General features: G+C 69.9%; 42 protein-coding genes and 13 pseudogenes (1 of these 55 only partly in view). 31 read left to right on the top strand and 24 right to left on the bottom strand.

The window, feature by feature from the left end; genetic code table 11:
• From ACSU6Z_RS29485 to ACSU6Z_RS29475, 3 genes are all read right to left on the bottom strand, one after another.
• On the bottom strand, positions 1-471 hold the 5' portion of the coding sequence (locus ACSU6Z_RS29485; protein ID WP_437050674.1) for a glucose 1-dehydrogenase. It extends 321 nt beyond the left edge of the window; 471 of the gene's 792 nt are visible here — the first part of the coding sequence; it begins with the start codon at positions 469-471; the stop codon falls past the left edge of the window.
• Between the two features lie 69 nt (positions 472-540).
• Positions 541-1,254: an HAD family phosphatase gene (locus ACSU6Z_RS29480; RefSeq protein ID WP_437050673.1), complete on the bottom strand. Its 714-nt coding sequence runs from the start codon at positions 1,252-1,254 to the stop codon at positions 541-543.
• 86 nt (positions 1,255-1,340) lie between these two features.
• Positions 1,341-1,958: a ScbR family autoregulator-binding transcription factor gene (locus ACSU6Z_RS29475; RefSeq protein ID WP_437050671.1), complete on the bottom strand. Its 618-nt coding sequence runs from the start codon at positions 1,956-1,958 to the stop codon at positions 1,341-1,343.
• 107 nt (positions 1,959-2,065) lie between these two features.
• Here ACSU6Z_RS29475 and ACSU6Z_RS29470 point away from each other — a divergent pair, with 107 nt between their 5' ends.
• Entirely contained in the window at positions 2,066-3,022 is a 957-nt protein-coding gene (locus ACSU6Z_RS29470; RefSeq protein ID WP_437050670.1) for a ScbA/BarX family gamma-butyrolactone biosynthesis protein, read from the top strand.
• Positions 3,023-4,984: 1,962 nt separating this feature from the next.
• Here the strand turns inward: ACSU6Z_RS29470 and ACSU6Z_RS29465 are convergent.
• Together ACSU6Z_RS29465 and ACSU6Z_RS29460 are read right to left on the bottom strand one after the other, a co-directional pair.
• Complete coding sequence (locus tag ACSU6Z_RS29465; protein ID WP_437050669.1) at positions 4,985-5,788, bottom strand: DUF6008 family protein; 804 nt, start codon at positions 5,786-5,788, stop codon at positions 4,985-4,987.
• A 448-nt stretch (positions 5,789-6,236) separates the two neighbouring features.
• Positions 6,237-6,881: a PhzF family phenazine biosynthesis protein gene (locus tag ACSU6Z_RS29460; protein ID WP_437050667.1), complete on the bottom strand. Its 645-nt coding sequence runs from the start codon at positions 6,879-6,881 to the stop codon at positions 6,237-6,239.
• 94 nt (positions 6,882-6,975) lie between these two features.
• On the opposite strand from ACSU6Z_RS29460, the gene ACSU6Z_RS29455 reads away from it, so the two are divergent.
• Positions 6,976-7,296 carry a toxin Doc gene (locus tag ACSU6Z_RS29455; RefSeq protein WP_437050665.1) on the top strand — a complete coding sequence of 107 codons (321 nt, stop codon included), beginning with the start codon at positions 6,976-6,978 and terminating at the stop codon, positions 7,294-7,296.
• Positions 7,297-7,391: 95 nt separating this feature from the next.
• On the opposite strand, the gene ACSU6Z_RS29450 is transcribed toward ACSU6Z_RS29455, so the two are convergent.
• The 4 genes from ACSU6Z_RS29450 to ACSU6Z_RS29435 all read right to left on the bottom strand — a co-directional run bounded on the left by ACSU6Z_RS29450 (position 7,392) and on the right by ACSU6Z_RS29435 (position 12,921).
• A complete protein-coding gene (locus ACSU6Z_RS29450; protein WP_437050663.1) occupies positions 7,392-8,495 on the bottom strand; it encodes a ParB/RepB/Spo0J family partition protein in 1,104 nt (367 codons plus the stop codon).
• Positions 8,492-9,655, bottom strand: a complete 1,164-nt coding sequence (locus ACSU6Z_RS29445; protein WP_437050662.1) for a ParA family protein — start codon at positions 9,653-9,655, stop codon at positions 8,492-8,494. The genes ACSU6Z_RS29450 and ACSU6Z_RS29445 overlap by 4 nt, the downstream gene beginning before the upstream one ends.
• 1,349 nt (positions 9,656-11,004) lie before the next feature.
• Positions 11,005-11,661, bottom strand: coding sequence for a hypothetical protein (locus tag ACSU6Z_RS29440; protein WP_437050660.1), 657 nt, complete (start codon positions 11,659-11,661; stop codon positions 11,005-11,007).
• Positions 11,662-12,537: 876 nt separating this feature from the next.
• Positions 12,538-12,921, bottom strand: a complete 384-nt coding sequence (locus tag ACSU6Z_RS29435) for a Tn3 family transposase (protein WP_437050659.1) — start codon at positions 12,919-12,921, stop codon at positions 12,538-12,540.
• Positions 12,922-13,791: 870 nt separating this feature from the next.
• On the opposite strand from ACSU6Z_RS29435, the gene ACSU6Z_RS29430 reads away from it, so the two are divergent.
• The 4 genes and pseudogenes from ACSU6Z_RS29430 to ACSU6Z_RS29415 form a co-directional block, all read left to right on the top strand.
• Positions 13,792-14,475: a hypothetical protein gene (locus ACSU6Z_RS29430; RefSeq protein ID WP_437050657.1), complete on the top strand. Its 684-nt coding sequence runs from the start codon at positions 13,792-13,794 to the stop codon at positions 14,473-14,475.
• A gap of 48 nt (positions 14,476-14,523) precedes the next feature.
• Complete coding sequence (locus tag ACSU6Z_RS29425) at positions 14,524-14,949, top strand: hypothetical protein (protein WP_437050656.1); 426 nt, start codon at positions 14,524-14,526, stop codon at positions 14,947-14,949.
• Between the two features lie 614 nt (positions 14,950-15,563).
• The gene (locus ACSU6Z_RS29420; protein ID WP_437050654.1) at positions 15,564-16,916 is read left to right on the top strand and encodes an MFS transporter; all 1,353 of its coding nucleotides are present in this window, start codon (positions 15,564-15,566) and stop codon (positions 16,914-16,916) included.
• 94 nt (positions 16,917-17,010) lie between these two features.
• Positions 17,011-17,511 (top strand): annotated as a pseudogene (locus ACSU6Z_RS29415) (transposase); the annotation flags it as partial.
• 71 nt (positions 17,512-17,582) lie between these two features.
• On the opposite strand, the gene ACSU6Z_RS29410 reads toward ACSU6Z_RS29415, so the two are convergent.
• Positions 17,583-18,137, bottom strand: coding sequence for a putative immunity protein (locus ACSU6Z_RS29410; protein ID WP_437050653.1), 555 nt, complete (start codon positions 18,135-18,137; stop codon positions 17,583-17,585).
• Positions 18,138-19,331: 1,194 nt separating this feature from the next.
• Here ACSU6Z_RS29410 and ACSU6Z_RS29405 point away from each other — a divergent pair.
• Genes ACSU6Z_RS29405 through ACSU6Z_RS29395 form a run of 3 tightly spaced genes read left to right on the top strand, consistent with a single transcriptional unit; the run spans position 19,332 to position 22,248 of the window.
• Positions 19,332-20,330 carry a bifunctional DNA primase/polymerase gene (locus ACSU6Z_RS29405; RefSeq protein WP_437050796.1) on the top strand — a complete coding sequence of 333 codons (999 nt, stop codon included), beginning with the start codon at positions 19,332-19,334 and terminating at the stop codon, positions 20,328-20,330.
• Positions 20,327-21,850 (top strand): DNA primase family protein, encoded by a 1,524-nt coding sequence (locus ACSU6Z_RS29400; protein WP_437050652.1) that lies wholly within the window; start codon positions 20,327-20,329, stop codon positions 21,848-21,850. The genes ACSU6Z_RS29405 and ACSU6Z_RS29400 overlap by 4 nt, the downstream gene beginning before the upstream one ends.
• Positions 21,847-22,248 (top strand): DUF6009 family protein, encoded by a 402-nt coding sequence (locus tag ACSU6Z_RS29395; protein WP_437050651.1) that lies wholly within the window; start codon positions 21,847-21,849, stop codon positions 22,246-22,248. The genes ACSU6Z_RS29400 and ACSU6Z_RS29395 overlap by 4 nt, the downstream gene beginning before the upstream one ends.
• Positions 22,249-22,311: 63 nt before the next feature.
• On the opposite strand, the pseudogene ACSU6Z_RS29390 reads toward ACSU6Z_RS29395, so the two are convergent.
• A pseudogene (locus ACSU6Z_RS29390) lies at positions 22,312-22,619 on the bottom strand (IS5/IS1182 family transposase); the annotation flags it as partial.
• 157 nt (positions 22,620-22,776) lie between these two features.
• Positions 22,777-23,165: pseudogene (locus ACSU6Z_RS29385) on the bottom strand (GNAT family N-acetyltransferase); the annotation flags it as partial.
• Positions 23,166-23,744: 579 nt separating this feature from the next.
• Here ACSU6Z_RS29385 and ACSU6Z_RS29380 point away from each other — a divergent pair.
• The 5 genes and pseudogenes from ACSU6Z_RS29380 to ACSU6Z_RS29360 form a co-directional block, all read left to right on the top strand.
• On the top strand, positions 23,745-25,277 hold the full coding sequence (locus ACSU6Z_RS29380) for a DNA primase family protein (protein WP_437050649.1): 1,533 nt from the start codon (positions 23,745-23,747) through the stop codon (positions 25,275-25,277).
• The gene (locus ACSU6Z_RS29375) at positions 25,274-25,675 is read left to right on the top strand and encodes a DUF6009 family protein (protein ID WP_437050648.1); all 402 of its coding nucleotides are present in this window, start codon (positions 25,274-25,276) and stop codon (positions 25,673-25,675) included. Before ACSU6Z_RS29380 ends, ACSU6Z_RS29375 begins: the two co-directional genes overlap by 4 nt.
• A 118-nt stretch (positions 25,676-25,793) precedes the next feature.
• Positions 25,794-25,928: pseudogene (locus tag ACSU6Z_RS29370) on the top strand (SDR family NAD(P)-dependent oxidoreductase); the annotation flags it as partial.
• Positions 25,929-26,050: 122 nt separating this feature from the next.
• Positions 26,051-26,125 (top strand): annotated as a pseudogene (locus ACSU6Z_RS29365) (hypothetical protein); the annotation flags it as partial.
• Between the two features lie 55 nt (positions 26,126-26,180).
• Positions 26,181-28,397: pseudogene (locus ACSU6Z_RS29360) on the top strand (RHS repeat-associated core domain-containing protein); the annotation flags it as partial.
• Here the strand turns inward: ACSU6Z_RS29360 and ACSU6Z_RS29355 are convergent.
• Positions 28,387-29,595: an IS256 family transposase gene (locus ACSU6Z_RS29355; protein WP_437050278.1), complete on the bottom strand. Its 1,209-nt coding sequence runs from the start codon at positions 29,593-29,595 to the stop codon at positions 28,387-28,389. The pseudogene ACSU6Z_RS29360 and the gene ACSU6Z_RS29355 overlap by 11 nt on opposite strands.
• A gap of 301 nt (positions 29,596-29,896) precedes the next feature.
• Between ACSU6Z_RS29355 and ACSU6Z_RS29350 the strand changes: the two genes are divergently transcribed.
• The 3 genes and pseudogenes from ACSU6Z_RS29350 to ACSU6Z_RS29340 all read left to right on the top strand — a co-directional run.
• Positions 29,897-30,076, top strand: a complete 180-nt coding sequence (locus ACSU6Z_RS29350; RefSeq protein WP_437050646.1) for a sodium:neurotransmitter symporter — start codon at positions 29,897-29,899, stop codon at positions 30,074-30,076.
• A gap of 238 nt (positions 30,077-30,314) precedes the next feature.
• Positions 30,315-30,446, top strand: a pseudogene (locus tag ACSU6Z_RS29345) (transposase); the annotation flags it as partial.
• A gap of 180 nt (positions 30,447-30,626) precedes the next feature.
• Positions 30,627-30,935, top strand: a pseudogene (locus ACSU6Z_RS29340) (adenosylhomocysteinase); the annotation flags it as partial.
• A gap of 155 nt (positions 30,936-31,090) precedes the next feature.
• Here ACSU6Z_RS29340 and ACSU6Z_RS29335 read toward each other — a convergent pair.
• The 6 genes from ACSU6Z_RS29335 to ACSU6Z_RS29310 form a co-directional block, all read right to left on the bottom strand.
• Positions 31,091-31,876 carry an ABC transporter permease gene (locus ACSU6Z_RS29335; protein WP_437050645.1) on the bottom strand — a complete coding sequence of 262 codons (786 nt, stop codon included), beginning with the start codon at positions 31,874-31,876 and terminating at the stop codon, positions 31,091-31,093.
• Positions 31,873-32,829: an ATP-binding cassette domain-containing protein gene (locus ACSU6Z_RS29330; protein ID WP_437050643.1), complete on the bottom strand. Its 957-nt coding sequence runs from the start codon at positions 32,827-32,829 to the stop codon at positions 31,873-31,875. Before ACSU6Z_RS29330 ends, ACSU6Z_RS29335 begins: the two co-directional genes overlap by 4 nt.
• A gap of 14 nt (positions 32,830-32,843) precedes the next feature.
• On the bottom strand, positions 32,844-33,515 hold the full coding sequence (locus ACSU6Z_RS29325; protein WP_437050642.1) for a DUF4097 family beta strand repeat-containing protein: 672 nt from the start codon (positions 33,513-33,515) through the stop codon (positions 32,844-32,846).
• Between the two features lie 762 nt (positions 33,516-34,277).
• Positions 34,278-36,548 (bottom strand): MMPL family transporter, encoded by a 2,271-nt coding sequence (locus ACSU6Z_RS29320; protein ID WP_437050641.1) that lies wholly within the window; start codon positions 36,546-36,548, stop codon positions 34,278-34,280.
• Between the two features lie 268 nt (positions 36,549-36,816).
• Entirely contained in the window at positions 36,817-37,320 is a 504-nt protein-coding gene (locus tag ACSU6Z_RS29315) for a GtrA family protein (protein ID WP_437050639.1), read from the bottom strand.
• A gap of 29 nt (positions 37,321-37,349) precedes the next feature.
• Entirely contained in the window at positions 37,350-38,042 is a 693-nt protein-coding gene (locus ACSU6Z_RS29310; protein WP_437050637.1) for a DUF4097 family beta strand repeat-containing protein, read from the bottom strand.
• A 239-nt stretch (positions 38,043-38,281) separates the two neighbouring features.
• Between ACSU6Z_RS29310 and ACSU6Z_RS29305 the strand changes: the two genes are divergently transcribed.
• Positions 38,282-39,046, top strand: a complete 765-nt coding sequence (locus tag ACSU6Z_RS29305; protein ID WP_437050636.1) for a helix-turn-helix domain-containing protein — start codon at positions 38,282-38,284, stop codon at positions 39,044-39,046.
• Between the two features lie 115 nt (positions 39,047-39,161).
• Here the strand turns inward: ACSU6Z_RS29305 and ACSU6Z_RS29300 are convergent.
• A pseudogene (locus tag ACSU6Z_RS29300) lies at positions 39,162-39,640 on the bottom strand (IS701 family transposase); the annotation flags it as partial.
• A 167-nt stretch (positions 39,641-39,807) separates the two neighbouring features.
• Here ACSU6Z_RS29300 and ACSU6Z_RS29295 point away from each other — a divergent pair.
• The 3 genes from ACSU6Z_RS29295 (at position 39,808) to ACSU6Z_RS29285 (ending at position 43,232) form a co-directional block, all read left to right on the top strand.
• On the top strand, positions 39,808-41,265 hold the full coding sequence (locus ACSU6Z_RS29295) for an aldehyde dehydrogenase family protein (RefSeq protein ID WP_437050635.1): 1,458 nt from the start codon (positions 39,808-39,810) through the stop codon (positions 41,263-41,265).
• Positions 41,266-41,634: 369 nt separating this feature from the next.
• A complete protein-coding gene (locus ACSU6Z_RS29290) occupies positions 41,635-41,994 on the top strand; it encodes a hypothetical protein (RefSeq protein WP_437050633.1) in 360 nt (119 codons plus the stop codon).
• A complete protein-coding gene (locus ACSU6Z_RS29285; RefSeq protein WP_437050632.1) occupies positions 41,991-43,232 on the top strand; it encodes a low temperature requirement protein A in 1,242 nt (413 codons plus the stop codon). The genes ACSU6Z_RS29290 and ACSU6Z_RS29285 overlap by 4 nt, the downstream gene beginning before the upstream one ends.
• A 399-nt stretch (positions 43,233-43,631) precedes the next feature.
• On the opposite strand, the gene ACSU6Z_RS29280 is transcribed toward ACSU6Z_RS29285, so the two are convergent.
• Positions 43,632-44,348 carry an SDR family oxidoreductase gene (locus ACSU6Z_RS29280; RefSeq protein ID WP_437050630.1) on the bottom strand — a complete coding sequence of 239 codons (717 nt, stop codon included), beginning with the start codon at positions 44,346-44,348 and terminating at the stop codon, positions 43,632-43,634.
• 78 nt (positions 44,349-44,426) lie between these two features.
• On the opposite strand from ACSU6Z_RS29280, the gene ACSU6Z_RS29275 reads away from it, so the two are divergent.
• The gene (locus tag ACSU6Z_RS29275) at positions 44,427-45,296 is read left to right on the top strand and encodes a helix-turn-helix transcriptional regulator (protein WP_437050629.1); all 870 of its coding nucleotides are present in this window, start codon (positions 44,427-44,429) and stop codon (positions 45,294-45,296) included.
• Positions 45,297-45,667: 371 nt separating this feature from the next.
• Here the strand turns inward: ACSU6Z_RS29275 and ACSU6Z_RS29270 are convergent.
• Positions 45,668-46,132 (bottom strand): annotated as a pseudogene (locus ACSU6Z_RS29270) (DEAD/DEAH box helicase); the annotation flags it as partial.
• A 92-nt stretch (positions 46,133-46,224) separates the two neighbouring features.
• Between ACSU6Z_RS29270 and ACSU6Z_RS29265 the strand changes: the two are divergent.
• From ACSU6Z_RS29265 to ACSU6Z_RS29250, 4 genes and pseudogenes are all read left to right on the top strand, one after another.
• Positions 46,225-49,008 carry an ATP-binding protein gene (locus ACSU6Z_RS29265; protein WP_437050628.1) on the top strand — a complete coding sequence of 928 codons (2,784 nt, stop codon included), beginning with the start codon at positions 46,225-46,227 and terminating at the stop codon, positions 49,006-49,008.
• 160 nt (positions 49,009-49,168) lie between these two features.
• Positions 49,169-49,993: an alpha/beta fold hydrolase gene (locus ACSU6Z_RS29260; RefSeq protein WP_437050626.1), complete on the top strand. Its 825-nt coding sequence runs from the start codon at positions 49,169-49,171 to the stop codon at positions 49,991-49,993.
• A 66-nt stretch (positions 49,994-50,059) separates the two neighbouring features.
• Positions 50,060-50,383, top strand: coding sequence for a putative quinol monooxygenase (locus ACSU6Z_RS29255; RefSeq protein WP_159528653.1), 324 nt, complete (start codon positions 50,060-50,062; stop codon positions 50,381-50,383).
• Between the two features lie 76 nt (positions 50,384-50,459).
• Positions 50,460-51,192: pseudogene (locus ACSU6Z_RS29250) on the top strand (SDR family NAD(P)-dependent oxidoreductase).
• Between the two features lie 372 nt (positions 51,193-51,564).
• Here ACSU6Z_RS29250 and ACSU6Z_RS29245 read toward each other — a convergent pair.
• Complete coding sequence (locus ACSU6Z_RS29245) at positions 51,565-52,008, bottom strand: Rrf2 family transcriptional regulator (RefSeq protein WP_184827358.1); 444 nt, start codon at positions 52,006-52,008, stop codon at positions 51,565-51,567.
• A gap of 160 nt (positions 52,009-52,168) precedes the next feature.
• Between ACSU6Z_RS29245 and ACSU6Z_RS29240 the strand changes: the two genes are divergently transcribed.
• The 3 genes and pseudogenes from ACSU6Z_RS29240 to ACSU6Z_RS29230 all read left to right on the top strand — a co-directional run bounded on the left by ACSU6Z_RS29240 (position 52,169) and on the right by ACSU6Z_RS29230 (position 54,496).
• Entirely contained in the window at positions 52,169-52,639 is a 471-nt protein-coding gene (locus ACSU6Z_RS29240) for a nuclear transport factor 2 family protein (RefSeq protein ID WP_437050624.1), read from the top strand.
• Positions 52,640-52,911: 272 nt separating this feature from the next.
• Positions 52,912-53,613, top strand: a complete 702-nt coding sequence (locus ACSU6Z_RS29235) for a DUF4232 domain-containing protein (RefSeq protein ID WP_437050623.1) — start codon at positions 52,912-52,914, stop codon at positions 53,611-53,613.
• 134 nt (positions 53,614-53,747) lie between these two features.
• Positions 53,748-54,496: pseudogene (locus tag ACSU6Z_RS29230) on the top strand (transposase family protein).
• A 501-nt stretch (positions 54,497-54,997) separates the two neighbouring features.
• Here the strand turns inward: ACSU6Z_RS29230 and ACSU6Z_RS29225 are convergent.
• Entirely contained in the window at positions 54,998-55,270 is a 273-nt protein-coding gene (locus ACSU6Z_RS29225; RefSeq protein ID WP_437050806.1) for a hypothetical protein, read from the bottom strand.
• Here ACSU6Z_RS29225 and ACSU6Z_RS29220 point away from each other — a divergent pair.
• Positions 55,184-55,509 (top strand): annotated as a pseudogene (locus tag ACSU6Z_RS29220) (hypothetical protein). The gene ACSU6Z_RS29225 and the pseudogene ACSU6Z_RS29220 overlap by 87 nt on opposite strands.
• A 283-nt stretch (positions 55,510-55,792) precedes the next feature.
• A complete protein-coding gene (locus ACSU6Z_RS29215) occupies positions 55,793-56,089 on the top strand; it encodes a hypothetical protein (protein WP_437050621.1) in 297 nt (98 codons plus the stop codon).
• Positions 56,090-57,036: the final 947 nt, after the last annotated feature.

The following is a 57,036-nucleotide window of genomic DNA, read 5'->3' as shown; positions in this document are numbered from 1 at the left end:
GCCCGCCGTACTGGCGGTGTTGACCACGGACCCTGCCCCGGCGCGGAGCATCGCCGGCACCTGGTGGCGCAGGCAGTTCCACAGGCCGCCCACGTTGACCGCCATCACCTTGTCGAACTCGGCGTCCGCGGTCTCGTGCAGTTTCGTGCCCGCGGTGCCCCAGCCGGCGTTGTTGAAGGCCACGTCCAGGTGGCCGAACGCCTCCTCCGCCATGGCCACCACCCGGCGTACGTCCTCGGTGTTCGTGACGTCGCCCGGTGCGGCCAGCGCCCGGCCCCCGCCCGCGGCGATGGTGTCGGCGAGCCGCCTCAGGCGCTCCTCGCGCCGGGCCATGAGGACGACGGCCGCCCCCTCCGCGGCGAACAGCCGCGCCGCCGCCGCGCCGATACCGCTGGAAGCCCCGGTGATCATGGCCACCCGTCCCCCGAGCAGCCCGCCGGATCTCTGCGTGCTCCCGTTGTCCCGGTTCATGGTCCCTACCCCCCTGAACAGCGATGGAAAGACGCCGGCCGGAGCCCGTGCGGGTCTCGCCCCGTCCGGTCAGCAGCGTGTCCGCGCGCCGGCCCAGACCGTGCCGTCGGCGGCCTGCGTGTCGACGGCGCGCAGCATCGTCTCATCGATGGCGTGCAGCGACTCCACGAGGTGGCGCACGCCCGCCCGTCTCATCAGCCGGCGCTGGAAGCTGTGCTCGAAGGTGCTGGGCCGGCCGATGAACGGCACGCCGAGTTCCCTGGCGCTCTCCGCCACGCGGGCCACGTCGTCGACGAAGAGCACCTGGTCGTGGGCGAGGCCGAAGACGTCCTGGGTGATCTCCCGGATCCCGGGCCGGACGTCGTTGGTGCACACGTAGCCGGGCCCGTCGAACAGATGGGCCCACCGGCCCAGGAAGCGGTCGAAGTGCTCCCTGCCCAGCCCGCCGTAGCAGACCGTCCGCAGTCCCAGGCCCCGTGCGCGGCGCACCAGGTCGACGGCGCCGTCGGACACCCGGACCGGGTTCTCGCGCAGGTAGGCGTCGCGTTCGGCGAAGTACTCCCGCAGCGCCTGCGGGCCCGTCATGGGCACGGGCACCGCGCGCGCCAGGTAGGCGCTCGCCGTCTGCTGGGGCTGGGAGAAGACGTTCCGCTCCACCTCGGCCGTGTACCGGCCGCCCCGGCTGACGACGAAGTGGTGGATGACCGGGCTGAACGTGTCGTTCAGCAGGACGCCGTCGATGTTGAGTGCGGCCAGGCGCAGCTGCCGAAGTCCACTGGGCACGAAAGGGTCCCTCCTGTGATCGTCGGGGGCGGGGACGGCCGGGCGGGGGACGTCGGCGGCGCGGCGGCCGGGCGACGGCGCGGCGGTCAGGCGAAGCGGTGCGCGTCCAGGTCGACCGATCCGGCGATCCGCTCGGTGGCGATGCCCGGCAGGAGGATCTGCCACATCGCCGCGACCCGCTCGGGCAGGTCCCGGCGCCCGCTGGCGGCGTTCGCGTACATCTGCATGCCCGTGCACGCGCTGACGAGGAACTCGGAGAGCCGGCGGACGTCGACCGACTCGACGACCTCGCCCTCCTGCTGCGCCTGACGCAGGGTGACCTCGAGGATCTGCGCCCACTCCTGGTACGGCGAGGCGTCGCGGACGCTGGTGCCTTCCTGTTCGTTGGTCAGGCGCACCCCCGCACGCAGCAGGACGTCCCGCTGGATCTGCCACGCCCACACGAACGTCATGTCCACGATCCGCTGCAACCCGTGCGAGTCCAGCCGCGGGACGACCGTGTCGGGCTGCGCGTTCATCACGGCGCGGGCGAGGTCCTCCTTGGACTTGAAGTGGAAGTACATCGCCCCCTGGGAGACGCCGGCCCGTTTCATGATTCTGCTGATGCTGGCACCGTTGAACCCGTATTCGTCGAAGACCTCGGCGGCCCCCCTGATGATGCTTTGCCGCGTCCTGATCGCTCGGTCCTGCTGCAGCTTCACCATGAGCGGTGGGCTTCCTCTCGACAAAAAAAACGAACAACCACTATTTTATAGCCCCGCCCGGCCGGTTGGGCGGGGCTTGGGGGACGACGCACGCCATGGGGAGAGGCATGCTCACAACTGCAGAACCGCACAGCGCCGCCGCACCCGCGCTGACCACGACTGTCGCCAGAGAGTACGTGCACCGAGCGGCCCTGTCGGAAGTCCTGCCGACCGGTTGGGACAGGCGGGGACGCGACACCTTCACCGTCACCGTCCAGTGGCCCCGCTGCCACAGCTTCTACGTCCCCGAACACGGACTGCACGACCCGCTGCTGCTGTGCGAGACCATCCGGCAGACCAGCACCCTGCTCGCCCACGTCGGCTACCACATCCCGCTCGGCTATCACCTCACCTGGTCCCGTCTGCAGTTCACCGTCGACCCGGACGCCCTGCGCGTCGAGGCCACCCCCGCGGACATCCAGCTCCACGTGGTCTGTTCGGACATCCGCTACCGCCGCGCGGTGCCGGCCACGATGTCCATGCACCTGGAAGCGGTCCGCCACGGGGCCCCGTTCGCCACGGCCAGCGTCCGCTTCGCCAGCCACTCCCCCGCCGTCTACCGGCGCCTGCGCGCGGGCCGGGGCGAGGTCGGCGAGGTGTTCGCGAAGGCGCCGCAGCCGCCGGAGCCCGTCTCGCGCAACGCGGTCGGCCGGCTCCGCAAGCAGGACATCGTCCTCGCGCCGACGTCTGAGCGGCAGCGCTGGCGGCTCCGCGTCGACACCAGCCACCCCGTCCTCTTCGACCACGCCCTCGACCACGTCCCGGGCATGCTGCTGCTGGAGTCCGTGCGCCAGGCGGCGCACGCCGTGGAGCCCGGACGGGCGGGAGCGGTGCTGCCGACGTCGATGGACGTCTCGTTCAACCGCTATGTCGAGTTCGACGACCCGTGCTGGATCGAGGCGGAGCCGGAGCCCATGACCGCCCCGTCCTCCGGCACCCGCCGCACGATCCGGGTGAACGCTGTACAGAAAGGTTTCTTCGCCTTCCACGCGAGTGCGGAGTTCATGGACGCCGCCTGGAGCTGAGCCACCACGGCCCTGGTCCGGTGGGGCGGACGCCGCGTCACCGCAGCCGGGAATCCGGAAGCCACCGGACCCAGAGACGAGGAAGAGGATGTAAACCATCAGGGGCGACCCCCGCCTTGAAGCGGGGGATGTCACCGACGACACCCAGTGTGCCACCACTGGGTTCGCGGTCTTCTCACACCGCCCGTCGAGATGCCAACTCGGCGGGCGAAGGCTCGTTTCGGGTGCCACCCCGAAAACGCGCACTGCCAGGTTCCGCCAGAACCCTCGAGTCGCCGCACAGCGGCTTCTCCGTGCCTCACGCAGAGACCTTTTTATGATGAACCAAGGTTCCGTGAAATTCCAGCCCCTCAAGCCCTTCCGTGGGACGGCTTCCCGCCTTGATGCCGTTTCGTCATCGCCGCGTTCCGGCCACGGCCGTACCGGCGGTGACGGCCTCGCACCCGCTCCCCTGCCCCGCGGCCGGGTCAAGGTGCCGATGCGGCTCGTCGAGTCGCCCCACTACTCGGACGCCGCGCTCAGCGTCTACGTCAAGGTCAAGGCCCTCGGCTTGCGGATGGAGGGGTGCACCGCGGGGATCGTCACCCTCGCCTCCTACCTCGGCCTGTCCGCGTCGACCGTCCAGCGCGGCCTGGCACAGCTGCGCGCACCGGCTCCCGACGGCGTCGTGGAGTTGCCCGACAGCCGGCGCCGGTCCCTGCCGGGCGGCCGGGGAACCACCGCGGTCCGCCGGGTACGCCCCCTGCGCAGCACCGAACGGTTCATCTGGCTGCCCGTCGCGGCCAGTGAGTGCCTGCGGCCGCGCCTGCTGCGCGCGTACGCGGTCATCGCCTATGCCGTGGCGCAGAAGATCCCCTTGACCGAGCGCGTTCTCGCCGGTTTCCTGCGCCACCACTCCGGCCGCCGGGCCGGAGAGGCGATCAGTACCGACGCGGCGGGGCGCATCGTCGACGAACTGGCCGCCTCCGGGTGGATCGACGTGCGGCGTCGGGCCGGGGTCCAGGGACGTCATGTGTTCGTCGTGTACGACCAACCGGTGCCCGCCTCTTCCTGTCCTGATGACCGATCAGGTTCCGATGCTGGTGCGCGTTGGCTCGCGAACAAGGAAGACCTGATGACTGACCGACTCGAGAACGACGCCGCGCCCGTCTCACCCGCCGCAGGCGAGATACCGGTGGACAAGCGCGTCGAGCGCCGCCTCACCGCACCGCGCCCCACCCGGGGCGGTGGTCGCGCGCCGCGCGCGGACGGGGAACGGCCCCCCTCCCCCGGCAGGAAGCCCTACGGCGGGCCCCGGCTGACCTTCAGCGACAGACTCCACGCCGTGCTGGAACCCGTCCGCTTCCTGCTCGCCGAGGTGAACACTTACGTGCAGCGCAGGATCGGCCGGGAGATCGCCCGGCAGCTCGACGACGGCACCACCGTTCCCCGTCTGCGCGCCCGGCTCACCCAGCGTCTGGCGCAGACCTCGCCCGCCGACATACGGGACCCGGGCCGGTGGCTGCTGGGCGTCGCCCTGCCCCGTTGGGGCTGTGCCGATCCGGACTGCGAAACGGGCGTGCTCTGGTCGACCGGCGCGCGCTGCCCCGCCTGCCGCGAGGTGGCGGCACAGCGCGCGCGGGCCCGCGGGGAGGGAACACCGCCTCACCGCGGGGAAACGGCCACGGGTGCCGGCGGGCGGCACGGCCTCGGCGCTGCGGCCTGCGCGCCGGTCGCCGCCGTCCGCGGCCTCGCCTGCTGCCCGCGCTGCGAGCGCCCGCACCGGCCGGGCAACACCGGGCTCTGCCGCGCATGCCGCCCGCGTCCCGTGCCCGCCGCCGCGGCCGTCACCGGCTGCCGGGGCGACGGCGGCGCGTGCGGCCGTTCGGCCCCGCACGGTTTGTGCTGGCGGTGCCGCACGGCGGCGGAAGCGGGACGCCCGGGCACGCCGCCGGGGACGGCTCCGGCGTGGGGGGAGGCCGCTCAGGAGCGCCCGGCCGGGGTGGGTGCGCGCACCGCCTCCTCGGCGCGGGAGGCGGGAGCCGAAGCGGCCCAGGGCTCGGACTCGCCGGCTCCGGGCCGCGCGGGCACGGGGTCCTCGTACCCCGCCTTGACCACGCGCCGCTCCTTCCAGAGGTGGTAGAGCGCGATGGCGAGGATGGTCGTGCCGATCAGGTTGGCGACGAAGTGCCACCACACCCGGTACGTCACCAGCGCGGGCCCCGGGTCGATCGCGCCGAACCAGGTGGACAGTCCGATGGCGCGGTCGGCGCCCAGCGCGACGGACACGGTCAGCACCACATGCTCCAGGCCGTGGATCGTCTGCATCCACACGCCCATCTTGGCCCACTTGCGGGAGGTGAGGGCCGCGGTGACCCGCCGGGTGATCTGCACGATGCCGACGAGTCCGGCGAGGAAGATGAAGTTGCCGGTCAGGTGGAGGATCTCCATGCCGAGCGCGGGCTTGTCCGGGTCCACCTGACCCATGCCGCGTGCCAGGCCGTTCGCCCAGGGAGTCATCCAGGCCGGGGAGTAGGGGTGCGCCACCCAGTAGCCGGCCTGGGCGACGTGCTCCTGGAAGTGGCCGATCTGCCCGATCACGCCGAGCCCGATGACGGCGGCCGCGGTCCTGTACAGCCAGGGCCGGACCGGCCCGCGGTTGGCGTAGGCGAGCACGACGACGGCCAGCCACATCGCGGCCGTCCAGCCGATGAAGAAGACGGCGCCCATGGTGTCCAAGGACGAGACGGAGCTTTCCATGCCGTGCGCTTCGTGCACGTGATCCATGAGTTCTCCTGCGGTGTCCGACTGCGGCCAGCGATCCGTGCGGTGCTCAGCGTCACGCTAGGGATGCCGGTGTCCGGGCGACCACTTCACATGTGCGGACTTACGGAACCGGTCCGCGGCGCACCGGCGCCCTGTGCGGACGCCGGAACGGCACCACGCGGCCGGCGCGCCGCCCGCCGGTCCCCGGTCCCCCGGGCCGCCACACCCCTGCCGGCCGGAACGCCGCCGGCGTCCTCCACGCGCGACCAGGCTGCCGTGCCGCCCTCCGGCCGCTCGCCGAGACCGGGTGATCACGCCGTTGCCGCCCCCTCCTGGTCACCGGGCCCCGTCGGCTGCCCTGCCCGCCGTCCACCTCGACGAAGTGGTGCGGAGGCAGGCACGCGACGACGCAGGGCGGACCCTGCTGTTCGCGCCGGTCCGGAGGCGGCCGTCCCCGGGAGGGCGGCGGTCAGCGTTCCAGGTGGACCCTGCCGCCGACTTCCGTCCAGCCGCCCGGCTGCGGGGCCGTCAGGATCTGGGATCCGGTGCCCTGGGTGATGTTCAGGGCGCGGCCGAGGCGGCCGGTGAGGAGGAGGGCCGCGGCGCCCGTCGCCTCGTCCTCGTCGATGCCGTCGTCCCGGCCGGGGAAGGCGCGGGCGCGGACGCGGCCCGCCGCCTCGTCCAGCCAGGCCCAGGCGTAGACCCACTCGCCCTTCGGCGGGATCGGCAGGTCGTCGACCTCGGCGGCGGTGGCGTACTGGCGCAGGGTGCGCGGCGGCACCCACTCGGCGCGGGCCTCGATCCAGCAGAACTCCCCGTCCTGCCGGGCGCCCACCGCCCCGGCCGGGGTGACGAGTTCGGGGACGTCGAGCAGCCAGGCGGTGCCGACGCAGGGGTGGCCGGCGAAGGGCAGGCGCAGGGTGGGCGTGTAGATGTCGATGATCCCGCGCTCGGGGTCGTCGACGAACACGGTCTCGCTGAAACCGAGTTTCGCGGCGAACGCCTGCCGGTCCTCCCGCTCGGGCAGCACGGAGCCGTCGCGGACGACGCCGAGTCCGTTGCCGTATCCGCCCCGGGGGCCGCAGAAGACGCGCAGCACGTCGTAGTCAGGCACGGGGGCATTCAAGCACCGCGCGCGGCGGGGTGTCGGCGTGTGGACTTCGCGGCCGCCACCGGGGACGGGGGCGAGGGCCCGGCCGTGGGGGCCGATGGCGTCCGCGCGCACTGTGCCGGTGTGCCCGTCGAAGGCGGAGCGGGCGCGCGGCCGGTGGTCACGCCCCGCGGCCCCCGGCGCCACCGACGCACGGAGCAGGACCGCTGGACGCACCCTTCTCCGGTGGGATCGAGGAGCGCTCCCGGCCCGCAACGAGCTGTTCGGCTACGGCCCGGCCGTCGCCTACCTGGAGATGCGCGGGGAGCGGGTGGACACCGAGTTCGAGGTCTGGCGCGAGCTGATCACCGAGATCCGCGCCCTGGAGCTCGATTCGTGCGCCATCGCCGGACGGCTCCGGTCCCTGCGGCTTCCCTGACCGTGCCGACTCCGGCTGCCCCCTTCGCAGGAGCCGGCACGGCCCCCGCTCTCCCGTCCCGGAGGAGGGGGAGCGGGGGCCGCGGGACGGCTCTGCTATCGGGCTCCCAGCTCGGCCAGCAGGGTCTCGTACTCGTCCGGGTGCTGCTCCCGCAGGATGTCCATCCACACCCGGGCCCCCTGGACGAACGCCTCGGGCTTCATCTTCCGGTGAAGATGGTGCACGCAGTAGAAGGCGTCGTCGTAGGGGAGCCGCTTCGGCTGCTCGGACTGCGCCGCTTCTGCGTTCGCTGTCCTGGGTTCCGCCGCGTCGGTGCGCGGTTCCGGGATGGACTCGGAAGCTTGCTTCCGCGGGACGGCCGCACCGGGCCGGGGCGCAGGGGGCGGCGAAGCGACCGGGGCGGCAGGCGCCTCCGCGATTATCACGCCGTGATAATCGGCGGGGTCCGCCGGACGCCCGGCGGTCTCCTGCGGCCGGGCCTGCGCCTTCCTGCGAGCTGCCTCCGCCCGTTCGTCCGCCTTGGCCTTCTGCTCCTCGGGGGAGAGCCTGCCGAGGTTGCGGACGTGCTCCACCTTCCGCACCCCGGTCACGAGGTCCTTCTGGAGTTCGGGAGTGAGCTTCAGCAGGGACAGCTTGCTGGAGATGGTGTTCTGCGGGATGCCCAGCCGTTTGGCCGCCTTGGTCTGGGAGCCGTAGTAGTCGACCAGGGTCTTGAGGGCATGGGCCTCCTCCAGGTCCGTCATGTCGTCGCGGTGGTAGTTCGCGACGAACGCGGCCTCGAGGAGGGCCTCGTCGGTGGCGACCCGTCCGTTGTCGACGCGGACCGGGATGGTGGCCATCCCGACGCGGCGGGCGGCCTCGAGACGGCGGTGGCCGTCGACGACGATGTACTGCGCCCCGTCGTCGAGGTCGTCGGCGCGGTCCGGCCGGTTGCGCAGGTAGGCGTCGACCGTGGCGACGGCGATGGGGATGATGATGCCGACCTCGCGGACGGTCTGCACCGTCTCGTCGAGGTTGCGCAGGTGGTTGCGCGGGTTGTCGGGGTTGTCGCTGATGAGGGTGACCGGCAGCTCGGTGATGGCCGCTGTGGTCGACTCCTCGCCGGCGATGGTCTGGTCGATGAGGCTGCGCCGGGAGGAGCGGGCGCCGCGGACGGCGCCGAACGCGGGCGCCGATCCCAGGATGTCGGCCTTGCTCAACGGGTGGCTCCCCTCGCTACCTGTCGCATGGCCTCCGCCTGGTCGCTGTGGGGGGCGTAGGACAGCAGCGGCATCCGCTTGCGGACGGCTTCGCGCTGTTCCTTCAGGTCGCCGATGACGGCGAGGACCTTCGGATCTCCGAGCGACTTCCAGTTGTTCAGGGACGAGGTGGCGACGTAACCGCGGCGGGAGTCGTACAGGTTGACGACCAGGCCGAGGTAGTCGATCTCGAGGGAGAGGTCCTCGCAGAGGTCCTCGATCTGCTGGGCGAGCATGCCGTAGGCGGTGGCGGAGGAGTCCTCGGCGAGTACGGGGACGATGACCCCGGAGACACCGGTGGGCTCACCACGGCGTCGGCGCCCGTAGTAGAGAGCGGCGTCCATGGCGATGCCGAGGCTGGGCGGGCAGTCCACGATGATGACGTCGTAGTCGGCTTCCAGGGGGCGCAGGGCCAGTTCGAGCGCGGCTTCCTTCTGGAAGCCGCGCTTCTGCGTCGCCACGACGGCGATCTTCGCGTCGAGGAGGAAGCCGTCGAAGCAGGCGGGCAGCACGTGCAGGCGCTTGCCGAACCGCGGATCCTCTATCTCCACGACGAGGTCGCGCAGATCCCCCTTGCCCTCACCGCACATGTGGGAGACCAGGCTGTCGTGGTCGGGTTCGATCTGGGGGACGCCGAGCTGCTCGCTGAGGTGTCCCTGCGGGTCGAAGTCGACGACGAGGACGCGTTTGCCCGCCTCGGCGTAAGCCTGGCCGATGCCGGCGGAGACGGCGGTCTTGCCGACTCCGCCCTTCTGGTTGCCGACGATCTTCCGTTCGGGATCGGTGCCGCGGGCACCGTGCCGGGGGGAGGGGTTCGCGTCGAGCCAGTCGCGGATCGACTGGGCGAGGCCCTGGGTGTAGGAGACGCCGCGGTCGCTGCAGGTCTCCTTGAACTGCTCGTACAGGCCGGGCGGAAGCCAGGTGGAGAACGACCTGGCCCCGGCGGTGTCCACTTCCGTGCCGCTGCTGGTACTGCCGCGCCAGTCGTTGATGGCCGCCTCGACGGCGTCCTGGATGTCCAGACTGAGCTCAGCGGCGCGGATCTTGAGTGCTTGCTGGAGCGCCGAGGGCAGCTTGGACGCTACCTTTTCCCGGTCTCCATCAGGGTAAGGAGATGGCATGACGTCAGCATACTGACTTCGGAGAATGCAGTGGCGCCCATTTTGCGAGACCTGATGCTTTTTCACCCGACCGACACCCTGCCCTGGTTATCACGCCGTGATAGTCGCCGTCGGGACGACGTCGCAGGGCGGGGATTATCACGCCGTGATAGCTCCAGCCCTGCGCGGCTCGGCCATGAGAACCGGCTCCGGCGTGCCCATGGCGACGAGGGCGGCGGTCCCGCATCGCGACGGGCACCGGCGTTACGGTCCTCACCGCTGGTGCCGATGCTTCACGTTGTGATGGTGCCCCGTCTGCGTGGTGGACGGGAAAGCACGTCGGCCGACCGGGGCCGAGCCGCGATGACGACTCGTTTGCACCCCCAGCGGGCGCAGTGCCTCCCGGACGGACCTGACCGCGGACAGCCGGCGGTCGTGCAGCACGTGGGCATCGACCTCCCGGCAGGTCCGTTCCTCCAAGTAGGTCACCAGCCGTTCACCGAGCCGCCGGCTGGGGCTTCAAGGCGCGCGTCACAGGTTCGAACCTATGTCAGGGGCCCGGCGCCCGTCTCTGCCAATCCATTGGTGGTCCTGCCGACTCCCGTGAACATTCCGCCCCGATCCCGTGGGCTCCCCACGTCCCCGATCGGCGTCGAAGTGCTGTCCCGCTCTCGTGGACGAAGCCAACGTGGGGGGGCTGCGGTTTGTGGTGGGGCCGGTGCGTGTTCCTGCCACCGACGTGGGTGTCCCCAGTGGTGCTCGCTCATGGGGCGCCCGGCGTTCGGACGGTGACCTTTGCGACGTGCCCGCACCCGTTGCGCTCCTGCCCGACTTCTCCGGTGACTGCGTTTGCCCTCAATCGGACGGTGCCGGGCCATGGGGTTCCGGAGTGGTGAACGTCTGCTGCCGTTCCCCGGCACAGGACCACAAGGATCACAGGGTGACGCCGAGGTCCTGATTATCACGCCGTGATAAGTACTGACGCTGCTCCGTTCCCCAGCAAGCCGTGAGCAAGGCGGAGTCGCCTCCATGTCCGTCGAGGGCCGGATCGGAGAGGTCGTCCGGCATGGCCCGACTCCTCCTGCAGCAGGCATGCGGGACCGCCCATCCGGCTCGGAGGCCCCGGCATGTATGCCGACGTCGGAGCCCCTGGTGGTACCGGCACGACTTGGGCGGTACGCTGTCTCCCGAAACCTAGACACATTGCGGCCCCCGCCTCGGCGGGGGCCGCAATGGTTTGAGCGGTCACGTCACGGACGGGATGGCCTCCGCCGCGACCGGCCGCGGGACGTCGAAAGACTCAGTACCGTTGAAAGTGCCGTACGTCAGCTCCGGTGGCTCCGGGGTCGCAGACGCCGCTGTCCTCATCCTCACGCCTCCGGCTTCCTGATCGTGCGCTTGCGCTTGCGCGTCCTTGACGACGGTTCGGGCAGTTTCGCACCGGGAAGAGCCATGCCCCTGAACTCCTCCGGGACACCTGGGTCGTGCACGAGCTCGTTGAGAAGGCTCAGTTGCTCCACCTGGACCTTGACGCTCTTGACCGCCGACCCGCGAACGGGCTTCTGGACCAACCGGTAACCCCCGCGGAGGGTCACCGCGGGCTGGAGCTGGATCGACCCTTTCTTCGGCGAGTAGGCCAGCCCCAGTCTCTTCAACTTGGTCTGAGCCCGTGACACCTGGGCGGGATCCATGTCCAGTTCAGCAGCGATCTCGGCCTGCTTGAGCTCGACCGCCCCTCCGACTTCCTGGCTTCCCATCATGTGGAGCAGTACGCACAGGGTGACGCTGTCGTCCCTGAAGTACTTGGCAGCCCAGCGCAGAAACTCCAAGCTGTCCTGGGCGAAGTACTTGCCGATGAAGTCACCGGCGGTGACCGGAGGCTTGACCTCTGCCGTGTGACCGACCGGCAGCTCGACGAGGTTCTTCCTCGGACGGAGAGCTCCGGTGTACGGGCTGCTGGGGCTCGGCGCGCGGGGCGGTGACGAACCAGGGTCCCGGAGGGGATCCCTGTGAGGCTGTGCAGGCATGACGCTACGTGCTCCTCAAGATCGAAACCCAGACGCGGAGCACAGCAGTGATTGCGCACATAGATAGCAACAACGCGACCTATCTGCACGTTGGACGTGTCGAACATGACGTCGGAGTCATGTTGGCAAGGACTTCGGTACCGGTCGCGGGGTTGCGCACATAGGTCGCAATGAACACGGGCTACCTTGACCTGACACTCAACTTCCGCGCACTCAAAATGACTTGAGAGTCATCTTCCGCGACCTCATCAAGGCGTCTGACCTGCGAAGACGTGATCCTCCCTATTCTCTATAAGTGCGGGTCCGTCATCGGAGCCGACCTGGGGCCGATGTCGGAGGGCCACTGTCCCCGGCCCTCGGCAGGATTGGTCGAGGCCGGTGGCCCCAGGGGCCTTCGCCGGCCCCTGGACCCCGCTGCCCCCGGCACTCCTCGACACGCATCCGTATCGTCGTGGCGCACACCGTTCGCGTCGAGGAGCACCGGGGTTGTGGTTCCTGTGGACGGGCGGCCCTCCGCAACTGCTGTGCGAGCTTGCCAGGGTTCTCGAGTGCCGGTCGGAGAGGTTGGCGGACCATCGTGCCTTCCGTGGTGAAGGCGGGTGAAGGAATGGCTGGAGCGGCCTCTGGAGTCTGCTCGGAACCCGGCTACGGAGTCAGGCGAGTACCAGAAGGCGACGAGATGCCACCTCATCTGCACCCGGTGATGCGGGCACGTGGAGCTCGCCCATGGCGCGTACCGCCTCGAGCCGTCCTGCCGGTGGCACAAGGCGACCCGGACGAGGGACGTCACGGTCGCCTCAACTGCGGTGCTGGTGAGGGAGTTCGTCGGGCAGGCGCCTGCCGCCCAGCAGGTCGGCTCCGTCGTACCGGTCCCCCTCAGCCCGGCGTCGGACACGACGTTCCAGGCAGGACGGCGTCCGTTGCGCACGAGCGGTCACCACACCACAGCCGTCCGGGGCTCGCTCGCGTATCCACGGGGGGCGGATGTCCATGCACGCCCTCGATCATCGAGGCGACCTCGCAGACCGAGCAGGATTCGAGCTGGGGGTAGGTGCACACCGACTCTCGCTCGACGTGCCAGTAGGTCATCACGCAGGGGCCCCGGTAGCGCAGGTGCCGCACCCGGCGCAGCGCCACCTCGCTCTCGCCGTGCTTGCCGGTCACCGCGACCCGTTTGATGCCCATGTTGGTGCCGAGCCCGAACAGCACCAACAGCAGCCGGCGCCGCAGCACATCTTGTGGAGACGCGGGCGTTGCCATGGTGGGGGAGGCCCGACAGGGATCAGTGGGCGGATCCGGCGGTGCGGCGCCGGCAGCCGGGCGCAGGTCATGGTGTCGGCCACTCAGCTGGGACTTCTTGTCCGTGGTGAGGAGGAGGTTGTCGGGGGAGAAGCTCGCTTCGCGTGCGGCACCGTCATGTTGTGCGGGCAGTGGGTAGCACCAGCGGTGCCGAGTCTCGGGTGGTGGCTGCCGTGACGGTTCAAAAGAGAAGCGTGGCTGGGCTGAGTGGGTGGTACAGGTACCTCCGATCGCCGGTGGGCAAGTGCCTCGCCGCATGGGTTGCTGTTCGGTGGTACAGGTCAGTGAGGGGTCGGCAGTCGGCTGAGGCAGGACTGCGATGCACTGCTGATCGTCCGGAGACTCCCCTACCCATCCCTCAGCTGCTCCGAGGAGACCCGGGCGCGCCTCTTTGATAAGAGCAGCAGCGCGTTTCAGGGCTGTGACCTGCGGTTTTGTGATGATTATGGTGCCCTGTGGAGCACATTTACGTCTCCTGAATGTCGCTCTGGCCGACACATCCGGCAGAGAAAATCAAGCTCTGTTTGTCTTTCTCTCAAGCCCGCCAGGGCGGGCAACGCCGCAGGTCACACGGGTGGCATCCAATGCCGGAAGGTCATGACGGGGCGAGTCGAGTCTGCGGAAATGTGTCGCGATGACGACACGCGAAGTCAAGCTGTGCTTGATTTACGCCGCCGGAAGGCCTGAAAAATCAAACTCTGCTTGATTTTTCGAGTGCTGCGAAGCAGAGGGCCCCCTCCAAGGGCGACTCGGCGCACTACCGCAGCAAAACGCAAGCCTTGCTTGACTTTGAGCTAGTCTCTGGAGCGCCTGAGTATCGAAGGAGGTCCCGTGACAACCGACCCACCAGCACGCCGGCGGCCCCGAGCCGTCCCTGACGTCGCATCGGACAATGCGGGCTTCGACGACCTCCTGCAGGTCCTCGGAGAACAACTCGGCGAAGCCACCCAAAGCGCCGACCCCCGCACCCGCCGCAAGCTCAAAAACGTCACATTCGAGTACGAACCCGACCACACAGCCGTCCACGACATGGCAGGAGACGCCGGCTACAGCCTGGCTTCCAACTGGTTCACCCAGCTCCTGGCACAACTCGCCGTCGCCAACTCCATCACCAAATCCCAGCTGTGTGTCTTCCTCTACGTCGCCGGTGGACAACAGCGCGGATCAGGCATCGCCCGCTACACCCAGCAGGAGATCACCGACGGCCTCAACGAGCTCGCCGCGAAGAAAGGCGGCAAGCGCATCACCCGCTCCACGGTCAACCGGGCCATCAAAGCCCTGGTCGGCTACAAGTGGGTCGAACAGCTCGGCAACGGTGTGATCCAGCTGAACGTCCGTCTATGGTTCCACGGCAACAGCAACGCCCAGCACGCCGTCCTCGAGCAGCTCGCCGCCAAGCACAACCGCGACCCCGAGGCCTTCCCCCACGCCATCGGCCCCGACGTTCACCAAGAGGAACCAGACCTCGACTTCACCCACAACCCACACTATGGAACGGGAAGGCGTACAGGGTGATACACATCCGCCAACCGCTCCACCACCCGGCACGAGGAAGGGATACCGATGGCTGAGGTCATGTCACCGGTCGTGTCCGAACGCATCTGGGCCCTGCCGATCTCCGGGGCCTCGGTCAAGTTCCTGCAGTACCTGGTCTACCGCAGCGACTTCGGCGGCCACCTTCCCGTGCGCCAGAAGGACATGGCCAGCGAGTACCGCGTCACCCCGCAAGCCATCAGCAACCTCATCGCTCCCTTGTGCGAGCTCAACATCGTCCTACGGCCGCAAAACGAAGAGGGCAACCGCGGCAAGGGCAACTCCTACCGCCTGCACCCCCTGGCAGCGAAATACGCCAGCTCCCAGGAGATGGAAGCCGCCTTCAGGACCGCCATCGCCAGCATCAAAGCCGGCGAGCTGCCCAACCTGAGACTGCCCGCCTACGCGGCCGTCCCGCCCACAGCAGACGGCCGACCGAAACTGCAGGTCGCCTGACCCACGAACAAAACAGGGCCTCCACCGGAAACCGGTGGAGGCCCTGCGCCTGAGTAAGAGGTACGCCTGCACTATACCCAGCCACCGCGAACTTCAGCGCGCCGAAGCAGCCGGCAGCATCGAGCCGAGGGGACACCCGAACGCCACCGCGGTGCGAGCGGGCCGATGCCAGCTTCATGCCCGCCCAATTTTCACAGCGCAAGGTCGTGCGCGCTGATCAACATGATGGTCCGCGCTCAGGGGTCGCGCGGATAGGTGCTCCGCGACGGCGAGCTCCCCGCGCCCAGGAAGCGCTGGCGAACGGGCTTTCGAGTGTGGGCATGAGGCATCGGGCGAATGCCTGACTCGGGTGCCCCTCCCTGGTAGCGTTCACGGCATGTCTGCTGCTTCGTGCGCGGCCGCTTGCGCCGCAGTGACCAGGACGTCCCGCTAGCGGCGGGACGTTCGACTCACACCCTTCCTGGACGTCCAACCGCTTCGTGATCAGACCGGAGCGGCACGTTCGTGCTGCTCAGAGCTTCCTCTGAGCGACGGAGCACCTGATGTTCTCGGGCATCCTTTCTTCACACGGGCACAGCCCGTCCCCGGCACGCGCATGGCTGGTGCTGTGCGCGATGTCCATGCTGCAGTTCTTCATCGCGGTCGACGTGACCGTGGTCAACATCGCCCTGCCCTCGATCGGCGCCGGTTTCGACGTCGACGGGCACACCCTGACCTGGGTCGTGGTCGGGTACACGGTCACCGGTGGCGGGGTGCTGATGCTCGGTGGCCGGCTGAGCGACCTGCTCGGGCGGCGGCGCGTACTGCTGATCGGCACCGCCCTGTTCGGCACCGCGTCCCTGCTGGCAGGCCTGGCCCCCACGTTTGCCCTGCTGGTGGTCGCGCGCCTGCTGCAGGGCGCCGGTGAGGCCATCGCGCTGCCCGCCGCGATGGCCACCATCGTCCTGATGTTCCCCGAAGACCCGCGTCGATCGCGGGCCCTGAGCGTGTGGGCGGCGGTGGCGAGCTGCGGTCTCGTGCTCGGATTCGTCCTGTCCGGAATCATCACCGCCCACCTGGGGTGGCGCTGGATCTTCCTGGTCTCGGTGCCGTTCATCCTGGTCGTGCTGCTGGCAGCCGTCTTCCTGGTCGAGGGTGACCGGCCCGTGGCCCAGGACGCCCCGCCGCTGGACCTTCCCGGCGCGCTGCTGCTGACCGCCTGCCCGCTGCTGTTCACCTTCGGCGTGGTCGAGGCCGGTGAACCCGCAACGCCCGCATGGGTGGTCCCGGGGGCACTGGCCGGGGCGGTGGCCGCCGGGGCCGGGTTCGTGCGTGTCGAGGCACGCTCGCGCAACCCGCTGCTGCCGCTGCACTTCTTCGCCAACCGCACGCGTGTGGCGGCCAACCTGGCCACGATGCTGCTGAGCGGGGGGTTGTCGACCTCGTTCCTGCTGTTCACCTTCTATCTGCAGGACCGGTTGGGCATCGGCCCGCTGGGCGCGGGCCTGACGATGCTGCCTCTGGCGCTCTCGCTGATCGTGTTCTCCATGCTCGTGCCTCGTCTGCTGGGCCGCTGGGGAGCACGCGCCTGCGTGCTTGCCGGCATCGGGTTCACCGCGGCCGCGATGGCCGCGATCGCGCTCGTTTCGGTCCTGCAGGCAGGCGGGGCGGCGATGATCCCGGCCATGCTCCTGATCGCGGCCGGGATGGGGTTCGGCATCGTGGGGCTGCAGTACGTCGCAGTCAGCGGCGTCACCGAGGACGACGCTGGGGTCGCCTCGGGCGTCCAGCGCGCGGCTGACCAACTGGGCGGTGCGACCGGGGTAGCAGTCTGCGTCGGGATCGGGTTCGCTCCGACCCTGCACTCCTTCGACCCGTTCCTGGTCGCCACCCTGCTGGCCGCCGGGGGGCTCGTGACCGGTGCGGTCGTGGCCTGGCGCATGCCCGCGCCTGTTCCCGCAGCGGACCTGCAGGAACAGGCCGGGTGACCTTCACCCCGCCGGGGTGTGCCGCCGATTGCCAAGGCGGCGCACCCCGGCGGAACTTGCCGGTCAACGTCCTCTACGGCCGAGCGAAGGTCACGTGCCCGTCCTGCCCTCCTCCCTCACCGCCCCGTTGTGGGACCAGTTCCAAGCCCTCCTGCCCAAGCGGGAGACAGCCGCTCATCCGCTGGGCTGCCACCGTCCCCGCATCCCCGACCAGGTCGTGTCCGACAAGCTCCTGGCCCGCCTCGTACTCGCAGGCACCTACCAGCGGCACGCCGACCACACCTGCTCGGCAACCACGATGAGGGCCCGGCGGGATGAGTGGATCGCCGTCGGCGCCTTCGAGCGACCGCACCAGCTGGCCCTGGAGGCATACGACGAGGCCATCGGCCTCGGCCTGGAGAACCTCGTGGTCGACGGTTGCGTCGTGAAAGCCCCTGGCGGTGGCCAGAACACCGGGCGCAGCCCGGTGGGCCGAGGCAAGAGCGGCCTCAAGCGCTCGGTACTGGTCGACGGTGGAGGCCTGCCGCTGGGGTGGGTCCTGGTGGGCGCGAACCGCAACGACTCGCCGCTGTTGCGCCCCGCCCTGGAGACCCTGCGCCTCCGCTTTTGTCCCGACGAACTTCGAAGTCAACCGCTGACGGAGGTAGAGCCGCACCGTCCGAACGTTCAAAGCGACTCGGCGAGGGTGAGTGAACGGAGATCGGTGTCCAGCATGCGGATCAGCTCGCCGACCCGTCCACCACCGCTCGGCGCCGTCGGGAACCGTTTGAGCACGTCAACGACGACCGGTGTCGCACGACGCAGCGTCTGCTCAAGGTGGCCGGCACCCACACCCCGATCGTCGTCGGCGACGAGTTCGGCCGCTCTGGCCGCGTGAGCGCCGGCTCCGAGAATGTGCTTGACCTGGGTGGCCCTGGCCAGCGGATGCAGGTAGGCGGCGCCCGCCGCGGACATCGCTGCCCGAGCCGCCTCGCGCGCGGCCGCGGTGTCCGCGCTCTTGGCCGCCTCGAGTGCCGCCCACGCTCTGTCGCGCAGAACCTTCCTCCGCTCACCACCTCGAGCGAATTCCCACGCGGCGTCGACAGCGTCTCGAGGCCGCGAGTCGTCCGGCTGATCGCCCTCGAACACCTCGAGCACCACTTCCGCGCACGCTGCGGCGAACGCGGTGACCTCACGAAGATCTTGCTTGCTCAGAGCGATCTCGCGCACTTCCCCTGCCATGACCCCATCCTCGGCCGTTGTGCTGGACAGCCAGGCGGCTGGGACGGCTCCGGGCCGGCCCCATGCCCACTGGCTCCCCAGCAGACCGGATCGTGGAGGGCCACCCGGCCACAGCAGACAGGAACCGGTGAACCGACCGCTCTGCCGGATGACCCACTCCGCAACCCGTCGCCCCCAACTAGCGTAAGCACCCCGGAGGAGTGTCATTCCAGCCCTTCGAGCTGTGATCTCAAGGCGGCGGAGGATCACTGGAAGAAAGCGGCCGACGCGGAATGGACCACACAGCCGACCGGACCCGGCCGCCGACGACCGCTCGGAGCCGGACCGGCCGATCCCGGCACCCCGGGCAACCCGTCGCAGCACTGACCCGGCCAGAGGGACAGCGGCACCCGTGGAAGGCAACTCACGAGGTGACTGCAGGCCCCCCGTGACCAGCCTGCAGGGCAAGGTGGGAGCGGGGCTGACCCAAGCCGTCTCGTGAGTGACGATTCGGACGGTCACCTGCTGCCCGTCCGGGTCGGGCCACCCTCGCTGATGAGCTGTTCTCTCCCGCGCGAGGTCGTTGCTCCGCTCCCTCAGCGACCGAAGCGACTCGTACCCCGGGAAGACCTTCCGCCGGCGAAGAGCTGCATGCGGGCTGACGAAAGAGTCGCTTTGGTCGCTGCGTGCCCCCGCAGCGGGGACAGCGACTCAAGGGCAGCGACTGGGAATGTCATCAGTCGCTGCTCAGTCACAGGAGAAAAGCGCAGGTCATGGGCGGTTCCTGACAGGCACAGCGACCGAAGCGACTCAACATAGGGATATATGAAGCCATTCCTGTGCGCGCGTGTGCGTCATATATAGGAGGCTTCAGTCGCTTCAGTCGCTGCCGAGTTGCTACCTGGCTGCTGACCTGTGGTTTTCACCATGCTGCCGGAGCAGCGACTGAAGCAGCCCAGTCGCTGCCTCCCTCGCTGAGTCGCTAAACAGGGGCAGTTCCGGACTGCTTATCGACACGGACCCGTGCTTCACTCCTGCACCTTCGGTGTTCGCTAAGGTGTGTCCGTCGTTGAGTCGCTTCAGTCGCTACGAGGGGGCTGCATGTCCGCTGAGCTGCAGTTCTCTGCCAGTGACTCAGCACCGGCAGCCTCTTTCCCATCAGTCGCTGGCCAGTCACTGAGCACAGCACGGTGGTGCGCCCGCCGCGGCTGGCCGGTGCACCCGCTGGCAGCGGGACGAAAGACACCGGCCTCCAACTGCCGTACTTGCCGTGCGCCCGAACACACCGCCGCGGGCTGCGCTTGCCTGTCCGCCGGCCGCTGGTGCCACGGATTTCACGCCGCTACGCTCGACCAGCGCCTTATCGGCCAGTGGTGGGGGCGCCACCCCGAGTTCGGAGTCGGCGTCGCCTGCGGCCCCGCCGGCCTGGTCGTCATCGACATCGACGCTCACGGGACCCAGCCTCCCACCCGGGACCGTATCCTGCCCGGTATCCCGATCGGAGACCACGTCGACCTAACAGGCCTGGCCACCGGCTTCCACGTCCTCGCCGTACTGGCTGCTTTGCGCGGTGTCCCCAGCCCGGCCGAGGACACTGCAACGCTGCGCGTCCGCACACCCTCTGGAGGGATGCACGTGTGGTATCGGGCCGGGGGCTCCCGCCGGTGGCAGTGCTCCTCAGGCTCGAGCCAGGGCCGTGCCCTGGCCTGGCAGGTCGACGTCCGTGCTCACGGCGGCTACATCATCGCTCCTGGCACGACCACCAGAGCCGGCACCTACAAGCCACTCGGCGAAGCGCGGCAGCCCGCCGTCCTGCCGGGCTGGCTGACGCAAGAGCTTGAACGCACCGGTCACCTGCCGGCTCGAAACATCTCCGCACCCAGGCCGGTGCCGTCCCGGGCCAGGCAGGCCGTCCTCGCAGCAGGCGGCGGCCGTACGGGCACCGACCGGCTGCTCGCGGCGGTCCTGGCGCCCGTCGCCGCCTGCGGAGAGGTCAGCGAAGGCGCTGGATTCTCCGACGCTCTCAACCGTGCCGCCTACACCCTTGGAGGCCTTGTCGCCGCCGGCCGGCTCAGCCAGGCCACCGCCGAACGCGCGCTGGCGGAGACCGCAACCACAGCCCGCCCGGGACAGGAACGCCGTGCCGGACAAATCATCCGCAGCGGTCTCGCCGCAGGACTCAAAAATCCCTTGAATCCCGGGAGCCGGCATTGACCACTCCGGGCAACGACAACACTCTGTTCAACTTCGACGCCAAAGCCGTCGCCGAACAGATTCGCAACCATTCCCCGATCCCGCTGCCCACCCAGCCCCCGGCCCCTGCGCCGGCCGGTCCGCAGGCAACCGCTGGCGGACTGCTGCCCGACACACTCAGTGATCGCGGCAACGCCAAGCTGTTCGTCAAGCTCTACGCCCAGGACTTCCGCCACGTCCCCGGCATCGGCTGGTACCGCTGGGACACCACCCGCTGGCAGGTCGACGAAGACGACACCGTCCTGTGGGCCGCCGGCGACCTCGCCGAGAGCATCGCCTCCCACGACCCCCACGGCCGGTTCACCACCGCCGCACTCACCCGGCACCGGCGCCGCGCCTTGTCCACCGCAGGCATCAACGCCATGCTCACCCAGGCCCGCTCAGCACCTGGCATGGTCCTCAACGCAACCCGCCTGGACGCCGACCCTTACTCCCTGTGCACTCCCGAGGGCATCGTCGACCTGCGCAGCGGCCTGATCAGAAGCCCCGACCCCGACAAGGACTTCCACTCCCGCTCCACCACCGTCGGCCCCCATCCCACCCCGACCCCCCGCTGGACCCGCTTCCTGACCGACACCTTCGGCACCGACGCAGAAGGCACCGAAATGATCGGCTACCTTCAGCTGCTGCTCGGATACGCCGTGACCGGCGACGTCGGCGGTCAGGTCCTGCCCTTCCTCTTCGGTGCCGGAAAGAACGGCAAGTCCGTTCTCCTGGACGTCCTGATGAAACTCCTGGGCGACTACGCGGACGCCGCCCCGCCCGGCTTCCTCATGGCCCGCCCCTATGAAGGCCACCCCACCGACCTCGCTGAACTCCACGGCCGGCGCGTCATCGTCTGCAGCGAGGTCAACCCCGGTGACAAGTTCGACGAGGCACGCGTCAAACTCCTCACCGGCGGCGACCGCATCAAGGCACGCCGCATGCGCCAAGACTTCTTCAGCTTCACCCCCACCCACAAACTCCTCCTGGTCGGCAACCACCGCCCCGAGGTCGGGACCGGTGGCTTCGCGTTCTGGCGACGCATGCGCCTGATCCCGTTCGAAAACACCGTCCCCGACCACCGCAAGATCGATAACCTGGCCGACATCCTCGTCACCGAGGAAGGCCCCGGCATCCTGGCCTGGCTCATCGACGGCGCCCGCCGCTACCTCGCCGGCACCCGCGACCTCACCGGACCCGAACGCGTCCGCATCGCCACCACCGCCTACGCCGAAACCGAGGACCACACCGGCCGCTACTACGAGGAATGCTGCACCCTCGCCCCTGACCTGCGCGCTGAACAGACCGGCCTCTACAGCCACTACAAGGCGTGGTGCCAGAATGAAGGGGCGCCCGCCCTGTCCTCCCGCGCGTTCGCCGCCCGCACGCGGGAACTGGTGGGACTGGCCTCACCGAAGCAGATGATGACGTCCAACCAGCGCAAGTACTACCCGGGCATCGGCCTGCTCGCCGACCAGGAGAGGGAAGCAACCGCATGAGCTCCCTGATCACCGAGGACGAGATCAGCCACGAGACCGACCTGGTCTGGCTCGAAGACATCACCGCTCTCGACTACGTCCGGCAGAGCCTGGATCGACTCCCGACCCGCAGGAGCAGGCCCGCCTACCACCGTGACGGCCGGATGGTCGGCTATGCCGTCCTCGGCGCCACCGCAAAGCCCTCCCGCGCTTCGGGCACCTTCCGCCGACGAGTGTTCTGGCTGCTGCCCCACGACCGCGACAGTGAACCCGAAGGCCTGTACACCAAGGGCGCCCCGGCCGAAGCCGTCGACCCGCGCACCCTTGAACCCCGGATCAAGGGCTACAAGACCGAACGCTCCGAAGGCGGTCCGCCCTCCGATGCCATGCAGGAACTCGGCATAACCCTGCCCCTCTGAGACCGTGTCCCACGTGGTGAGGCGGACGAGTCGTTTGTAGCAGCACAGGGCGGCGGCGGGTCCGGAACCCGGCTCGCCCCGGTCCACGGGGCTCGGACCTGTGTGTTCGCCCGCTTCTCAACCCGGACGTGGGCGGTGTCCAGGACGACACGGGTGACGTCGACCAGGCCGGCGTCGTCGAGCCCGTGCAGCATGGCCCCGTGCGGACGGCTCCGGACACCGGCTCTCGACCGGATCAGGAACCTGCGGTGGGCGGTCGACTTCGAGATGCCGAAGCACGGTGGCAGGGCCCGTCAGGCGCAACCGGACAGCACGTAGACGATCGCGGCGAACAGCGTCTCATCGGGCGTGTCCTGCGTTCCGCCGCCCTGCCGGGGTGAGTCCCTCGAATTCGATCACCACAAACGTTGTCGCGTCGAAACGAGGACCGTCCGTCAGCGCGGCCGCGGTGTCGCCTCCCCTGGAACCGCCGCCGGTTTCCGGTCGACGGCTCGGTCGTCGTTCCTGGGGACTGGCCCGGCGCACCCGGCGGTATCCGAGGCGTTGGCAGAGGGCGTTGCTGGTGGGGTTCGCGGCGTTCGCGTACAGCACCACCTCCGTGGCGCCCGCCGCGAGCGCGGCCCCGCTGACCGCGGCGGTGACAGCGGCCCCGTAGCCGCGGCCGCGGAGGTGGGGCGGGGTGTGGACGGGGTCAAACCGGCGACCATCGGGCTGAGGCCCGCCACGGAGACGGGGGCGCCGTCCGGGGTCTCCCAGAAGGTGTAGCGCTTTTCGGCGAAGCGGGTGCTGGGCCAGGAGGCGGCGTCGATGGTGACGGACTCCCCGAGGCCGACGGCGAGTTCGCGGCACCAGCGCATGAGGTGCTCGTGGGCCGGGTCGTCCGCGGACCGGCCGCGGCCGGGCGGGTGGGGGCCGGGGGAAGGGATCGCCGAAGACGGCGGTGAGGGCCCGGGTGTGCCCGCACGGGGTCTGCACGGGCCGCTCGGTGTCCGCTTGAAGGTTCCTTGAGTCGCTTCGGTCGCTCAGCCACCGCGATGGCCGGGGCGGCGAGCGCCGTGGAAAAGTGGCGGGAACGCGACGGCCACCGGGGTGACAGCGGCGGGAGCTGAGGGCGGTCGCTCCGGTCGATCCGTCAAAGCCCCAGGTAACAGCCTCATGGGGAGGCGTCAGCGACTGAAGCGACGCACGGTGCGGGTCCAGGGGTGAGCAGAGGGCTCATGACATGCGCCCGCGTGAGTCATATATGGGCATAGTGGGTCGCTTCAGTCGCTGTCCTGCCTGGCGGCCGGATCGGCGTGTGTCGTTTCAGTTCTTTCGCGGGTCTCCTTCCGTCACGTTCGTTTCGCTAGTCTGTTTGAATCGTTCAGTCGCTTGGGTCGCTGTTGGGGGATGCGCATGGCTTCTGAGCTGCGATTTTTACGCAGCGACTCAAGACGTCCAGAGGCTCGTCCACCGTGTGCTTCTCGGCCGCTGACGCCCCGCCGAGGAGGCCGCGCATGACGCGCGACCATCAGAAGAGCCTCTTCGACGCGCAGGACGTGGCCCGGCAGATCCTCACCCGGACCGTGGCGGAGCCCGGTGCGCGGACGGACGTCCACGCACCGGCGCCCGCGCCCGTGGACGGGACGGGAGCCGGGGGAGAGGCGACCGCTGTCGGGCTGCTGCCGGACACGCTCAGCGACCGCGGCAACGCCAAGCTGTTCGTCAGGCTCTACGCCAACGACTACCGGCACGTACCGGGCCTCGGCTGGTTCCGGTGGGACCACACCCGCTGGCAGGCCGACGAGGACGACACCGTGCTGTGGGCCGCGGGCGACCTGGCGGAATCCCTCGCGACGACCGATCCGCGCGGGCTCTTCACCACCACGGCACTCCAGCAGCACCGCCGGCGGGCCCTGAGCACCACCGGCCTGAACGCGATGCTCACCCAGGCCCGTACGGCACCCGGCATGGTCCTCAACGCGGCCCTGCTGGACGCCGATCCGTACGCGCTCTGCACTCCTGACGGGGTCGTGGACCTGCGTACGGGACTGATCAGGACACCGGACCCCAACAAGGACTTCCACTCGCGCTGCACCACGGTCGCCCCCGAGCCGATGCCCACGCCCCGCTGGTACCGGTTCCTCGCCGATACCTTCGGTGAGGACCAGGAGGGCGCGGAGATGATCGACTTCCTGCACCTGCTGCTGGGGTACTCGGTGACCGGGGACGTGGGCGGTCAGGTCATGCCGTTCCTCTTCGGCTCCGGCCGCAACGGCAAGTCCGTCCTGCTGGACGTGCTGATGAAGCTGCTCGGTGACTACGCGGACGCCGCGCCGCCCGGTTTCCTGATGGCCCGCCCCTACGAGGGACACCCCACCGACCTCGCGGAACTCCACGGCCGCCGGGTCGTCGTGTGCAGTGAGGTCAAGCCGGGGGACCGCTTCGACGAGGCCCGGGTGAAGCTGCTGACGGGCGGGGACCGCATCAAGGCGCGGCGGATGCGGCAGGACTTCTTCAGCTTCGAGCCCACGCACAAGCTGTGGCTGCTGGGCAACCACCGGCCCGAGGTGGGCACCGGCGGCTTCGCGTTCTGGCGGCGCATGCGCATGGTGCCGTTCGAGCGTGTCGTTCCCTACGACCGCAAGATCGACAACCTGGCGGACATCCTCGTCACCGAGGAGGGCCCCGGCATCCTCGACTGGCTGATCCTGGGCGCCCGTCGGTATCTGAGCGGCGAGAGGGACCTGACCGGGCCCGAACGCGTCAGGATCGCCACCGACGCCTACGCGGAGACCGAGGACCACACCGGGCGCTTCCTCGGCGAGTCCTGCCGGATGGAAGGCGGCCTCAAGGCGGAACAGGCCAGGCTCTACGCGGCCTACAGGGAGTGGTGCCGGAATGAGGGGTCCCCGGCCGTCTCGTCGCGTGCCTTCGCCGCACGGGTCCGAGAAGTGGTGGGACTGGCCTCTCCCAAGGAGATGATCCTGTCCAACCAGCGCAAGTACTACCCGGGTATCGGACTGGTCGCCGACGAGGAGACAGCATGAGCGCCCTCATTGACGAGGACGAGATCGACAACGAGGTCGACCTCGTCTGGCTCGAGGACATCGGCTCTCTCGACTACGTGCGCCAGAGCCTGGACCGGCTGCCGAACCGCCGGAGCAAACCCCGGTACCACCGGGACGGCCGCATGGTCGGGTACGCCCTGCTGGGACCCGGGGCCAAGCCCTCCCGCTCGTCGGGAACCTTCCGCCGCCGCGTCTTCTGGCTGCTGCCGCACGACCGGGACTCCGATCCCCAGGGCCTGTACGCCACCGGTGCGCCCGCCGAGGCCGTGGACCCGCGCACGCTGGCGCCCGGCGGCAAGGGACGCAAGACCGAGCGCTCCGAGGGCGGCCCGCCGTCGGCGACGGCACGGGAACCGGAAGATTCACCGCCGCTGTAGTCATTGTCTTCGTAGGTGCACTCCGCGGATGTTGCCCGGCGGACGCGCATTACAAAAGAACCGTCCAGCCGGTACATTCTCCGACGGCCGCAGTCCGGGTCCCAGCGGGGGGTAGGGCATGGGCGCGCTCAAGGGCAGGACGGCGCTGGTCACGGGTGCCAGTCGTGGCATCGGCAGAAGCATCGCGCTCCGACTGGCGAGCGAAGGAGCCCTGGTCGCCGCTCACTACCGCAACGACGAGGCGGCGGTCGCCGAGACACTCGCGGCGATCAGGGACATGGGCGGTCGCGCCTTCGGCCTGCGCTCCGAGCTGGGTGCTCCGGGGGACGCCAGGGGCTCTATGAGCGATTCGACGCGGGATTGGCCGAGCACGGAGTGGCCGAGGGCCTCGACGTCCTGGTCAACAACGCCGGGATCAGTGGGTCCGCGCGCATCGACGACGTGACGCCCGAACTCTTCGACCGCCTCTTCGGCGTGAACACCCGGTCGTTGCTGTTCGTTGCCCAGCAGCGGCCACACGGGCCCGACCTGGCGCTACGACTACACCGCGGCCACCCCGTCGGACGCGGGCACCACCACCGTGACGGACCCCGACGGCGACGCCACCCAGTACGTCCACAATGCCGACGGTGAGGTCATCAAGGTCACCGACCCGCTCGGCCACTCCCGGCACGCCACGTACAAGAACCATCTGACCCAGACCGCGATCGACGCGATGGGCACCGGCGCCGACGGCACGGGCGGCAACACCACCACCTACGGCTGGGACGGCCGCAACAACGCCCTCTCCCAGAAGCTGCCGATGGGCGCGACGGCGTCCGTGTCGGCGTACCAGACGATCGCCGGCACCGACCTGCCCAACGACTTCACCACCGCCGACGGCCGCAAGGACACCTTCACGTACGACACCAACGGCAACACGATGTCGGTGACCACGTCGGGCACCGCCGGAGCCACCCGCGAGTACACCTACAACAAGGACACCCCGACCTGCGGCGGCTTCGAGGGCCAGCGCTGCACCGCGAAGGACGGCAACGGCAAGGTCACCTCCTTCGAGTACGACGACCAGGGCAATCTGATCAAGGTCAAGCCCCCGGCGCCGCTGGGCGAGACCACCTACACCCACGACGCGCTGGGCCGGGTGGAGACGGTCAAGGACGGCCGCGGCATCACCACCGTCTACACCTACGACAACCGCGACCGCATCCGCGAGGTCTCCTCCACCAACCTCACGGTCGCCTACTCCCACGACGGCGACGGCAACCTCAAGTCCCGCACCGACGCCTCCGGCACCACCAGGTGGGACTACGACAAGCTCAACCGTGAAAGCGTGCGCACCCTGCAAAACGGCGCCCAGACGGCTCTCGCCTACACCCCGGGCGGTGACGTCGACTACTACACCGACCCGACCGGCAAGACGGACTACACCTGGGACAAGGCCGGCCGCCTGGACTACCTGATCGCCCCGGACGGCAAGAAGACCGACTACGACTACGACAACAACGACAAGCGCACCAAGACCGTCTACCCCGGCGGCACCACCCAGACCGTCACCATCGACGACAACGGCCGCCCGGAGAAGATCAAAACCACCTCCGGCACCCAGACCCTCGTCGACCTGACCTACAGCTACAAGAACACCGCGGGCAAGGACACCACCAAGATCCACACCCGCACCGACAACACCACCACCTACACCACCACCTACACCTACGACTCCCAGGACCGCCTCACCTACGCCCTCGAGACCGACGCGGCGGGCTCGCGGAAGGCGTCGTGGCTGTACTGCTTCGACAAGGCCGGCAACCTCACCAGCCGGGACGGCACCAGGAGCACCTGCCCCGGCGGCACGACCTACACCTACAACGACGCGTCCGAACTGACCGCCAAGAACGGGACCACCACCGGCTGGTCCTACGACAAGCTCGGCAACGAGACCGCCGCAGCCGACAACACCCCGCGCAGCGGCGAGTCCTGGACCGACTACAGCCAGCTGTCCTCCATCACCACCGGCGGCATCACCTACGACCTGGTCCACGCCGGCACGGACAACGCCGAACGCACCAAGCTCGGCTCGACCTGGTTCCACCACACCGCCCTCGGCCTGGCCTCCACGACCACCAACGGCGTCGACACCGGATTCATCCGCGAACCGGCGGGCACCTTGAACTCCATGACGACTGGGGGGAAGTCCTACTACTACCTCACCGACGCCACCGGCAACGTCCTCGGCCTGGTCGACGATGCGGGCAAGCGCACGCACACCTACGCCTACGGCCCCACCGGCCTTCCCCGCACCACCCTCACCGAGGCCGTCCCCCAGCCGTACCGCTACACCGGCGCCTACCTCGACCCCACCGGCCTGTACAAAATGGGCCACCGCTACTACGACCCCACCCTCGGCCGCTTCACCCAACCCGACCCCTCCGGCCAGGAAGCCAACCCCTACCTCTACGCCGCCGGCGACCCCGTAAACAACACCGACCCCTCGGGGCTGCTGAGTTTTGGGGACGTCACCGGTATCGGAGACTGGGTGAGTCTCACCTATGACACCTTGACAGGTGATACGGAGAACGCGAACGCCACCAAGATGGGCATGCTGGCCGGTATTGGCTTCGAGTCGCTCTGCATGGCCGGGGCCGCAGCCGGGTCCTTCGCCACCCTTGGTGTCTGGGAGTGTCTGCGGAACGGTGTAACTCCGTTGGTTGATTTCAGTTGTTAGCGGTGCCGAGGGTGAGTCGGCCGTCGAACGCGATGTCGAAGGCGTTCAGGGCCGGCTTCCAGCGGCGGGTCCACGCCTTCGTGCCGGTGCCTTTCGGGTCCAGGCTCATGATCGCCAGGTAGACGCACTTGAGGGCGGCCTGGTCGGTCGGGAAGTGGCCGCGGGCCCGGACGGCCTTGCGGATCCTGGCGTTGACCGATTCGATCGCGTTGGTCGTGCAGATGATCTTTCGGATCTCCGCATCGAAGGAGAGGAAGGGCACGAACTCCGCCCAGGCGTTCTCCCAGAGCCGGACGACGGCCCGGTACTTCGTCCCCCACTTCTCCTGGAACTCGCCGAACCGCTCGGCTGCCGCGGCCTCAGTCGGAGCCGTGTAGACAGGCCGCAGGTCCTTCGCGAGCTTCTCCCAGTCCTGCCGGCCCGCGTAACGGAAGCTGTTCCGCAGCAGATGAACCACGCAGGTCTGGACCACGGTCAGGGGCCAAACGCGGGTCACGGACTCGGGAAGTTCCTTCAGTCCGTCGCAGACGACCATGAGGACATCCGCGACGCCTCGGTTCTTGATCTCGGTGAGGACGTGCTGCCAGTACTTGGCTCCCTCACTGCCGTCTCCGACCCACAGGCCGAGGATGTCGCGGGTTCCTTCCGCGGTCACGGCGAGCGCCATGTAGACGGGCCGGTTGGCGACCTGGCCGTCGCGGATCTTGACGTTCACGCAGTCGATGAACACGACCGGGTAGACGCGGTCGAGCGGACGGTTCTGCCACTCGGTCATCCGCTCGAGCACGCTGTCCGTGATCGTGGAGATCGTCTGCTTGGACACCTCGGCGCCGTAGACCTCGGCGAGGTGCGCGGAGATTTCTCCGTGAGTGAGGCCCTTCGCCGACAGCGACAGCACCATCTCGTCGACGCCGGTCAGTCGCCGTTGCCGCTTCTTCACCAACTTTGGCTCGAACGATCCGCTCCGGTCGCGCGGGACGTCGATCTCCACCGGCCCGACCTCCGTCGTCACCGTCTTCGACCGGTGCCCGTTGCGGTAGTTCCCGCTGCGGCCGTCCTCGGTCCGCTGGCCGTTCTCCCGGCCGAGATGGTCGGTGAGCTCGCCCTCCAGGGCTCCTTCCAGCACCAGTTTCGTCAGCTGGGCGAGGAGTCCTCCCTCTCCGGTCAGGGTCACACCGTCAGCCTTTGCCTGAGCCATCAGCTGGGCCACCAGAGACCTGTCCAGAGACGGCGCAGCCGTCTCCTCGTCCACTTCGGTGGTCGAACGCGTATTCTGCTTCACGGTCCTGCTCCCATCGGTCACAGCAGCCTTAACTGCTGCCACTTATTGGGGAGTTACACCGTTCACGCTACAGACCCGGTGTCTCGGTCGGTGCTGGGCTGACCGGGTGTTCCGTCGTAGCCGCAGGCGTTGCCGGGGCCACGACCGCTGCATACAGCTGAAGCACAACGCGGGGGGCGGTAGATGTGCCCGCTGCCAGAGGGGACAGGAGTTACCAATGCGCACAGCCGCGATGATCGGCTCAGCTCTCGTAGCGCTATTCTGCGGCGCCGCATTGCTCTACGCCGGTGTGATGGATGCCAGTGACGGAAAGGCTCGGGCGATACTGCCGATCGTCATCGGTGTCGTTCTGGCCGTCGGTGGGCTTCTGTTCCTGCGCAAGGGGTTCAAGCGATGACGATGTAAGCGATCATGCCGCCCTCTGCTGCCGGGCTGCCGACCTGGGGAATCGCCCTGGTCTTCGCGGTGTTCATCGCGGCGGTTCTATTCGTCCTGTCCCGCCACCAGTAACCGGGTACAGACACAGCCCGCACGCCAGAGCGGTGCTTGGACCGTATCAGTCTCCGCCCGGGCACTTGCCCGGGTGGAGTCGGCACTGCGCTTGACTGGCCGTTCTCTATCCGGGACTGCTGCCGGTGCCGGGATGGCTGGCGGGCCGGGGAGGACGTCCGGAGGGCTACTGCCACCGGCAGATGATCGACGCAGTGCGCTACCTCGTCGACAACGGCATCAAGTGGCGGGCGATGCTTGCCGACTTTCCGCCCTGGCCACGGGTTTACGCCTTCTTCGCCCGATGGCGGGACACGGGTCTGGTGACCGAACTGCACGACCGGCTGCGCGAGACCGTCCGCACGGTTGAGGGCCGAAGGCCGAAGCCGAGCGCGGGGGTCGTGGACTCGCAGTCGGTGAAGGCGGACGCCACCGTCACCCACGTATCGCGAGGCTTCCCCGCCGGCAAGAAGATCATCGTGCTGTCCGAGGGCCGTCTGCTGAACCTGGGCAACGCCACCGGTCACCCCTCGTTCGTGATGTCCAACTCCTTCGCGGACCAGACCCTGGCCCAGATCGAGCTGTTCACCAAGCCCGACGCGTACCCGACCGGTGTCTACGTGCTGCCCAAGCACCTCGACGAGAAGGTCGCCCGCCTCCACCTCGACGCGCTCGGCGTGAAGCTGACCACGCTCCGCCCCGAGCAGGCCGAGTACATCGGCGTCGAGGTCGAGGGCCCGTACAAGCCGGACCACTACCGCTACTGACGAACACCGAGCGAAGGCCCACCGCGGCTGTCCGGAGACAGCGGCGGCGGGCCTTCGCGGATCGCGGATCGTGGAGCGGGGCGCGTCGTATGCGGTTGTCGTGTGCGGTTGTCGACCGGGGGCGCGGGCGGTGGCCCGCGCTGTCGCGGGGCGGATTACTTCCCGTCGCGGTTGAAGGTCGAGGTCGACCAGAAGTAGCCGAGGACAGACAGGGCCAGGCACCAGACGACGGCGAGCCAGCCGTTGTGGCCGATCTCGGTGCCGAGGAGGAGGCCGCGCAGGGTCTCGATGGCCGGTGTGAAGGGCTGGTACTCGGCGATCGGCTGGAACCAGCCCGGCATCGAGTCGACCGGCACGAAGGCGCTGGACAGCAGCGGCAGCAGGATCAGCGGCATGGCGTTGTTGCTGGCGGCCTCGGCGTTGGGGCTGACCAGCCCCATGCCCACCGCGATCCAGGTGAGCGCCAGCGTGAAGAGGGCGAGCAGCCCGAAGGCGGCCAGCCACTCCAGGGCGGTGGCGCCGGTGGACCGGAAGCCGATGGCCACGCCGACGGCGCCGACGAGGACCACGCTCAGGATCGACTGCAGGACGCTGCCGGCGACGTGACCGACGAGGATGGAGGGCCGGTGGATGGCCATGGTGCGGAAGCGGGCGATGATGCCCTCGGTCATGTCGTTGGAAACGGAGACCGCGGTGCCGATGACGGTGGAGCCGATGGTCATCAGCAGCAGACCGGGGACGATGTAGGCGATGTAGGCGGAGCGGCCGCCGCCGCCGATGCCCGCGCTCATGGTGTCGCCGAAGATGTAGACGAACAGCAGGAGCAGCATGATCGGGGTGAGCAGCAGGTTCAGGGTGAGCGACGGGTAGCGGCGCGCGTGGAGCAGGTTGCGGCGCAGCATCGTGTTCGAGTCGCGCACGGCGAGGGACACGGAGCTCATCGGACAGCCTCCTTCGGCTGGGTGGGGACGCCGGCGCCGCTGGTCAAGGCGAAGAACACGTCGTCGAGGTCGGGGGTGTGCACGGTCAGTTCGTCGGCCTCGATGCCGGCGGAGTCCAGCCAGTCGAGGATGGAGCGCAGCTCGCGCTGGCTGCCGTCGCTCGGGATCTGCAGGGCAAGCGCGTCGTCGTCCCGGGTCGCCTGGTTCAGCGCGAGGGCGGCGGCCTGGTAGGAGACGGGGTCGGTGAAGCGGAGCCGGACGTGACCGCCGGGGACGAGGCGCTTGAGTTCGGCGGCGGTGCCCTCGGCGGCGATCTTTCCGTCGTTCAGCACCGCGATGCGGTCGGCGAGTTCGTCGGCCTCCTCCAGGTACTGCGTGGTGAGGAAGACGGTGACGCCGTCGGAGACCAGCTCGCGGATGATGCCCCACATGTTGTGCCGGGAACGCGGGTCCAGGCCGGTGGTGGGCTCGTCCAGGAAGATGATCCGCGGGCCGCCGACCAGCGTCATCGCGATGTCCAGACGGCGCTTCATACCGCCCGAGTAGGTCGAGGCGGGCTTCTTCGCCGCCTCCACCAGGTCGAAGCGCTCCAGCAGTTCGGCGGTCACCCGCCGCCCCTCCTGCTTGGACAGGTGGTGCAGGTCGGCCATGAGGAGCATGTTCTCCTCACCGGTGATCAGACCGTCCACGGCGGAGAACTGCCCGGTGACACCGATCGCGGCACGCACCGCCTGCGGGTCGGCGGCGAGGTCGTGGCCCGCGACCTGGGCCTGTCCGCCGCCGGCGGAGATGAGGGTGGAGAGGATCTGCACGGTGGTGGTCTTGCCGGCCCCGTTCGGACCGAGCAGGGAGAAGATCGTTCCCTCGGGGACGATCAGGTCGACGCCGTCGAGCACGGTCTTGTCGCCGTACGACTTGCGCAGCCCGTTCGCTGTGATGGCCGGCTTGGTCATGAGGAGAGCTCCTTCTACAGGCTGTGGGCGGTGATGTCGCCGTAGGCGGTGGTGGCGTGGATGGTGAGGTCGGCGTCGGGTCCGTCGGTGTTGCTGAGGGTGTTTCGGATACGGCCGTAGGTGGTGCCGGCGTCGAGGGTGGCGGAGGTGCCGCGGGCGGCGCCGACGCTGATGTCGCCGTGCTCGGTGCGCAGGGTGACGTTGCCGCGTACGGCTTCGGTGACGCGGAGGTCGCCCTTCTGGGTGCTGATCTCGGCGGGGCCGTTCAGGCGGTGGACGATGACGTCACCGGCGGCGAGGGCGAGCCGGGCGCCCTCGGCTTCGGCGAGGTCGACGGAGGCCCGGGCGCTGTCGAGCGCGACGTGGCCGAGCCGACCGGTGCCGTGCAGCTGGATGTCGGCGGCCTTCGCCTCGACGCGGGAGCCGGCGGGCAGGTGGACGGTCACCTCGACGGTTCCGGAGGAGCCGAGGACCTGGTTCTTCGCGGTGGGGGCGTCGACGCGCAGGGTGCCGTCGGTGCAGGTGACCGTGGTCTGTTCGGCGGCCGTCACGTCGCGGCTCCTGGAGGCGTCGGCGGGCAGGACCTCGACGGTGGTGTCGGTGCGGTCGGCGGCGATGAACCGGACGCGTCCCGCGGGGATGTCGAGGACGGCCGCGACGGGGGCGGGGGTGTCGAACTTCTGCATCGTGCACTCCTTCTTCTGCAGCGTGCGCTCTTGCGACCCGGTGTTTCTTCTGATGGAAACGCTACGTTGCATTCATGGAATGAGCAACACGATTATTGCTTGAAGTTGCCATAACTGCAGGTAGATTCCGGTAAATCATTGCAATGAGAGTAGACTTAATGCAACAGCACCCCTTGGCTCCGTTGCAATGAATTGGGGGTGAACGCTATACCGGGGCCACCGGGAGCACACAGGGGCCCGCGATGCGGGCAGAAGGGCCCACCCGGAGGGAGCCGGACCGGGCGGGTGAGGGTGTGGCGGCGGCCCGGGGCGTCGGCGTGCGTGGCGTACGGGAGGGCACGGATGACGCACGGCAGGGCACGGACGGCGTACGGCAGGGACCGGCACGGGGCGAGGGCGCCGGGCGGTGGGGGGATCGGCGTACCGGTGGGGAACGGTGCCGCGCGGCGCGGGCTCTTCGCGCCGCGACGGCTGCGGGACGCGACCGGTGCCGGAAGTCGGGGTCGCCATGGGATCAGTGAACCGGAGGCCGGCGGCCGGGACCATCGGCCTCGGCCGGACCTCGACCAGATCTCAAGCGGCCTTGCGGGACCCGGCGTTCGCGGCCCCCGGTGTCCGCGGCGCCGAGGTGTCCCCCGGAACCGGACCCGGAACCGGAACCGGACCCGGACCCGCGCCCGGACCCGCACACGGACGGCGGCGGCCCGGTGCGACCTCCACGAGGACGCACCGGGCCGCCGCCGTCCGGCCCCGCCCACCGTCTCAGTGCACGAGGTCCCTCTCGTGCTCCGGCGTGCTCCGCGGCGCGGGCGACGACGGCGGACCGGACGGCAGCCGCCGCTGCAACCGCTCGCCCTCGACGTCCACGTTGGGCAGCACCCGGCCGAGCCGCTTCGGCAGCCACCAGGCGGCGTCGCCGAGCAGTGAGTGCACGGCGGGCACGATCGCCATCCGGACCACGAAGGCGTCGAACAGGACGGCCGAGGCGAGGCCGAAGCCCATCATCGCGACCAGATCCTCGTCCTCCACGACGAAGCCCGAGAAGACGCTGATCATGATGACCGCGGCGGCGGCGACCACCCGCCCGCTGTGGTGGAAGCCGGAGACGACGGCCTCCTTGGCCCGGACGCCGTGGACGTACGCCTCACGCATCCGCGTGACCAGGAAGACCTCGTAGTCCATGGCGAGGCCGAAGACCACACCGATCATGAAGATCGGCATCGTCGTCATGATCGGGCCGGTCTGCTCGATGCCGAAGAAGTCGGCGGCCCACCCCCACTGGAACACCGCGACCAGCGCACCCAGGGCCGCGCTCACCGAGAGCAGGAAGCCGAGCGCGGCCTTCAGCGGGACCAGGAGCGAGCGGAACACCAGGAGCAGCAGCAGGAAGGCCAGGCCGACCACCAGGGCCAGGTAGGGCAGCAGCGCGTCGGACAGGGTCTGCGAGAAGTCGATGAACAGCGCGGTCTGGCCGGTCACCAGGATCTCGGTGGCGCCCGCGGACGCCCCGAGCGAAGCGGCACGCGCGCGGATGTCCTTGACGAGCTGTTCGGTCCTGGCGTCGGTCGGGCCGGTCTCGGGGACGACGCTGAGGATGGCGGTGTCGCCCGCCTTGTTGGCGCTGGCCTCGGAGACCGAGGCGACGCCCGGGGTCCTCTTCAGCTCCTCGCCGACCTTGTCGCCGGCGACGGCCGCGTCCGCGCCCTCGACGGTCACCGTCAGCGGGCCGTTGAAGCCGGGGCCGAAGGAGTCGGACAGCAGGTCGTACGCCTTGCGCTGGGTGGTGTCGGCCGCCATCGTGCCCTCGCCGGGCAGACCGAGCTCCAGCTTGGTGGCGGGCAGGGCGAGTGCGCCGAGGCCGGCCACCGCGACGACGAGCACGACGACCGGGCGGCGCACCACGAACGAGGCCCAGCGGGTGGACAGGTTCGGCTTGGTCCGCGCGGCCAGCTTCGCGGCCTTCTCCTCACTCCTGCGCAGCTTGCGCGCCGACAGCGGCTTCCTGGCCCGCACGAGCCGCCGGTCCGCGACCCGCAGCACCCGGCGCGGCGCGAAACCGAGCAGGGCGGGCACGAAGGTGACCGCGATCAGTACGGCGACGGCGACCGTACCCGCCGCGGCGAGGCCCATCTTGGTGAGGATCGGGATGTCGACGACCGCGAGGCCGGCCAGCGCGATGATGACCGTGAGCCCGGCGAAGACGACGGCCGAACCGGCCGTGCCGGTCGCGACGCCCGCCGCCTCCTGGGGGGCGCGGCCCTCGGCGATCTCGGCCCGGTAGCGGGAGACGACGAACAGGGCGTAGTCGATGCCGACCGCGAGGCCGATCATCATCGCCAGTGTCCCGGTCGTGGCGGACAGCCCGAGGGCGCTGCCGAGCGCGGCGATGGCGGAGGTGCCGACGGCGACCCCGATCAGTGCCGTGAGCAGCGGCATGCCGGCGGCGATCAGCGAGCCGAAGGTGAGGAACAGGACGACGGCGGAGATCAGCACGCCGATCTGCTCGCCGGTGCCGGACATGGTCTGCTCGACCATGACCGCGTCCCCGCCCGCCTCGACGGTCAGACCGCCCTCGCGGGCCCGGTCGGTGGCCGCGGTGAGCGCGTCACGGGCCTCGTCGGTGAGGTCGGGCGCGGCGACCTCGTAGGTCACCACGGTGTAGGCGGTACGACCGTCCCGGCTGACCGAGCCGGCCGTGAACGGATCGGCGACGCCCGCCACCTGGGGGGCCTTGCCGAGTTCGCCGACGAGCGCGCCGATCGCCGCCTTCTCGGCGTCGATGCTCCCGCCCTCGGGCACGCGGACCACCACACGTGCGGTGGCGCCGTCGGTGCCGGAGTCCGGGAACTTCTCCTCGAGCAGGTCGAACGCCTTCTGCGACTCGGTGCCCGGCATCGAGAACCGGTCGGTGGGCGGTGCGGGCGCGGACGCGGCCGCGGCACCGACGCCGCAGACGATCAGTACCCACAGCAGGGTGACGAGGCCGCGACGCCGGAAGGCGAAGCGGCCGAGTGCGTACAGGAAGGTAGCCACGGGAAACCGCACTTCCATCGGATGAGGGGAGTGATGAGCAGGGTGATGAGAGGCGTGACGGGGAACGCGTGCGGCCGGCCGTTGCCGTACGGGCATGACGGCCGGGCGGATGGCTCCGTCACACGGACACGTTGACCCAGCCGGGAGCCGCGAGGCCGGATCCTCCGTGGGAGAAGGACCGATCCTCGAGCGGACGTCGAGCGGACGGACCGTTTTCCGCCGTCCGCCGTCCGGGACTTCGCCGTACGGGAGGGCTTCGCGTACGCGCCTACGCCGCCGCGAGGACGGGGGAGGCCGCCGCCCCCTGCCGCGCCGGGGGCCGTACCGCACGGGCGGGGCGGCCGGCGAAGACGTACAGACGCAGGACGAGGAAGCGGCCCGCGCCGGCGAGGCCCGAGGCGCCGAGATAGACGAGCTGCTCGGTCGGCAGGCCGGCGGAGGGCCGCACCAGGTGCAGGACGTGAACGGCGATGCCGGTCGCGAGGAAGGCGGCGGTCGCCGAGCCCGCGGACTGCCAGTGCTCCCGCCATCCGGCGCCGCGCCCCTTGGCGAAGGTGAAGCGGGCGTGGAGCTCCGTGCACAGCAGAGTGGAGACGATGGTGACGATGGCGTTCGAGACTGCCCAGGGCATCGTCACGGCCAGCAGCGGTACCGCGAGGCTGGACAGGACTCCGACACCGCCGCCGGAGACCACGAACCGTACGAACGAGGCGACCGGCCCGGGACCGGCCGAAGCCGCCACCTCGCACCTCTTTCCGGGCAGCGGCTTCATGGTGGTGTCCTTCCTGGTGTCGGGGGCTTCTACAGGCTGTGGGCGGTGATGTCGCCGTAGGCGGTGGTGGCGTGGATGGTGAGGTCGGCGTCGGGTCCGTCGGTGTTGCTGAGGGTGTTTCGGATACGGCCGTAGGTGGTGCCGGCGTCGAGGGTGGCGGAGGTGCCGCGGGCGGCGCCGACGCTGATGTCGCCGTGCTCGGTGCGCAGGGTGACGTTGCCGCGTACGGCTTCGGTGACGCGGAGGTCGCCCTTCTGGGTGCTGATCTCGGCGGGGCCGTTCAGGCGGTGGACGATGACGTCACCGGCGGCGAGGGCGAGCCGGGCGTTCGCGGTCTCGTCGAGCTTGACCGTGCCCTGCGCGGCCTCGAGGACGACGTCGCCGAGGCGTCCGACGCCCCGCAGTTCGGCGCTGGCGGCCTTCGCCTCGACGCGGGATCCGGCGGGCAGCTGGACGGTCACCTCGATGACTCCGGAAGGACCCATGAGCCGGTTCTTGGCCGCCGGGGCCTCGATGCGCAGGACACCGGCGGTGTAGGCGACAGTGGTCTGCTCCGCCGCCTTCACGTCGCGGCTCCTGGAGGCGTTGGCGGGCAGGATCTCGACGGTGGTGTCGGTGCGGTCGGCGGCGATGAACCGGATGTGCCCGGCGGGGATGTCGACGACGGCCGAGACGGGGGCGGGGGTGTCGAACCTCTGCGTCGCGCTCTTGTCCAGCTGCATCGTGCACTCCTTCGGCCCGTTGTTTCTTGTGATGGAAACGCTACGTTGCATTCATTGGTCTGGCAACATATTCGTCGCATAGGTTCGGCGTTTCCGCAGCTCAGATCCAATAAAACGTTGCAATGGCGCTAAAGCTAATGCAACTTCCCTGATCTTCTTCGTTGCAATAGATTGTGATTGAACGCTATGGTGGAAGACGCGATGGTGGCAGACACCACGGACCACGTGAGGAGACCGCGATGCCGGGAGGCAGGCTCACCCAGCAGGAACGCCAGCAGATCGCGCTGGGACTGGCCGACGGCCTCGCCTACGCCGAGATCGCCAGGCGCCTGGACCGCCCCACCTCGACGGTCACGCGCGAGGTGATGCGCAACGGCGGCCCCACCTCCTACCGCGCCGACCTGGCCCACCGCGCCACCGAACACCGCGCCCACCGCCGCCGGCAGACCGCCCCCCGCGACCCCAGGACGCCGGCGCAGCCCCACGGGCGCGACGCCGAGGCGGTGCGCGAGTACGAGGAGGTGTTCACCACCGTCGTCATGGCCTCGGGCATGCCCAAGATGATGGCCCGGGTGCTGGCCTGCCTCTGCCTCACCGACTCGGGCAGCCTCACCGCCTCCGACCTCTCCCAGCGCCTCCAGGTCAGCCCGGCGTCCGTGTCCAAGGCGATCGCGTTCCTGGAGAGCCAGGGCTTCGTCCGCCGGGAGCGCGACGAACGCCGCCGCGAGCGCTACGTCGTCGACGACGACGTCTGGTACCAGTCGATGATGGCCAGCGCCCGGTCCATCGCCCAGGTCGTCGAGACCGCGCGGCAGGGCGTCGGCGTCCTCGGCTCCCACACCCCGGCCGGCGCCCGCCTGGAGAACATCGCCCGCTTCCTGGACTTCGTCTCCGAGAGCACCGCCCGCGCCGCGGAACAGGCCCGCGACATCCTCTACACCAAGCCCGAGCGCACCGAGCCCGAGCATCTCACCTCCGGGACGACCTCGGACGGCGCCGCCTGAGCCACGTCCCACCCGCCCCCGCCCTTCGCCTGCGGCCCCTGCGCGGTCACGGGCACGCCTGGCGGTCGACGCCCCGGTGCGCATGTCCGCGACGCGCATGCGCGCCCGACGCGCCGTCCGCCTGCTCCAGCTCGGACCGCCAGCCCGTGCTGTATCCGTAGGCGGCGTCCGCGGTCACCCACCGGAACGGGATCTTCTCCGTGATGGCGCGGCGGACCATCGCCTTGGCGATGGCCACCTTGGTCTCGAAGGCGATCTCATCAGGAATGCCGGCCCGGCGGCACCTTTCGCGGTCGTCGGTCCAGGAGGTGGGCAGGTACAGACGCCGGTCGATCAGCGTCCGGCCGCGGCCGGTGGCATAGGCGAGGAAGACGCCGATCCGGCAGTTCTCCGTGCGTCCGGTGGTGCCGGAGTACTGCCGCCGCACCCCGGCCGACCGCGTCCCCTTCTTCAGGAAGCCGGTGTCGTCCACGACCAGGACGGCGTCCCGGTCACCGAGGTTGTCGACCACGTACCGGCGCACGTCGCCGAGCACACCTCATCGGCGTCCCACTCGATCCGGTTCGGCATCCGGTGGATGCGGTCCGGCCAGCCAGCACCCCGCACACCAACAAGACCCCCTCCCAGCGTCAGTACTGACGTGAGCGAGCCGTCGGCCGGATGTCAGTCAGCTGACGGAGGCTGTCGGCACGGTGGCCGAGCCATTCTCGTGGAGACATCGAATCCGCCCGGTACCCGGGTGAGACCACGAGGAGCGGACCATGAGCACCATCGCGCAGCACTGGATCAACGGACAGTGGACCGGCTCCGGCTCGGCTCTGGAATCGATCAACCCGGCCGACGGCACCGTCGTCGGCTCGTTCTACGACGGTGGCGAGGCGGAGGCCTCGGCCGCCGTGGACGCCGCCGCCGCCGCGTTCGAGACCACCGAATGGGCGCGCACTCCCTCGCTCCGGGCGACCGCGCTCAGCCGGCTGGCCGACGCCCTCGAGGCCCGGGTACCCGAGGTTGCCGCCATGTTGTCCCGGGAGAACGGCAAGCTGCTGGGTGAGACCATGTGGGAGGTCAGCGGTGCGGTCGGGTGGCTGCGGTACGCGGCGGCCTCCGCGCGCACCCAGACCGCCGGGCGCGCCGCCGAGACGGCACCCGGCCAGTACACCCACTCGGTGCCCGAGCCGCTCGGTGTCGCCGGGATCATTTCTCCCTGGAACTCTCCCATCATGCTGACCGTGCGGGCGCTGGGCCCGGCGCTGGCCGCCGGCTGCACCGTCGTGGTCAAGCTTCCGGCTCAGACGGCGCTGACCAATGAGCTCTTCGCGCAGGTCCTGGCCTCGGTCCCGGAGATCCCGGCGGGCGTGGTCAGCGTGTTCACCGAGTCCGGCAACACCGGGGCCCCGTTCCTGGTCTCCTCGGACAAGGTCGCCGTGATCAACTACACCGGCAGTACGCCGGTCGGGCGCCGTATCGCGGCCGCGGCCTCCACCACGCTCAAGCGGCTCGGTCTGGAACTGGGCGGCAAGGCGCCCATGGTGATCTTTCCCGACGCCGATCTGGACATGGTGATCCCGACTGTTGTGCAGTCGCTGGTGCTGATGAACGGGCAGTTCTGCTGCACCGGCTCCCGCGTACTGGTTCACCGGGACATCGCCGACCAGGTGCGCACTCGGCTCACCGACGCGCTCGCGCAGGTGCGGCTCGGCTCGGGCGACGACGAGAAGGCCCAGCTCGGCCCGGTGATCGACCGGGCGTCCGCCCAGCGGGTGGACGCGATCGTCGAGGAGGCCGCCTCGTACGGCACGGTGCTGCTGCGCGGCGGTGTGGTCACCGACGGCCCGCTGGCCGCCGGCGCGTTCTACCGGCCGAGCCTGATCGAGGTGGACCGCACCGACGTCCGGATCGTGCAGGAGGAGGTCTTCGGTCCGGTCCAGACGTTCGAGATCTTCGACGACGAGGACGACGCCGTGGCCAAGGCGAACGCCACCATCTACGGCCTGGCCGCCTCGGTGTTCAGCTCGGACTCGATGAAGGCCCGCCGGATCGCCCGGCGCATCCGCACCGGCACGGTATGGATCAACACCTGGGGGGCCATCAGCGAGGACTTCGAGGAGGGCGGCGTCAAGGGAAGCGGTTACGGCTACCTGTGCGGCCCGCGCGCGATCGAGGAGTTCCAGGCCCTCAAGGTGTACGTGGAGCAGGACCACACCCGGTCCGCTCACTGATCAGACCATGACCCGGCCGGCGCCCACCCGGGCGCCGGGCCCGGTTCCCCCGCACGAGAAGGCCGCACATGCCGTCGATTCCGCTCACCGGAGCGACGAACGGTCTTGGTCTCGCTCCGGCCGAGGAGCTCGCGGAATGCGGGCACCGGGTACTTCCGCACGGTCGCAACCCGCAGCGACTCGCGGCCGAAGTGGCGGCACGGCACCAGCAGCGGCCGGCGGTGAGCCATCTGAGCCCTGTGCCGCCCACCCGGCAACCGCTGCCGCTGTTGCGCTCGGGCAGCCCATCACGCGGCGCCGACATCGCCTCGGTCGCGCAGGAACCGATGGAATCAAAACGATACGCAGCATGTCGATGTGGAGTGGTCCATGAACGAGGGAATTGTTTCCCATGCCTACGGTGCCGACGATCCTGGACTGCCGAGCCCACCGGCAGCGACAGACATCCGGCACACGCTCCGGGAGCAGAGCCGGAACACGTCCGCGAACGCCGAACCCCGGCCCGGCCCCACCGCTCCGGCCGCCGTCCGGCGTTGGAAGCTGTGGCTCCTCACCGTGTGCGGTATCTACCCCACCATCGTCCTGCTGGGCCTGGCCACGGATCCTGTTCTGGAGGATCTGTACCTGCCGGTGCGACTCGCCGTACTCGTCCCGGCGGCGGCAGCGGCGATGGTCTGGCAGATCAATCCCCGACTGCAGCGGCATTTCGGAGCTTGGCTCACCAGATGACAAGCAGCCCGGCTCCGCCGCCGGTGTGTTCCGCGGCGCCCGCACACCACAGACCACTGCGCAGGCTCACGGCGCGAGGCCGCGACGAGACCCGCCGCGGCGTCTCCCCACTGGAGCTCTTCTTCGACCTGTGCTTCATCGTGGCCATAGCCCAGGCAGGCGCCCAGCTGGTGCACGCCGTGGTCGAGGGACACACGGGCGAGGGGATCCTCGACTACTTGATGATCTTCTTCGCCATCTGGTGGGCGTGGATGAACTTCACGTGGTTCGCCTCGGCCTACGACAACGACGACGTGCTGTACCGGATCATCACGCTGATCCAGATAGCCGGCGTGCTCGTCCTGACGGCGGGCGTCTCCCAGGCGTTCGAGGAACACGCGTACCCGGTCGTCGTCCTGGGCTATGTGATCATGCGGCTCGCCATGACGGCGCAATGGCTGCGCGTGGCGCGGTCGAGCCAGGGCCCCGAGCGGACGATGGCGCTGCGGTACGCCATCGGGCTGTGCCAGATCGGCTGGCTGGGGCTACTGGCCCTGCCGGAGGCCGGCCGCCCGTGGGTCTTCCTGGTGATGGCGCCACTGGAGATGGCCGTACCGCTGTATGCGGAGCGGGCCCACCCCACGCCCTGGCACCCCCACCACATCGCCGAACGGTACGGGCTGCTCACGCTCATCGTGCTCGGCGAGACCATCGCGGCGGCCACCGTCGCCGTGAAGTCGGGGATCGACGAGCACGAGGCCCTGGGTGAGTTGCTGCCCATCGCCGCCGGCGGACTGCTGATCATCTTCGTCGCCTGGTGGGTCTACTTCGCGGTCCCCATCCACGGGCACCTCCGGTCCAACCGGCAGTCCTTCCTCTGGGGCTACGGCCATTACCTGATCTTCGTCTCGGGTGCCGCGATCGGGGCCGGCCTGGAGGTGGCGGTGGAGCAGGCGGTGGGCAAGACGCACCTTTCGGCGCTGTCCGCGTCGGCGGCGGTGACGCTGCCGACAGCGCTGTTCCTGCTCACGGTGTGGGCGCTGCACTCGCGCTTCTACAAGGTGGGGATCGCCCAGCAGTCGGTGCTGCCGGCCACGGCGCTGCTGGTGGTCGTCTGTACGTTCCTGGGGCACTGGGCGGTGCTCGCGGCGGGGCTGGTGGCGGCGCTGGCGGTGGCAGCCGGGGTGACGCTGACCGCGCTCGGGGCGAGCCCGGAGCGCGGGAGGGGCGAGGAAGGCGTCACGGTGTCAGTTCCGTGAGGGAACTCCCGCCGCCGCGGGAACCCGGCCGGCACGGCGTACGACGGCGCCCGTGCCGTGCGCCCGGTGCACCTGCTCGACGACGGCGACACGTTGTTCACGCCGACGACGGGGACGCACCCGCTCGGCACCGCGAACCCGCCGGCCCTGGACGACGTCCTCACGGCGGGGCGCGGACGCGGTGCCCCACGCGACCGTACGCGCCGTGGGCACCGCCGAGCCGGTGCCCACGCCTGCTCGACGAACCGGGCACCAGCCTGCACGGCGAGGCCCAGGGCGACTTTCTCCGGTACGCCTACGGCCGGCCCGGACCCGAGCAGCAGGTCCTCCGCAGCCTGATGCGCCGGGCACGGGTCACCCACCGCTGGGGCACCCGTCCCCGACGCCTCCCATGACTCGTCACCAGGGCACGGGGGTTCCGTCCCAGGAGAAGAAGCCACCGGTGGGGCCGTCGTCCGGCAGCAGGGCCAGGCGGAGGGCGCCTTGGGCGGCCTCGGCCGGGTCGCCGCCGGCAGCGGCGGCCCCGGGAGTGAGATCAGTGGCCCGCAGGCCGGGAGCGAGCGCGTTGACCTTGAAGCCGTCGTGGGCCAGCGTCTGGGCGTACAAGACGGTGAGGGCGTTGAGGGCGGCCTTGGACGACCGGTAGGCAGCGGCGCCGCCGCTTCCCGGGGTGAACTGGGGGTTGGGGTTCGTGCTCCAGGTCAGCGACGCGGTGCCACTGGAGATGTTGACGATGCGCGGGCGCGGCGACCGGCGCAGGGCGGGCAGGAAGGCATTGGTCACCGCCACCACCCCGAACACATTGGTCTCGTACGTGCGCCGGAACTCCTCGACGCCGGTGCCGGCCGGCGGGTCGAGTGACAGCGAGATGCCGGCATTGTTGACCAGCACGTCCAAGCGGTCCACCTGAGCCGCGGCCCGTGCGATGCCGTCGGGATCATTCACGTCGAGGACCAGCGGGCGGGCCCCGGCGCCGATCTCCTCGACGGCCCGCTGCCCGCGCCCGGGGTCGCGGGAGCCCACGTACACGGTGAGGCCCTCGGCGGCGAGCAGCCGGGCAATATGCTTGCCGATGCCCTTGTTGGCACCGGTGACCAGAGCTGTGCGTTCGTTCATGGCAACCACGCTTCCCCGGTCGCAGGCGCCCGGCCAGGGACAGCCTGTACCAGGCAGCGGGAGGAGACAGGGGGCGGTATGGCACGGCAGGAGCTGGCCCGCTACCTGCGGGAGCGCCGGGCGGCCCTGCGTCCGCACGAGGTCGGCCTGCCGGAGACGGGCACCGCCCGCCGCACACCGGGCCTGCGCCGCGAGGAGGTGGCGGAGCTCGCCCACATGTCGGTCGACTACTACACGCGGCTGGAGCAGGCCCGGGGACCGCGGCCGTCGGCCCGGATCCTGGACGCGTTGGCCCGCGCGCTGCGGCTCACGCCGGCCGAGCGCAGCCACCTGTTCCGCCTGGCGGGTTCGAGCGCGCCGCCCGGCACCAGCGCCGTGCGGCGGGTGCGCCCGCACGTGGCCCGGATGCTGGACCGGCTGCCGGAGACCGGTGCCATCGTCACCGACGCGGCGTACCACGTCGTCGCCTGGAACCCCCTGGCCCAGGCACTGCTCGGCGCCGACCTCGCAGACGGGACGACGAACCTGGCCCGCTGCCGCTTCCTGGGCCAGGGGCGGACGTACGAGAGTTCCGGCGCCGAGGAATTCGGGCACATCGCGGTGGCGCGGCTGCGCCGGGCCGCCGACCGCTACCCGCACGACCCGCAGCTGGCCGCCCTGCTGGCCGAACTGCACGACGGCAGTGAGGAGTTCCGGCAGATCTGGCAGACACATCCGGTCCACGCTCCCGGGCACCGCACCAAGACCCTGCACCATCCGGAGGCCGGCGCGCTGCGGTTGAACTGCGACGTCCTGCTCGTGCCCGAGGACGACCAGGAGGTCGTCCTGATGACGGCCGACCCCGGATCACCTGCCGTGCGGGCCCTGCGCAGGCTGGCCAGGCAAGCGACCCGAGACGAAGGATGCGCACAGGTCTCGCCGGCGATCACGGGGCGTCGCGGCTCCTGATTCACCGGGGCCTTGTACCCGCCTCGATGCCGAGGCTTTCCACGCCGCCTGTCTGCGCGAGCTCCAAGCAGTGGGCCGGGGAAGGGCGCGGCGGCATCTCCGATGCATCTCCGGGTCTTTGGGCCAAGGCCATGAAGTGGGGGATCGGGTCCGTGGCTGCAAGTGGTGTCCGATCCGGGGAATGCCGGACGCGAGAAGCGGAGCCCAGGCACCGGGCGCGGCACGCGCACTCTGGTTCACGCATTGCTCGTGCCGGACGATCGCGCGACACCTCGACGGGGGGACGGCGGAACGCCCTCGCCGACACGGATGGCCTTCCGCCGGCTCTGCGTGGCGAACGAGATGTCGATCCCGTCCCCGTCCGCGTCGCGCCAGATCGGGGATCCGGGTCGGTGGACCCGGGTGCGCGGCAAGGCCGCGATGGTCGCCGGGGCGCGCGGGGTGGAGAAGTGGCGCAGGGCGGACTCGGCAGCGGCGTCGGCGTCGTAGTGTTCCTGGTCTTCGCCGTCGTCCTCGCCGCCGGTGCCGGCGCCGATGATCCCTCGTCTTCGTCGCGTCGGACGTGGATCGTGCGCTGTCCGCTGGTGTGGGCGCGGGAGGCGAGCTGCTCGACGAGTCGTTCCTCATGACTGCGCGGGCCTCTGGAGGACGGCGACGAGGGGGCGGTAGCCGGCGGAGGCGACCGTGTCGGCCGGCCTTTGCCGGGCGGGAGGGGGGACCGGCACGATGATCCGCGCGACCTTGGTGCTGCCGTTGCGGTGAGGCTGCGGCGCCCGGCTGGTGTCCTGCGCGATCCCCGTTTGGGAGCCGCGGGTGTCGGCGAAGCGGATGGCTTCACGCTCCGTTTGCCGGTGGGTGCGATACTTCCTGGTCAGGTGCGTGGCTGGTGGTTCGACCGCTTCGCGAGGCAGGACGAGGGACGCGGCGGATGTGGGCGAAGTCAGGGACAGGCGCGGGCGTCGGCCCGACCGGGCTGGTCGGCCGGGAGGGCGAGCTCGCCGAGCTTGCGGCGTTCCTGGACACGGCCGGGACGGACGGAGCTGTCCTGCTGCTCACCGGTGATCCGGGCGTGGGGAAGACGGCGCTCCTGGACGCGACCGCCGAGCTGGCGGTGGCGAAGGGAGTGCGGGTCGTCCGCGGGAGCGGTGTCGAGTACGAGACGGACATCAGCTTCGCGGGGCTCCATCAGCTCGTCGGCTCGCTGCCGGACGAGCTCGGTCGTCTGCCGCGTTCCATGCGGGAGGCCCTCGAGGTCGCCCTCGGTCTCGGCGCCGGTCCCGCGCCGAGCCGGATCGCCGTCCTGAACGCGGCACTGTCCCTGTTCGACGAGGCCGCGAAGGAGCGGCCGTTGCTCCTCGTGGTCGATGACCTCCATGTCGTCGACCAGGCGAGCCAGGCCGCGGTGGGTTTCGTCGCCAGACGACTGGGGGGCCGCCGCATCGGGTTGCTCGGAGCGCAGCGGGCGGAGTCCGGCGAATTCTTCCGGTCCACCGGCCTGCCGGAGCTCGAGGTCGCGCCGCTGGGTGACGCGGACGCCCTGCGGCTGCTGTCCCGGCGCTTTGCTCACCTTCCCCGCCGGGTTCTTTCGACCGTGGCCCACGAGGCGCAGGGAAATCCCCTGGCGCTGCTCGAGTTCGCCGGGTCCACCGAGGTGTCCGGCGACCAACACGGCCAAGGGGCGGGGCGGGCGAGCGGCCCGGGGCGGGATGTCCGCGCCCTGTACGGCGCCCGCGTCGGACGGCTGCCGCGGGGAACGCGCGAGGTACTGCTGCTCGCGGCTCTCGAGGGCTCCGGCGACATCGGCGTCCTCGAGGCGGCCGGCGGACCGGGCAGCCTCGAGGAACTCGCTCCCGCGGAGCGTGACCACCTGGTCATGGTCACGGAGAACGGCCGCGCGGTGCGCTTCAGGCATCCGCTGGTCAGGTCCGCGGTGGTCGACGGTTCCACCGGTGACCAGCGGCGCGGCGCCCACCGCCGGCTGGCCGACGCGCTGGCCGGCCAGCCCGAGCGGCGCGGTGATCACCTCGCGAGAGCCACGACGGCGCCCGACGAGGCGGTCGCCGCCGCGGTGGAGTCCGCGGCCCGGAGCGGCCTGCGGCGCGGTGACGCCGACGGCGCGATCGCGAGATTGCGGCGCGCGGCCGAGCTGAGCCCCGACCGAGCGGACCGCAGGCGCCGCCTGTCGCAGGCCGCCTATGCCGCCGCCTGGGTCGCGGGCCATCTGGAGATCAGCCACGAGATCATGCGTGAGGTCGAGGGCAATGCGGCGGCCCGGTCGCTCTCGGCGGCCGCGACGGCCGGCTTCCTGGTGCTCGTCACGGAAGGCGACGCCGATACGGCCCATGCACTCCTGATGGAGGCGGTCGAGCAGGCCCCGGTGATGCCCGGACCGCCGCGTGAGGAGCTGGAGACCGCGCTGTTCACCCTCAGCCTCGCCAGCCAGTACTCGGGCCGGCCCGAGCACTGGCAGCCTCTGGTCGACGTGCTCGCCCGGTTCCCCGAGGCGGCGCCCGCCGCCGCGGCGTCGCTGGGACGCGTCCACCACGACCTCGGCTCCGTCACCGACGGCATGCTGCGCCGCCTGGACGAGGAGATCGCGCGGCTGAGGGACCAGAGTGACGCCGACGTGGTCATCCGCACCGCCCTGACCGCCTCGTACCTCGACCGGCTTCCGGGCTGTCGCGAGGCCGTGTCCCGGGTCATACGCGACGGCGGCGCGGTGGGATCGAGCATGCCGGCCCTGATGTTCGTCGCCCTGGACGACCTGTACGCCGGCCGGTGGCAGGCGTCGGCCGGCGCCGCGGACGAGCTCATCGCACTGTCCGAGGAGACGGGGTACCACCTGTTCGCCCAGGTGGGGCACTACGTCGCTGCGATGGCCGCGGCCCAGAGCGGCTCCCTCGACGCGTGCCGGGAGCACTGCGAGGACATCTGGGGGTGGTCGGGGCCCAGGGGCCTGCGGCGGCTGGAGAACTGCGCCCACCAGGCGGCGGCCCGGGCGGCCCTCGGCGCCGCCGACTTCGAGACGGCGTTCCGGCACGCCACGGCGATCTGCGCTCCGGGCGTGCTGCCGCCGTTCAACCCCGAGGCCGTGTGGTCCGCGCCGGACCTCGTCGAGGCCGCCGTGCGCTCCGGGCGGCACGCGGAGGCACGACGGCACGCGGACGCGCTGCGCGACGCCGGTGTCGGTCACCTCTCGTCGCGGTTCGCGCTGAGCACGGCCACGGTCACGGCGATGACATCGGCTGCCGAGGACATGGTCCGGTGCTTCGAGGAGGCGCTCGGGCTGCCGGGCGTCGAGCAGTGGCCCTTCGAGGTCGGCCGTGCTCATCTGGCGTACGGCGAGAGGCTGCGCCGTCAGGGGCTCAACCGCGAGGCCCGGGCGCAGCTGGCCGCCGCCCGCGGCCGCTTCGAGGAGCTCGGGGCCCGTTCGTGGGAGGCCCGGGCCGCGGCGGAGCTGCGCGCCACCGGGATGACGCGGACCGGCCGGGGCAAGGCCGGTGAGGCCCTCACCCCGCAGGAGCTGGAGGTCGCCAGGCTGGCGGCGACGGGGCTGTCGAACCCGCAGATCGCGTCGCGCCTGTTCCTTTCGCCGCGGACCGTGTCGTCGCATCTCTACCGTGTGTTCCCGAAGCTGGGGATCACGTCGCGGGCCGGGCTCCGCGACGCTCTGGAGGCGCTGCCTCCCGAGCCTCCGGCCACCCGGCCGTGAGAGCTGCCGGTCGGGTCCCAGCACTGCCCCGGTACTGACGTGAGCGAGCCGTCGGCCGGATGTCAGTCAGCTGACGGAGGCTGTCGGCACGGTGACCGAGCCATTCTCGTGGGGACATCGAATCCGCCCGGTACCCGGGCGAGACCACGAGGAGCGGACCATGCCGTTCGTCACCACCGGCGACGGAGTCGAGATCTTCTACAAGGACTGGGGCTCGGGCCGGCCGGTCATGTTCCACCACGGCTGGCCGCTGAGCTCGGACGACTGGGACGCCCAGTTGCTGTTCCTCGTCCGGCGGGGCTACCGCGTCGTCGCCCACGACCGCCGCGGACACGGCCGCTCCGCCCAGGTCGGCCACGGGCACGACATGGACCGCTACGCGGCGGACGCCGCCGCCGTGGTGGCCCACCTCGGCCTGCGCGACGTCGTCCACGTCGGCCACTGCGCCGGTGGCGGAGAGGTCGCCCGGTACGTCGCCAGGCACGGTGCCGGCCGGGTCGCCAAGGCCGTCCTCATCGCAGCGGTCCCGCCGCTCATGGTCCAAACGGAAGCCAACCCCGCAGGGCTGCCGGTGGAGGTCTTCGACGGCTTCCGCGAGGGCGTGGCCACCGACCGCTCCCAGTTCTACCTCGACATCGCCTCCGGGCCGTTCTACGGGTTCAACCGTCCGGGCGCGGACGTCTCCCAGGGCATCATCCAGAACTGGTGGCGCCAGGGGATGGCCGGCAGCGCGCAGGCACACCACGAGGGGATCAGAGCGTTCTCGGAGACGGACTTCACCGACGACCTCCGGGCGATCGACGTGCCCACGCTCCTCCTGCACGGCGACGACGACCAGATCGTCCCGATCGCCAACTCCGCCCGGTCGGCGGTCACGTTGGTCGAGAACGCGGACCTGAAGGTCTATCCGGGCCTGTCGCACGGCATGTGCACCGTCAACGCCGACACCGTCAACGCCGACCTCCTCGACTTCATCAAGAGCTGACCCGGCTCGGTACCGGCACACAGTCCGTCAGCACGGAACACGACACGGAACAGAAAAGGAATCACCATGACCGCAACACCCACCGGCTACGTGACCGTCGTCTGGGACGCGAAGGCGAAGGCGGGCAGGGAGGCCGACCTCAAGGCGTTCATCACCGCCGCCGTCACCCCCTCGCGCAACGACCCCGGCAACATCGACTACGAGGCCCACGAAGTCGAGGGCCGACCCGGCGAATTCGTCATCTACGAACGCTGGGAGACACGCGCCCACCTCGACGCACACCTCGCCGCGCCCCGGATGCGGGAACTCGTCCCGCAGATGCTCGAACTGATCGACGGATCCATCGAGGACGGCATCCGCCTGCTGCGCCCGTTCCGCCCCGCCCACTAGAGCAGGGCGCCCGCCGACGTCGGGGTCGACGCCGACGGAGCACACCGCCGCGGAACCAATCCCTCGGGTGCTCCCGGTGACCGCTTTCCGGGAGCACCCGCTCCGACGACACGCACAGGAGGGACACGACGCGACCACCACATTGATCACCGGCGGCAACAGGGGCCTCGGCCACGAGATCGCGCGCCGACTCGTCCAGGCGGGCCAGACGGTCCGGATCGGCGCCCGGGACGCCGGGAACGGACGCAAGGCCGCCGGCCGGCTCGGCGCCGGCTTCGTCCAGCTGGACGTGACCGACGACGCGTGGGTCAAGACGCCGCGCGCGGGCCGGCCACCTGGACGTCCTCGTCGACAACGCCGGCGTCCTCGGTGAAGTGACGGCCCCCGAGGAGATGACGGCCGACCAGATCCGCCACGTCTACGAAACCAACGTCTTCGGACTGGTGGGCGTCACGCACGCGTTCCTGCCCCTGCTGCGGAAAGCGGCAGCCCCGTCCGTCGTCAACGTCACCAGCGGCCTCGGCTCGTTCACGCTGACCCACGACCCGGAGCGGGTCGAGTCGCAGTATCCGCTCGCCGCCTACGGCTCGCCGAAGAGCGCGGTCACCATGCTGACCACGCAGTACGCCGGAACGATCCCCGACGTCCGCTTCAACGCGGTGGACCCCGGCCGGACCGCGACCGAGTTCACCGGCCACATCGGGCAGAGCGTCGAGGAGGGCGCCGAGGCGGCGGTGCGCATCGCCACCCTGGGGCCCGGCACGCCCACCGGCACGGTGACCGACCGCACCGGCGTGCTCCCCTGGTGACGGCGGCAGGCCCGACGCCGGGACAGGCTTGGCAACCGCCCTCACCCGGCGCACCGGTCAGGGCTGGCGGGCCCTCGCTGAGGGTCCTGGCCGGCATCCGCCCCTCACCCGTTCCGCACTTCCCGGGCGCGGGCCGTCTCACCTTTCTCCAGCCGTGCACGGAGCCTGGCCGCCCGCCTCGCCGGGGACCGAGCCGCCCGGCGTCCCGCTCATGGTCAACACCGCTCCCGCCAGGGGAAGGCGCGCAACGACTGTTCCGGCGGCGGGTCCAACGCGTTCGGCGCGGGATTCCATCTCCACGCTCACGTCACTCCGCCCCGGTGGGCAGAACCCACGCCGAGCCCCACGGTTCGCACGGGGTCGCCCAGCTGATCAGAGAGGCTGGCGAGGTGCCGCGAGTACGTCCCTGAGCACCTTCTCGAGCGTGACGCGGGCCAGCTCGTGTCTCAGGGTCTCCTCGATGTCCTGGTAGATGCCCCGCATTGCCGGCTGGATGCCGTGACCCACCACGCATCCCTGGTCCGGGGTGGTGCGGTGCATCGCGAACAGCGGGCCGGGTTCCACTGCCTCGTACACGTCGAGCAGGGTGATCGACCCCAGCTCGCGCGCCAGCGACCAGCCCGCGCCCGCGCCCCGCCGGGACTCCACGAGCCCGGCCCTGCGCAGCTCGCCGAGCAACCGTCTGATCACCACGGGGTTGGTGTTCGCGCTGGCTGCGATCTGCTCGGAGGTGGCGACCTCGTGGCCCTGGCGCTGGTAGAGACCGATCCAGGCCAGCGCATGGGCGGCAATGGTCAGCCTGCTGTTGGCGCTCATGATCCCTCCTCCGGTCGCAACGCTCCATGTTACGACAGTGCAGTCGCAACAGTGAAGGTTGCGACAATCTGCCGTAACGATTATTGTTACGACAGCCGGGAAGGATCGATCAAAGACAAGCGCGGTCCTGAGCGTGTTGCGAACTCAAAGGAGAACAGGAATGGAAAGTAACGAAAAGACCGTTCGCGAGGCTTACCGGCTCGCGGAAGGGAACGTTCTCGACGGTAACGGTTTCCTGGCCTTGTTCACCGAGGACGGGTCGTTCAACGACATGTCGACCTCGCAGAGTTTCCGCGGAGAGCAGATTCCTCAGGTGATCGCGGGCCTCGCCCGCTCGTTTCCCGATGTACACCGTGAGCTGCTCGAGGTACATGCGTTCGGTGATGTCGTCGCCGTCGAGTTGCGCATCCAGGGCACGCATCTCGGAGGGTTCCCGACTCCGGTCGGCGAGATCCCACCGACCGGGAACCGGATCGACGTGCCGGCGGCAGACCTCTGGTACCTCCGTGACGGAAAGATCGAAAGGTTCAATTGCTACAACTCGATGAGCGTGTGGCTTGATCAAATCGGGGTCCACCCCGACTTCAAGTCCGCAGTCGAAGCCACCGAGACAGCAGCCACGACGGCGTAGGGCCGGCGTCCCCGGGCGGAACTCGCCGGTGTGGAACTGGGACGTCACAGTGCGGCCGGCCGCACAGGCGCGGCCCCGTCCCTTGCGTGGTGCGATGGTCGGCGACGGCCGCTGCGCTGTCCCTTGTTACCGAATGCGGACAGACCCGAGTGAACCGACGCTCGCCCTGGTGCCATCTCCTGGGGTGCAACGAAACAGCCGAACGGGGCTGGTCACCCTGCAGGAGCAGGGGAGGCACCGCATCCGGACAAACCACAGGGGGAGTTTTCACCATGACCACGCACCGTGCCCGCCGTACCGCCGTCCTGGCCGCCGCCACCGCCGCGCTGGCGCTGGGCCTGACCGCCTGCGGCGGCGCCAGCGACGGCTCGACGGCGACGGGCGGCGACCACACCGCTGGTAGCACCCCGATCCGATCCGCGTCCGACGGGGACGACAAGGCCAGCGCGGCGCAGGCCGACAGCGCTGGTCACCTCAAGGCGGGAGTGCGCTCAGCGACCGCCTCGGGCGTGACGGAAAAGGCCGTGAGCAAGCGCGCGACAGCTGGCACCCAGCCCTGCCGTGGAGACGAGATGCTGGTCACCGCGGTGCACCGGTTCGCCGGCCAGCAGGGCGACCACCTGCTGCTCACCGCGGTGAACGAGGGCACCAAGCCATGCTGGGTCACCTCGTACCCCGCCGTGGTGCTCGACTGGAACGCCAACAACGTCGCCTTGCCGCACTCGAAGAAGGACAACCCCGGCGGCGACAAGCACATCACGCTCCAGCCCGGAGGCAAGGCATACAGTGCGGTGAACCTCTTCGACTACGGTTCGAACAACCACACGGCGCAGTCGCTCGCCATCGGGCTGCGCGACGCGGACGGTCACACCGGCCCCTTCTACTCCGTCACCGTCAAGGGCCAGAAGCCGCAGTTCAGCTGGAATGAGGCCGACGTGCTGAACTGGAGCACCGAAAAGCCGTACAACTTCTGACAGCAGAGTCTGTTCAGTGAGCTCTTTCAGCGTGGCCGCTGATCGGGCGACGGGCCGGCGTCCCGCAACACACGAGGCTCCCGTGCCGTTGGAGGAGGTGTTCTACGTCTCAACCCACCGGCGCGGGAGCCTCGTTGGTTGTCCATCCTGCCGCACTCGACCTGCCTCACGCCCTGGCCGAGTGGGTCACCTGCTCATCGCCACCCGTGAGGGTGACCGCCGCTGCAAGCTGCCGCCGCACCAGCGTGCCCTGGTCGGCCTGGCGCACCTGCGCCGGCACGACACCACGGCGCGCTCGCGGCCGGTTTCGGGATCTCGGTCGGCACCGCTCACGCCTACGCCACCGCCGTCATCCATCACCTGCCCAAGCGTGCGCCCGGCCTGTTGCGGGCGCTGCGCGAGACCGATCCCGGGCACGTCCTCCTGGACGGCACGCCCGCCGAGTGCGACCGGGCCGGCGACAGCCGGGCCGACCACTCCCACAAACACCGCCGTCACGGAGTGAACGTGCAGGTCGTGACCGATCCCGCGGGCGGACCGCTGTGGATCCCACCCGCGCTGCCCGGCCGCACCCACGACCTCACCGCGGCCCGCATCCACAAAATCATCCGCATCTGCGAACGCCAGGGCGTCCCCGGTCCTCGCCGACCGCGCCTGCATCGGCGCCGGCCCCTGGGTGACCACACCGGTCCGACGCCCGCCCCGCCGAGAACTCACACCGACCCAACGCACGAGGAACCGGGCACTGTCAGCGGCACGAGCACCGGTCGATCGGGGCGTCGCAAGGCTGAAGTCCTGGAGGATCTTCCGCAGAGCCCGCTGCAGCCCCGACCGCCTGTCGTCAATCACCGCAGCCGCCCTCACCTTGGAGCGTCAGCGCTGAAAGAGCTCAGAGAGCTGTCAGGGCAGGCCAATGAAGTGTGCGCAGTCCGGACAGCGTCTCCTGGCACTCAGTGCGGTGTTACCTGCCGTGGCCTGTGCAGGCTCATGCTCACTAATCCTTGCCCACCGTCCTGGGGCTGGGTTGGGGATCCATCCCCATGCCGCCTCTTCGGGCGACTCCACATAGTGGACGCACGCACCGGGGATATGTGCGTAGCCCCGAGGCGAGACCAGGATCTTGTCGAGGATGAAGCCCTTCGGGGCGCGCGGGGCGGCAGTCGCTCCGTCTGCCGCTCGAGGACTGCTTCCGTCTGCAGGGCAGTCGCAGCCTTCCCCAATGATCAGTTCACACCTGTCGCATCGTCGTGAGCTCATGGCTCCAATGGTCGCTCAGAGTTCGATGGCACACGCTTGAAGGTCCGTGTCATAAGACACCGGCCATGGCGGCACAGGCCCTGGCTATGACCCCGACCACGCTGCCGCGCGCCCCGTCCATGGCAGGTCAGGGCGTTCCTCGCCGTGCCGGCCGGCCGGTAGCGTGCCCGCCGTGATGGTGGGCACCGAAGAAACCAGGCTGGTCGTGCTGCGCGGCAACAGCGCCTCGGGCAAGTCGTCCATCGCGGTCGGCATCCGGGAGAAGTTCGGCCGCGGCCTGGCCCTGGTCGGCCAGGACAACCTGCGCCGCGTCGTGCGGCGCGAGCGGGATCGGCCCGGCGCGGCCAACATCGGCTTGATCGATCTGACCGCCCGCTACGCCCTTGACGCCGGGTTCCACGTCGTGGTGGAGGCATCCTGCACGCCGACCGCTACGGCGACATGCTCGCCCGGCTGCGCGCCGACCACCGCGGCCCGGCCCACAGCTACTACCTGGACGTGCCGTTCGAGGAAACCGTCGCCCGGCACGCCACCAAGCAGATCGCCGACGACGTCAGCGAGACACAGATGCGGGACTGGTACCGGTCGCGCGATCTGCTGCCCGGCGGAGTCGAGACCGTCATCGGCGCCGACAGCTGACGACAACTCCTAGGCAGACCCTCCTAGGCGAACCACCATGGCCACCTGACGGCGATCGAGTCCAGCGGCCTTCGCTATCACCCCGAGCCGGGCAAGCTCATGCGGAAGGTGCTCGTAAACCAACACGCGCGCTGCTCCCTGCCGGGGTGTCCCTGAATTACGCCAATGCTACATGCTGCATCAATTTGGGAGACCAACATGCGAGACCTCCCGGCAGACCCCAATGCACAAGATCCCACCCCAACCCTGGTGGGATCTTGTGCATTGGGGTACACGAGGCGGCATGGCACCGAAGACCGAACGCATCCAGTTCCTGCGGGCCGTGCGGCAATTGCGCCGTATCCGCTCCTTCTACGCTGTGGGCATCCTGCTGTGGACGGGGTCCGCCCTCTGGACCGGCTGGCAGGCGCCCGGGAGTCGGCAGATGTGGGTGTCCGTCCTCCTCCTGGTCGTCTTCACCTCTCTTCTGGTCGCTGCGAGCCTGTCCCTGCGGCGCCTTGCAGTTCCCGCGACCGGCCGACCCGTGCACCACGCCGCCACACACAAGAGGCTCAGCGCTGGCCGTCACGCCCATGCCTGAGGACTCGTCACTGTGAGGACGTCCCCTGTCTGGAGTACGTGACGGGTCTGGAAGATCGTTCGTATCCGTTACCCGAAGGTTCTGGCCGAGACCTTGCGACAGTGCGGAAGCCTCCTGGAAGGAGCGCAAGATGCAACACGTTGACTCTCGTGTCCCGCCGTCTTGGGCCAAGCCCGGTAACCGGTGGGGACCATGGATCTACTGGCCGATGCTCTGTTTCAGCATCGCCTTATTGGCGTGGCGGGTCATCGACGGTGACGGCCCCGGCCCCATCATCCTTGCGGCCGGCCAAGTCCTGCTATGGGCCTGCCTCCTGGCCGCCAACCGCACTGCACGACGCAAGGGGATGTGAACCAGGCCGACTGCCCAGCATGACTACGGGCACTGGGAGACCATGAGGATGCAGTGGAGGGCTCGATACCCCCTTCCGGAGCGGACCGTTACACAGCTTCGATGCAGCCGGTGGATCTTCGCAGGGTTCACGATTCTCGAAGCGTTCGCACTCGTCATGGCGCTTACAGAGGATCACCGCAACACCTGGACTGTCACTTGGACGGGGATCGGCACCATTCTCTTCCCGCTCATGCTGGTGGGGACCCAGCACCAACTGAAGAAGAACGAGCGCATCACACAAGCGCTGAAGTCCCCGCCAGCCACCCCTCCCCCGTAGCTGCCCGGACCGCAGGCCCGTTGGCCGACCTGCGGGGTCAGTCTCTAGGCACGCAGCGCCCTTGGTGGCTGGAGCGCAGCGCAAGCCACCTCGCGGGGCTGCAGGCCCCGCAGCTTCCGGGAGCGCAGCGGACGGAACGTCACCCGCCATGCGCAGCATGGCGGGTGAGCTGCTCGCGATAGCGAGCAGCTCCGCTCCGCGGAGCGGAGCGCAACCCGCTTGCGCAGCAAGCGGGTTCGCTTGCTGCGGGCGCAGCCCGCAGGGACCCGCTCCGCGG

Origin of the sequence: Streptomyces sp. enrichment culture (assembly GCF_964273145.1) — a bacterium.
In the GTDB taxonomy this organism is placed as follows: domain Bacteria; phylum Actinomycetota; class Actinomycetes; order Streptomycetales; family Streptomycetaceae; genus Streptomyces.
This window is presented reverse-complemented; position numbering and strand designations above follow the sequence as displayed.

Coding starts and splice junctions, on each gene's coding strand:
- ACSU6Z_RS29325 (WP_437050642.1), bottom strand. CDS start 33,515: ATGCAGAAGTTCGACACCCCCGCCCCCGTCGCGGCCGTCCTCGACATC.
- ACSU6Z_RS29305 (WP_437050636.1), top strand. CDS start 38,282: ATGCCGGGAGGCAGGCTCACCCAGCAGGAACGCCAGCAGATCGCGCTG.
- ACSU6Z_RS29295 (WP_437050635.1), top strand. CDS start 39,808: ATGAGCACCATCGCGCAGCACTGGATCAACGGACAGTGGACCGGCTCC.
- ACSU6Z_RS29275 (WP_437050629.1), top strand. CDS start 44,427: ATGGCACGGCAGGAGCTGGCCCGCTACCTGCGGGAGCGCCGGGCGGCC.
- ACSU6Z_RS29455 (WP_437050665.1), top strand. CDS start 6,976: ATGGCGTCCGCGCGCACTGTGCCGGTGTGCCCGTCGAAGGCGGAGCGG.
- ACSU6Z_RS29465 (WP_437050669.1), bottom strand. CDS start 5,788: ATGGATCACGTGCACGAAGCGCACGGCATGGAAAGCTCCGTCTCGTCC.
- ACSU6Z_RS29260 (WP_437050626.1), top strand. CDS start 49,169: ATGCCGTTCGTCACCACCGGCGACGGAGTCGAGATCTTCTACAAGGAC.
- ACSU6Z_RS29420 (WP_437050654.1), top strand. CDS start 15,564: ATGTCCATGCTGCAGTTCTTCATCGCGGTCGACGTGACCGTGGTCAAC.
- ACSU6Z_RS29290 (WP_437050633.1), top strand. CDS start 41,635: ATGAACGAGGGAATTGTTTCCCATGCCTACGGTGCCGACGATCCTGGA.
- ACSU6Z_RS29215 (WP_437050621.1), top strand. CDS start 55,793: ATGGCACCGAAGACCGAACGCATCCAGTTCCTGCGGGCCGTGCGGCAA.
- ACSU6Z_RS29280 (WP_437050630.1), bottom strand. CDS start 44,348: ATGAACGAACGCACAGCTCTGGTCACCGGTGCCAACAAGGGCATCGGC.
- ACSU6Z_RS29255 (WP_159528653.1), top strand. CDS start 50,060: ATGACCGCAACACCCACCGGCTACGTGACCGTCGTCTGGGACGCGAAG.
- ACSU6Z_RS29445 (WP_437050662.1), bottom strand. CDS start 9,655: ATGCCATCTCCTTACCCTGATGGAGACCGGGAAAAGGTAGCGTCCAAG.
- ACSU6Z_RS29350 (WP_437050646.1), top strand. CDS start 29,897: ATGCGCACAGCCGCGATGATCGGCTCAGCTCTCGTAGCGCTATTCTGC.
- ACSU6Z_RS29245 (WP_184827358.1), bottom strand. CDS start 52,008: ATGAGCGCCAACAGCAGGCTGACCATTGCCGCCCATGCGCTGGCCTGG.
- ACSU6Z_RS29265 (WP_437050628.1), top strand. CDS start 46,225: ATGTGGGCGAAGTCAGGGACAGGCGCGGGCGTCGGCCCGACCGGGCTG.
- ACSU6Z_RS29470 (WP_437050670.1), top strand. CDS start 2,066: ATGCTCACAACTGCAGAACCGCACAGCGCCGCCGCACCCGCGCTGACC.
- ACSU6Z_RS29475 (WP_437050671.1), bottom strand. CDS start 1,958: ATGGTGAAGCTGCAGCAGGACCGAGCGATCAGGACGCGGCAAAGCATC.
- ACSU6Z_RS29240 (WP_437050624.1), top strand. CDS start 52,169: ATGGAAAGTAACGAAAAGACCGTTCGCGAGGCTTACCGGCTCGCGGAA.
- ACSU6Z_RS29380 (WP_437050649.1), top strand. CDS start 23,745: ATGACGCGCGACCATCAGAAGAGCCTCTTCGACGCGCAGGACGTGGCC.
- ACSU6Z_RS29440 (WP_437050660.1), bottom strand. CDS start 11,661: ATGCCTGCACAGCCTCACAGGGATCCCCTCCGGGACCCTGGTTCGTCA.
- ACSU6Z_RS29395 (WP_437050651.1), top strand. CDS start 21,847: ATGAGCTCCCTGATCACCGAGGACGAGATCAGCCACGAGACCGACCTG.
- ACSU6Z_RS29310 (WP_437050637.1), bottom strand. CDS start 38,042: ATGCAGCTGGACAAGAGCGCGACGCAGAGGTTCGACACCCCCGCCCCC.
- ACSU6Z_RS29375 (WP_437050648.1), top strand. CDS start 25,274: ATGAGCGCCCTCATTGACGAGGACGAGATCGACAACGAGGTCGACCTC.
- ACSU6Z_RS29285 (WP_437050632.1), top strand. CDS start 41,991: ATGACAAGCAGCCCGGCTCCGCCGCCGGTGTGTTCCGCGGCGCCCGCA.
- ACSU6Z_RS29335 (WP_437050645.1), bottom strand. CDS start 31,876: ATGAGCTCCGTGTCCCTCGCCGTGCGCGACTCGAACACGATGCTGCGC.
- ACSU6Z_RS29435 (WP_437050659.1), bottom strand. CDS start 12,921: ATGGCAACGCCCGCGTCTCCACAAGATGTGCTGCGGCGCCGGCTGCTG.
- ACSU6Z_RS29425 (WP_437050656.1), top strand. CDS start 14,524: ATGGCTGAGGTCATGTCACCGGTCGTGTCCGAACGCATCTGGGCCCTG.
- ACSU6Z_RS29355 (WP_437050278.1), bottom strand. CDS start 29,595: ATGGCTCAGGCAAAGGCTGACGGTGTGACCCTGACCGGAGAGGGAGGA.
- ACSU6Z_RS29410 (WP_437050653.1), bottom strand. CDS start 18,137: ATGGCAGGGGAAGTGCGCGAGATCGCTCTGAGCAAGCAAGATCTTCGT.
- ACSU6Z_RS29330 (WP_437050643.1), bottom strand. CDS start 32,829: ATGACCAAGCCGGCCATCACAGCGAACGGGCTGCGCAAGTCGTACGGC.
- ACSU6Z_RS29235 (WP_437050623.1), top strand. CDS start 52,912: ATGACCACGCACCGTGCCCGCCGTACCGCCGTCCTGGCCGCCGCCACC.
- ACSU6Z_RS29315 (WP_437050639.1), bottom strand. CDS start 37,320: ATGAAGCCGCTGCCCGGAAAGAGGTGCGAGGTGGCGGCTTCGGCCGGT.